General features: G+C 48.7%; 51 protein-coding genes and 1 rRNA gene. 16 read left to right on the top strand and 36 right to left on the bottom strand.

All coding sequences use genetic code 11. The features are described 5' to 3' along the window. From J7439_RS19150 to J7439_RS19130, 5 genes are all read right to left on the bottom strand, one after another. Positions 1–815, bottom strand: an 815-nt coding sequence (locus J7439_RS19150; protein ID WP_209203553.1) for an Ig-like domain-containing protein, incomplete at its 3' end; no start/stop codon positions are given. 64 nt (positions 816–879) lie between these two features. Further along, entirely contained in the window at positions 880–2,205 is a 1,326-nt protein-coding gene (locus J7439_RS19145; RefSeq protein WP_209203552.1) for an HlyD family type I secretion periplasmic adaptor subunit, read from the bottom strand. 1 nt (position 2,206) lies between these two features. Then, positions 2,207–4,051: a type I secretion system permease/ATPase gene (locus J7439_RS19140; protein ID WP_209203551.1), complete on the bottom strand. Its 1,845-nt coding sequence runs from the start codon at positions 4,049–4,051 to the stop codon at positions 2,207–2,209. A gap of 233 nt (positions 4,052–4,284) precedes the next feature. After that, positions 4,285–4,746, bottom strand: a complete 462-nt coding sequence (locus tag J7439_RS19135) for a nucleoside deaminase (RefSeq protein ID WP_209203550.1) — start codon at positions 4,744–4,746, stop codon at positions 4,285–4,287. A gap of 273 nt (positions 4,747–5,019) precedes the next feature. Beyond that, on the bottom strand, positions 5,020–5,289 hold the full coding sequence (locus J7439_RS19130; RefSeq protein WP_209203549.1) for a hypothetical protein: 270 nt from the start codon (positions 5,287–5,289) through the stop codon (positions 5,020–5,022). Between the two features lie 215 nt (positions 5,290–5,504). On the opposite strand from J7439_RS19130, the gene J7439_RS19125 reads away from it, so the two are divergent. The 3 genes from J7439_RS19125 to J7439_RS19115 all read left to right on the top strand — a co-directional run bounded on the left by J7439_RS19125 (position 5,505) and on the right by J7439_RS19115 (position 7,813). Beyond that, positions 5,505–6,104 carry a glutathione S-transferase family protein gene (locus tag J7439_RS19125; protein ID WP_209203548.1) on the top strand — a complete coding sequence of 200 codons (600 nt, stop codon included), beginning with the start codon at positions 5,505–5,507 and terminating at the stop codon, positions 6,102–6,104. Positions 6,105–6,202: 98 nt separating this feature from the next. Continuing rightward, positions 6,203–7,030, top strand: a complete 828-nt coding sequence (pyrF, locus tag J7439_RS19120; protein WP_209203547.1) for an orotidine-5'-phosphate decarboxylase — start codon at positions 6,203–6,205, stop codon at positions 7,028–7,030. A 144-nt stretch (positions 7,031–7,174) separates the two neighbouring features. Beyond that, a complete protein-coding gene (locus J7439_RS19115) occupies positions 7,175–7,813 on the top strand; it encodes a hypothetical protein (protein WP_209203546.1) in 639 nt (212 codons plus the stop codon). A 1-nt stretch (position 7,814) separates the two neighbouring features. Here J7439_RS19115 and J7439_RS19110 read toward each other — a convergent pair whose 3' ends face one another. The 3 genes from J7439_RS19110 to J7439_RS19100 all read right to left on the bottom strand — a co-directional run bounded on the left by J7439_RS19110 (position 7,815) and on the right by J7439_RS19100 (position 11,079). Then, on the bottom strand, positions 7,815–8,663 hold the full coding sequence (locus J7439_RS19110) for an ABC transporter ATP-binding protein (RefSeq protein ID WP_209203545.1): 849 nt from the start codon (positions 8,661–8,663) through the stop codon (positions 7,815–7,817). 17 nt (positions 8,664–8,680) lie between these two features. Further along, positions 8,681–9,580 carry an ABC transporter permease gene (locus J7439_RS19105; RefSeq protein ID WP_353623086.1) on the bottom strand — a complete coding sequence of 300 codons (900 nt, stop codon included), beginning with the start codon at positions 9,578–9,580 and terminating at the stop codon, positions 8,681–8,683. Between the two features lie 158 nt (positions 9,581–9,738). After that, positions 9,739–11,079: a CmpA/NrtA family ABC transporter substrate-binding protein gene (locus J7439_RS19100; RefSeq protein WP_353623085.1), complete on the bottom strand. Its 1,341-nt coding sequence runs from the start codon at positions 11,077–11,079 to the stop codon at positions 9,739–9,741. Between the two features lie 478 nt (positions 11,080–11,557). Here J7439_RS19100 and can point away from each other — a divergent pair, with 478 nt between their 5' ends. Further along, a complete protein-coding gene (gene can, locus J7439_RS19095; RefSeq protein WP_209203557.1) occupies positions 11,558–12,217 on the top strand; it encodes a carbonate dehydratase in 660 nt (219 codons plus the stop codon). A gap of 151 nt (positions 12,218–12,368) precedes the next feature. Here the strand turns inward: can and J7439_RS19090 are convergent, their stop codons facing one another. After that, positions 12,369–13,502 (bottom strand): phosphatase PAP2 family protein, encoded by a 1,134-nt coding sequence (locus J7439_RS19090; RefSeq protein ID WP_209203542.1) that lies wholly within the window; start codon positions 13,500–13,502, stop codon positions 12,369–12,371. A gap of 191 nt (positions 13,503–13,693) precedes the next feature. Between J7439_RS19090 and J7439_RS19085 the strand changes: the two genes are divergently transcribed. After that, the gene (locus J7439_RS19085; protein ID WP_209203541.1) at positions 13,694–14,227 is read left to right on the top strand and encodes a cytochrome b; all 534 of its coding nucleotides are present in this window, start codon (positions 13,694–13,696) and stop codon (positions 14,225–14,227) included. 155 nt (positions 14,228–14,382) lie between these two features. Further along, the gene (locus J7439_RS19080) at positions 14,383–15,261 is read left to right on the top strand and encodes an ankyrin repeat domain-containing protein (RefSeq protein ID WP_209203540.1); all 879 of its coding nucleotides are present in this window, start codon (positions 14,383–14,385) and stop codon (positions 15,259–15,261) included. Between the two features lie 107 nt (positions 15,262–15,368). Here the strand turns inward: J7439_RS19080 and J7439_RS19075 are convergent, their stop codons facing one another. The 3 genes from J7439_RS19075 to truC form a co-directional block, all read right to left on the bottom strand. Beyond that, positions 15,369–16,421 (bottom strand): Fic family protein, encoded by a 1,053-nt coding sequence (locus tag J7439_RS19075; protein WP_209203539.1) that lies wholly within the window; start codon positions 16,419–16,421, stop codon positions 15,369–15,371. A gap of 258 nt (positions 16,422–16,679) precedes the next feature. Further along, positions 16,680–17,114 (bottom strand): YajG family lipoprotein, encoded by a 435-nt coding sequence (locus J7439_RS19070; protein WP_209203538.1) that lies wholly within the window; start codon positions 17,112–17,114, stop codon positions 16,680–16,682. A 32-nt stretch (positions 17,115–17,146) separates the two neighbouring features. Continuing rightward, entirely contained in the window at positions 17,147–17,899 is a 753-nt protein-coding gene (gene truC, locus J7439_RS19065) for a tRNA pseudouridine(65) synthase TruC (RefSeq protein ID WP_209203537.1), read from the bottom strand. 224 nt (positions 17,900–18,123) lie between these two features. Here truC and J7439_RS19060 point away from each other — a divergent pair, with 224 nt between their 5' ends. Continuing rightward, positions 18,124–18,372 (top strand): hypothetical protein, encoded by a 249-nt coding sequence (locus tag J7439_RS19060; RefSeq protein WP_209203536.1) that lies wholly within the window; start codon positions 18,124–18,126, stop codon positions 18,370–18,372. A 121-nt stretch (positions 18,373–18,493) separates the two neighbouring features. Here the strand turns inward: J7439_RS19060 and J7439_RS19055 are convergent, their stop codons facing one another. Both J7439_RS19055 and J7439_RS19050 read right to left on the bottom strand, forming a co-directional pair. Continuing rightward, on the bottom strand, positions 18,494–18,838 hold the full coding sequence (locus tag J7439_RS19055) for a hypothetical protein (protein ID WP_209203535.1): 345 nt from the start codon (positions 18,836–18,838) through the stop codon (positions 18,494–18,496). Positions 18,839–19,081: 243 nt separating this feature from the next. Further along, positions 19,082–20,056: a hypothetical protein gene (locus J7439_RS19050; protein ID WP_209203534.1), complete on the bottom strand. Its 975-nt coding sequence runs from the start codon at positions 20,054–20,056 to the stop codon at positions 19,082–19,084. 306 nt (positions 20,057–20,362) lie between these two features. Here J7439_RS19050 and J7439_RS19045 point away from each other — a divergent pair, with 306 nt between their 5' ends. After that, positions 20,363–20,629 carry a hypothetical protein gene (locus J7439_RS19045; protein ID WP_209203533.1) on the top strand — a complete coding sequence of 89 codons (267 nt, stop codon included), beginning with the start codon at positions 20,363–20,365 and terminating at the stop codon, positions 20,627–20,629. On the opposite strand, the gene J7439_RS19040 is transcribed toward J7439_RS19045, so the two are convergent. Continuing rightward, positions 20,626–21,459: a Cof-type HAD-IIB family hydrolase gene (locus tag J7439_RS19040; protein WP_209203532.1), complete on the bottom strand. Its 834-nt coding sequence runs from the start codon at positions 21,457–21,459 to the stop codon at positions 20,626–20,628. The genes J7439_RS19045 and J7439_RS19040 overlap by 4 nt on opposite strands. 317 nt (positions 21,460–21,776) lie before the next feature. On the opposite strand from J7439_RS19040, the gene J7439_RS19035 reads away from it, so the two are divergent. Next, complete coding sequence (locus J7439_RS19035) at positions 21,777–22,841, top strand: OmpA family protein (RefSeq protein WP_209203531.1); 1,065 nt, start codon at positions 21,777–21,779, stop codon at positions 22,839–22,841. A gap of 74 nt (positions 22,842–22,915) precedes the next feature. Here the strand turns inward: J7439_RS19035 and J7439_RS19030 are convergent, their stop codons facing one another. Continuing rightward, the gene (locus tag J7439_RS19030) at positions 22,916–24,658 is read right to left on the bottom strand and encodes a hypothetical protein (RefSeq protein WP_209203530.1); all 1,743 of its coding nucleotides are present in this window, start codon (positions 24,656–24,658) and stop codon (positions 22,916–22,918) included. A gap of 285 nt (positions 24,659–24,943) precedes the next feature. Between J7439_RS19030 and J7439_RS19025 the strand changes: the two genes are divergently transcribed. From J7439_RS19025 to J7439_RS19015, 3 genes are all read left to right on the top strand, one after another. Continuing rightward, positions 24,944–25,396 carry a hypothetical protein gene (locus J7439_RS19025; RefSeq protein ID WP_209203529.1) on the top strand — a complete coding sequence of 151 codons (453 nt, stop codon included), beginning with the start codon at positions 24,944–24,946 and terminating at the stop codon, positions 25,394–25,396. Beyond that, positions 25,383–25,655, top strand: coding sequence for a hypothetical protein (locus J7439_RS19020; protein WP_209203528.1), 273 nt, complete (start codon positions 25,383–25,385; stop codon positions 25,653–25,655). The genes J7439_RS19025 and J7439_RS19020 overlap by 14 nt, the downstream gene beginning before the upstream one ends. Positions 25,656–26,020: 365 nt before the next feature. Beyond that, positions 26,021–26,767 (top strand): hypothetical protein, encoded by a 747-nt coding sequence (locus J7439_RS19015; RefSeq protein WP_209203527.1) that lies wholly within the window; start codon positions 26,021–26,023, stop codon positions 26,765–26,767. Between the two features lie 59 nt (positions 26,768–26,826). Here the strand turns inward: J7439_RS19015 and J7439_RS19010 are convergent, their stop codons facing one another. From J7439_RS19010 to J7439_RS18955, 12 genes are all read right to left on the bottom strand, one after another. Continuing rightward, positions 26,827–28,029: a BaiN/RdsA family NAD(P)/FAD-dependent oxidoreductase gene (locus J7439_RS19010; protein ID WP_209203556.1), complete on the bottom strand. Its 1,203-nt coding sequence runs from the start codon at positions 28,027–28,029 to the stop codon at positions 26,827–26,829. 255 nt (positions 28,030–28,284) lie between these two features. Then, positions 28,285–29,271: an archaetidylserine decarboxylase gene (gene asd, locus J7439_RS19005; protein ID WP_209203526.1), complete on the bottom strand. Its 987-nt coding sequence runs from the start codon at positions 29,269–29,271 to the stop codon at positions 28,285–28,287. Between the two features lie 288 nt (positions 29,272–29,559). Next, complete coding sequence (locus J7439_RS19000) at positions 29,560–29,985, bottom strand: F0F1 ATP synthase subunit epsilon (protein WP_101747440.1); 426 nt, start codon at positions 29,983–29,985, stop codon at positions 29,560–29,562. A gap of 115 nt (positions 29,986–30,100) precedes the next feature. Beyond that, positions 30,101–31,477 carry a F0F1 ATP synthase subunit beta gene (atpD, locus tag J7439_RS18995; RefSeq protein WP_101747441.1) on the bottom strand — a complete coding sequence of 459 codons (1,377 nt, stop codon included), beginning with the start codon at positions 31,475–31,477 and terminating at the stop codon, positions 30,101–30,103. Positions 31,478–31,517: 40 nt separating this feature from the next. Next, positions 31,518–32,378 (bottom strand): F0F1 ATP synthase subunit gamma, encoded by an 861-nt coding sequence (gene atpG, locus J7439_RS18990; RefSeq protein ID WP_209203525.1) that lies wholly within the window; start codon positions 32,376–32,378, stop codon positions 31,518–31,520. A gap of 99 nt (positions 32,379–32,477) precedes the next feature. Further along, a complete protein-coding gene (gene atpA, locus J7439_RS18985; RefSeq protein ID WP_209203524.1) occupies positions 32,478–34,022 on the bottom strand; it encodes a F0F1 ATP synthase subunit alpha in 1,545 nt (514 codons plus the stop codon). 186 nt (positions 34,023–34,208) lie between these two features. Beyond that, positions 34,209–34,751: a F0F1 ATP synthase subunit delta gene (locus J7439_RS18980; protein WP_209203555.1), complete on the bottom strand. Its 543-nt coding sequence runs from the start codon at positions 34,749–34,751 to the stop codon at positions 34,209–34,211. Between the two features lie 11 nt (positions 34,752–34,762). Further along, positions 34,763–35,233: a F0F1 ATP synthase subunit B gene (locus J7439_RS18975; RefSeq protein WP_209203523.1), complete on the bottom strand. Its 471-nt coding sequence runs from the start codon at positions 35,231–35,233 to the stop codon at positions 34,763–34,765. 125 nt (positions 35,234–35,358) lie between these two features. Then, positions 35,359–35,610 carry a F0F1 ATP synthase subunit C gene (gene atpE, locus J7439_RS18970; protein ID WP_020581950.1) on the bottom strand — a complete coding sequence of 84 codons (252 nt, stop codon included), beginning with the start codon at positions 35,608–35,610 and terminating at the stop codon, positions 35,359–35,361. Positions 35,611–35,720: 110 nt separating this feature from the next. Then, on the bottom strand, positions 35,721–36,602 hold the full coding sequence (gene atpB / locus J7439_RS18965) for a F0F1 ATP synthase subunit A (protein ID WP_209203522.1): 882 nt from the start codon (positions 36,600–36,602) through the stop codon (positions 35,721–35,723). Positions 36,603–36,755: 153 nt separating this feature from the next. Continuing rightward, positions 36,756–37,139: a F0F1 ATP synthase subunit I gene (locus J7439_RS18960; RefSeq protein WP_209203554.1), complete on the bottom strand. Its 384-nt coding sequence runs from the start codon at positions 37,137–37,139 to the stop codon at positions 36,756–36,758. A 439-nt stretch (positions 37,140–37,578) separates the two neighbouring features. Then, positions 37,579–38,481 carry a LysR substrate-binding domain-containing protein gene (locus tag J7439_RS18955; protein WP_209203521.1) on the bottom strand — a complete coding sequence of 301 codons (903 nt, stop codon included), beginning with the start codon at positions 38,479–38,481 and terminating at the stop codon, positions 37,579–37,581. 768 nt (positions 38,482–39,249) lie between these two features. On the opposite strand from J7439_RS18955, the gene J7439_RS18950 reads away from it, so the two are divergent. After that, positions 39,250–40,020: an outer membrane beta-barrel protein gene (locus tag J7439_RS18950; RefSeq protein WP_209203520.1), complete on the top strand. Its 771-nt coding sequence runs from the start codon at positions 39,250–39,252 to the stop codon at positions 40,018–40,020. Between the two features lie 49 nt (positions 40,021–40,069). Here the strand turns inward: J7439_RS18950 and J7439_RS18945 are convergent, their stop codons facing one another. From J7439_RS18945 to J7439_RS18930, 4 genes are all read right to left on the bottom strand, one after another. Next, a complete protein-coding gene (locus J7439_RS18945) occupies positions 40,070–41,242 on the bottom strand; it encodes a glutathionylspermidine synthase family protein (RefSeq protein ID WP_209203519.1) in 1,173 nt (390 codons plus the stop codon). After that, the gene (locus J7439_RS18940) at positions 41,242–41,778 is read right to left on the bottom strand and encodes a DUF1190 domain-containing protein (RefSeq protein ID WP_101747450.1); all 537 of its coding nucleotides are present in this window, start codon (positions 41,776–41,778) and stop codon (positions 41,242–41,244) included. The genes J7439_RS18945 and J7439_RS18940 overlap by 1 nt, the downstream gene beginning before the upstream one ends. Before the next feature lie 19 nt (positions 41,779–41,797). Then, positions 41,798–42,208 (bottom strand): DUF350 domain-containing protein, encoded by a 411-nt coding sequence (locus J7439_RS18935; RefSeq protein WP_209203518.1) that lies wholly within the window; start codon positions 42,206–42,208, stop codon positions 41,798–41,800. Between the two features lie 80 nt (positions 42,209–42,288). Beyond that, positions 42,289–42,948: a DUF2491 family protein gene (locus J7439_RS18930; RefSeq protein ID WP_209203517.1), complete on the bottom strand. Its 660-nt coding sequence runs from the start codon at positions 42,946–42,948 to the stop codon at positions 42,289–42,291. A 94-nt stretch (positions 42,949–43,042) separates the two neighbouring features. On the opposite strand from J7439_RS18930, the gene J7439_RS18925 reads away from it, so the two are divergent. Beyond that, entirely contained in the window at positions 43,043–43,675 is a 633-nt protein-coding gene (locus tag J7439_RS18925; protein WP_209203516.1) for a LysE family translocator, read from the top strand. 4 nt (positions 43,676–43,679) lie between these two features. On the opposite strand, the gene J7439_RS18920 is transcribed toward J7439_RS18925, so the two are convergent. From J7439_RS18920 to J7439_RS18910, 3 genes are all read right to left on the bottom strand, one after another. Beyond that, positions 43,680–44,369: a PspA/IM30 family protein gene (locus tag J7439_RS18920; protein ID WP_209203515.1), complete on the bottom strand. Its 690-nt coding sequence runs from the start codon at positions 44,367–44,369 to the stop codon at positions 43,680–43,682. Positions 44,370–44,400: 31 nt separating this feature from the next. Then, positions 44,401–45,027 carry a YjfI family protein gene (locus J7439_RS18915; RefSeq protein WP_209203514.1) on the bottom strand — a complete coding sequence of 209 codons (627 nt, stop codon included), beginning with the start codon at positions 45,025–45,027 and terminating at the stop codon, positions 44,401–44,403. Between the two features lie 155 nt (positions 45,028–45,182). Then, entirely contained in the window at positions 45,183–46,628 is a 1,446-nt protein-coding gene (locus J7439_RS18910) for a TrkH family potassium uptake protein (protein ID WP_286198435.1), read from the bottom strand. A gap of 311 nt (positions 46,629–46,939) precedes the next feature. Between J7439_RS18910 and J7439_RS18905 the strand changes: the two genes are divergently transcribed. Both J7439_RS18905 and J7439_RS18900 read left to right on the top strand, forming a co-directional pair. Then, complete coding sequence (locus tag J7439_RS18905; protein ID WP_209203512.1) at positions 46,940–47,428, top strand: hypothetical protein; 489 nt, start codon at positions 46,940–46,942, stop codon at positions 47,426–47,428. A 20-nt stretch (positions 47,429–47,448) separates the two neighbouring features. Then, positions 47,449–47,601 (top strand): hypothetical protein, encoded by a 153-nt coding sequence (locus tag J7439_RS18900; RefSeq protein WP_209203511.1) that lies wholly within the window; start codon positions 47,449–47,451, stop codon positions 47,599–47,601. On the opposite strand, the gene rrf is transcribed toward J7439_RS18900, so the two are convergent. Then, positions 47,590–47,698 (bottom strand): 5S ribosomal RNA (gene rrf / locus J7439_RS18895); the annotation flags it as partial. The genes J7439_RS18900 and rrf overlap by 12 nt on opposite strands.

The raw sequence follows: 47,698 nt of genomic DNA, 5'->3' as shown, positions 1-47,698 counted from the left end.
GCCTCGCGCAGGTCGATCACCGGCTTGCTGATCGTGGTGTCGATCGTCACCGCCAGCGGCGCGGAGCTCGCCTCGTTGCCCGCCCCGTCGGTCACTTTCACCGTCAGGCTGTAGTCCCCGTCCGCCAAGTCGCTGCCCGGCGTGAAGGTCCAGTTGCCATTGCCGTCGTTGACCGCATCACCCAGCTTGGTGCCGTCGTTAAACACTTCCACCTTGCTCTGGTCACTGTCGATCTGGCCCAGGTCGAAGGTCGGGCGTTTTGCATTGGTCAGGTTGTCGCTGCTGGCCTCGCCGCTGTCGCTGGTGAAACGAAGATCAATAGTTGGATTAGAGATTATGCTGTCAAGATCAATGAGCTGCTCTTCTGTTGTTTGAACCAGCAGAAGATTATCTGCCTCAAAAGTATCAAAACCCGCCTCCGGATCCACCTGAATACCACTGAGATCGAGAATAGTCTGGCTGCCAAAACCTGAATTACCCTGACCATCGGGCTGGCCTGTTGCGGGTAGAGGAGTATCCGGAAGTTCAAACTGTTCCGCTTCTATTTCTATTTCTGCATCGTCTGGCAGGAAATCCTGATAGAAGGCGGTAAAGCTGAACTCATCATTATTGCTCAGTTCAAGCACCTGGCCATCAAACAGGTCGATATGAATAAACCCGTCGGCTCCGGTTATGACTGTTTCGTTTGGGTAGACGACATCACCAGCCTGAAGTACACGACGATTTCCGTCAGGGGTAATGGCCTCAACCTTGCCAATGGCAAAGTGAATGGATCCGGCAGATTTACTGGCAGTAGCTTCCTGAATAGTGTCCACGACTGGCTCCTTTTTATTGTTCCCGGGCAACTCCGGCCCTGTGTCAGTTATCAGATCAAAATTTTTATCGTTCGCTAAAGGCCAGCTGTCTGGCTCTCAACACCGGCTTTAACAGGTACTCAAGGAGTGTTTTCTTGCCGGTTAAAATATCTACTGAGGCAACCATCCCGACGATAACGGGGCGGCTGTTATCACCTTCATTGCCCAGGTGGCTCTTGTCGGTTTTGATTCTCGCCAGATAAAAGCTTTCGCCCTGTTCATCCGTGATGGTGTCGGCACTGATATGCGTCAGTTCTCCATCAAGGCCGCCGTGGATAGTAAAGTCATAGGCGGTAAAGCGAACCGTGGCTTTCTGGCCCGGGTGCAGAAAGGCAATATCCTGTGGCCGGATTCTGGCTTCGACCTCAAGAGTGTCGTCTACGGGGATAAGCTCCATCATTACCATACCTGGCTGGACAACACCGCCTTCGGTGTTGACAAGAATCTGCTTTACCACGCCTTTCATTGGTGCCTTGACCCGGGTACGTTCAACCTGGTCACTGACGGCGGTTTCTTTTGCGCTGAGTTCATGCAGTTGGGCAAGGGTTTCGTTTAACTCTACTCGCGCTTTATTGACGAAGTTCAGCCGTGCCTCATTAATTCGTTGTTGTGTCTCTTCCTGTTGTGCAGCGATCCGCTCCAGATTTTTCTCGGCAATGAGTTTTTCACCCCGGGTATCACTGACCTGTCGTTCAAGACGGAGCACTTCGACTCTGGACACTGCGCCTTCTGCAGATAGATCACGGGCAAGCTGGAGTTCTTCATCCAGCAACGCAAAACGGCGTGCCAGCATCTCTCGCTGAGCTTTTGTCTCAAGTGTCTGTTTCTTCTGCTGGGTCAGCTGTTGCTGATAAACACCAATACTACTGCCCAGTTCCAGCTGACGATGATGAAAGAGTTCCTTCTCGCGGTCGGCAAGCACCGGCACGTTCGCAGTCAAAAGCTCAGGCATGACCGGCTCTCCGCCTTCCACTTCTGCCAGCAAACGAGCCCTTCTGGCCATCAATGCATGACGGTTAGCCAGCTGGCCCTGGCGGGTGGAGGTAAACCGGGTGTCGTCCATCACCATCAGCACCTGCCCCTGTTCCACCAGTTCACCTTCAGAAACCAGAATATCATCAACAATACCACCCTCCATATTCTGGACATTCTGCACCTGGCTGGAAGGAATCACTTTGCCTTCTCCACGGGTAATCTCGTCCAGCTCACACCAGCCTGCCCAGAGGATAAAAGTCAGAAGACAAAGGGCAACTGTCATGATCAGTGGGCGGCTTCCCCTGGTGATTTTATTGATTTCCGCCTCGCTGGCAGCATGCCAGCCAGAGCCTTGATGGTTGGTGAGGTCACTCATTTCAAGTCACAACCTCCTCTGCGGTCTTCGGTGCAGAATGTTGAGCCTTGTTCGCCCCTCTAAGCACATCATTGGTACTGCCACTGACACTGATTTTTCCCTGATCAAGCACCACAATATGGTCCATCGCATCCAGCAGATTCATTTTGTGTGTCACCAGTATGACAGTGGTCTCTTTCAGTTCCAGAAGTAGCTGGCGAAAACGCGCCTCTGCCTGTGAGTCCATGGCACTGGAAGGCTCATCCATAATAATGGCCAGCGGGTTTGTCACCAGGGCCCGTGCCAGGCCAACAGCCTGAGCCTGACCACCGGACAGATGCCGTCCGCCCTCACCCACCATAAAATCCAGGCCTGCACTGCCCGCCTGGATAATGTCCTGCAAACCGGACTGCTCCAGTGCTCGCACAATATCGCTGTCGCTGATCCCTTCACGGTGCATGGTGATGTTGTCACGCAATGACGCGTTAAACAGTTCTGTGCGTTGCCCAACATAGCCTACATGACGGCGAAACCAGTTCGGATCAATCTGACGAAGATCCATACCATCGACACCAATCAACCCTTTGCTAGGCTCCCGGAGCCCCATCAGCAGTTGCAGGAACGTGCTTTTTCCAGAACCCATCCGCCCGAGAACGGCCAGCCTGGTTCCCGCCGGAATCTGCAGATTTATATCACTCAACAGGTCAGGAGCATTCGGATAGGCAAACGACATATTATTGATATAAAAATGCCCCTGAAACCTATCAGGCCGGAGCAGTTTGCGCTCCTCTGGATACTCCTGGGGAAGGTTCATGATCTGCCCGGTATGATCCAGTGCCTGCACCGTTTTTTCATACTGGTTCAATAAGCCAATCACCTGTGAGACAGGGGCAGCACAGCGACCGGAAATCATCATGATGGCGATTAACCCGCCCATGGAAAGATCACCCACACTGATGAGATAAACACCGGATATAACCAGTGCAACAGTGTTCAGCTGAAGCATTAATGTGGTGACCTGGCCGGTAATGGTCTGCAGATGACGTATTTTAAGCGAGGCATCAGCAACCTCCCGGTTCATTTTGCTCCACTGTTTCTGATTCTGGCTTTCAACATTACAGCTCTTCACCGAAATCAGCCCGAGTAACAGCTCCATTAAAAAGTTCTGCCGCTGGGCTGAAGCCCCCTGTTGCCGGACAATAACGGACTGAAGAGGCCTGTTCAGCAGCCAGGCTACGGTCAGGGCAATACCAATGCAAACGACCGGAATGATTACCAGCCAGCCACCCAGCCAGACCACCAGCCCAAGAAACAGCACAACAAACGGCAAATCGATGAACGCCATGACCGTTGTCGAGGTAATAAAAGAGCGAACGCTGTCAAACTCGGCCAGCTGATTCATAAGATGACCCGCACTGCCGGGGCGACTGGATAGCTTCAGCCCTAACAGGCGATCCATTAAGCGGGAAGACAGGGTAAGATCAACCTGTCGTCCAGCCAGATCAATATAGCGGGATCGGATCAGTCGAATAACGGCCTCAAAAAAGAACGCAAGGACAACGCCGGTTGCCAGCATCCACAGCGTTTCAAATGCCTGGTTAGGTACAACCCTGTCGTATACATTCATAACAAACAGAGGGGATACCAGGGCAAAGAGATTGACCAGCAAACTGGCCAGCAGCACATCCCTGTAGACACGCCAATAAGGAGCAAGGGCATGCCAGAACCATGGGTAGAGAGAAGCCTGCTTATTGTTATAAGTGGTTTCTTTGTTGGTTGTATGCACTTTAATTCTTGTTGTTAGTTGAAACGTGGCTACTGCTGGATGACGGGTAATCTTCGGCTCAGGGAGCAGCAAATTATCCATTGCACGAAAAAATCTGGTTTTGGCATCATCAGTAAATCAAAGTAACCTTAGCCAATCCGCAAAAAATGTGAATTCGTGCACATTTTTACCATTTTATAAGTATTATTACCATCCAAACTCACTTGACCCGGGAAAGTCAGCCGATTGAGATCAGCAGAGTTTTTTGTGGCGGAAGGAATAATAAAAACTTTTGGATGATAAGAATGGCAAGCAAGAGACAGGCAGTAATACTTTTATGACGGGTGCGGCCAGAACTCCATGATCAGCTCGGAGGCTCGCTCTTCTTCAAACGGGCCAACAACATCGATGGTCGGGTGACAGCATTTAAAAATCTCATGGCAATCTATATCAATAGACTGTCCTGATATTTGCTGGAGCGTTTTGCCACTGCAACCAAATACGACTTTAGAGATGCCTGCCCAGTAAATAGCGCCAGAACACATGGCACAGGGCTCAGAATTTGTGAACAGTGTGCACTGTTCCAGTTCATGCTGAGAGAGTATCTGATGAGCCCTGGAAATCAGATTCATCACTGAATGCCGGGTCACATCATTATCGGCAATGGACGTATTTCCCGCCTCTATGACTACACGACCTTCCTGTGCAAGCAGTGCTGAAAATGGCAGCTGGCCATGATCAGCACTTTGCCTTGCCAGTTCTATGCTGTGTAACAGCAAGGATGAATACTCATTCATAAAACATGACTCATGTTTAACAGCGACTTTAAATCAGCAGTGTAGCCCGTATAAAACTGTCGTGCAGGTTAATTTTCATGGCATTCATGCCTGTTCAATAACGAAAGCATGCTCATGAAATCAGCCAGCTGGTGACAAATAATATTCAGGGTATGGAGTTTACGCCTTTCGACTCCGCTCAAGGCGAACGGAGTTTAGAGGTCAAGGAAGGAGCCCATCAATTCCATTGAGCCGTGTACCAGGAGGCTGACCGAGAACAGGCGGCCCTACTACTTACAGATCTTCAGCCCACGGCATTTCCGGCAAAGCATCCAGATTAGTGTTATACCGCTGTTCATTGAACGCCGCCTGATGATTAACCACGTCCAGCAGCTCAACACACAGGGCGCAGGCGATGTACTGAATGGCTTCTTCCCGCTCAATACCTTCCAGCATCAGCCTCATCAGGGTCTCCTTTACCCTTGGCGGGTTATTTTCCGCCAGCTGGTTTTCAACTATTTCGATGATAGCCTCACCACTCATCAAATCATCGCTATCGATCATTACCATACACCCTGGAATTTTATAGAAAGCCTGCATTCTATCGAGAGTGGCATTTGAATGCTCACTGTGGATAGAACATGAATAATGTCGTTTACCTGTCTGCGTAGCAAAAGGGAAGCTTATCGCCCCATTCTTCTTCCACAAAATAGACTTGCACCGCCTTCGAATAAAGAGTACCAATGTCGGACAAAATTTTGGCAAACAGGAGGAAGCCTGTGTACAAAGTTTACGGAGATGCCCTGTCCGGCAACTGCTACAAGATCAAGCTGCTGATGAGCCACCTGGATATTGACTGTGAGTGGGAGCACACCAATATTCTGGGTGGCGGAACGCATACCGATGAGTTTCTGGCCATGAACCCCAATGGCAAGATTCCGGTCATGGCATTACCCGACGGGAGTTACCTGTGGGAGTCCAATGCCATTCTTAACTTTCTGGCTGACGGCACTGACTATCTCCCTTCAGACCCTTTCCTCAGGGCAAAAGTTCTCCAGTGGCAGTTTTTTGAGCAATACAGTCACGAGCCTTATATTGCAACGGCCAGGTTTATCGTGAAATTCCTTGGCAGACCCAAAAAGCATGAGGCTGCTCTGCAGGCCAAGAAAGCCAGTGGCTACAAAGCACTCCAGGTAATGGAGACGCACCTGGAGCATCATGACTGGCTGGTTGGTGACCAGATGACCATCGCCGATATCAGCCTGTATGGCTACACGCATATTGCACCGGAGGGCGGGTATGGCCTGACTGATTTTCCTTTTATCACGGCCTGGCTTAAACGGGTCAGGGAACATCCAAAGCATGTGAAAATGGGGTAATGGCTTTCACGCCTTCAGCCCCACCAAAGCATGTATAAAGGTAACGGATACTGCTAGACTCCCCGCTCAGCACTTTTTACCTAACGCTGAGGTTAACAATGGGGTTTCTTGATCGGGTTCAGGCTGCCATGGAGAAAAATAACACACTGTTGTGCGTTGGCCTTGACCCTTCACCCGAACACTTTCCTGCCGCTATTCAGGCGATGGACAAGCCCATCTTTGCATTCAATAAAGCCATTATTGATGCAACCGCCGACCTGGTCTGTTGCTATAAGCCCCAGGCGGCCTATTATCATGCCCATGGTGCTGAAGATCAGCTGGCCATAACCATTGATTACATTCGTACTCAATATCCGGCTATCCCGGTTATTCTCGACTCCAAGCGTGGTGATATTGGCAGCACTGCCAGCCAGTACGCCATTGAAGCCTTTGAGCGTTATCAGGCCGATGCAGTGACCGTAAACCCCTATATGGGGATTGATACCATAGAGCCATTTTCAAGCTATGCCGATAAGGGAACGGTGGTTCTGTGCCGTACCTCTAACCCTGGTGCTGCAGCTATTCAGAACCTGTCGGTTCACCAGGCCAATGGTGAGTCCGCCATGCTGTATGAAGTGATTGCCCGGATGTGTCAGGAGCAGTGGAATAAGCATAACAATATCCTGCTGGTTGTGGGTGCCACAAACCCAACGGAGCTAAAGCGTATTCGGGACATTACCGGAGATATGACGTTCCTGGTGCCGGGCCTTGGCGCTCAGGGCGGCGATGTGGAAGCAACCGTTAAAAATGGCCTGAACAGCAAAGGCCAGGGAATTATTGTGAACTCTTCCCGTGGCATTATTTATGCCAGTGGTGGCGATGACTTTGCTGAAGCCGCAAGGAACGCAGCGATGGAATTACGGGATCAGGTAAACCGCTATAGATAGCCCATGCTGATGGCTATTAACGAGAGTCGTTAATAGCCATCGGTAATTTAGCAAAAATTATTCTCACTGCGGCATGAACACCACGATCAGATTGATGTCTCTTTCATGGGTAACTTCTTTAAATTTGCCCAACAAGGTTGTTCCATGGACCGATCGTCACCAATACCTTTCTCTGTTGACCAATCAACCTCTTTTCCTGATCACCGACCGTCATCAGAAAACCAGTCAGAAGTACAAGCACTGAACAGGAGTTTGCGAAGAGAAGAGCCGGAAAAAATGCTCCCGGATAGTCAGACCAGGGGAGATCATGATCCATCAAAATCTTTAGCGTCTTTGCGAGCATCCCGGCATTCAGATCCGGAAGTTTCAGTCCGTCAGAAACCATCGACAACACATTCGGCTGCTGAAGATTCAGTGAAAAAAGTCAAAGACAAAACATTATTTTTTGAAGGGAAAATAGCAGAACAACAGACCCAGACATGTCAACCCAGGTCGCACAGTTCCCCTCACTTATCAAATCAACACTGTCAACCGGCACAAGTCAGTGCCGAAAGTCAGAGCATGCAAGACCTTCGTCATTATAGTGATCGCTCTTGTGCGCCATGGGAGCATGAGCTCAGTACCATTGGCCAAAACCCCACAGCATCAGCGTCCACACAGCAGCCAACAGAACCATCTGCCAAAACTCCCGAAAAGGTGAAGCAAGAGTTACAAGACGTGATTGATGATCTTTATGAATATCTTGTGCAGTTGGGTGCCAAGCCGGAGAGTGACTCTGTTTAGCTCAGGCAGCTTCATGCTGCCTGCTTTCCTGCACTTTTTTCCTGACCCTGGGTTTAACCATGGGCTCAACCTTTCTTTGCTTCTCATACAGGAATTTCAATACTTCGGAACGCAGTCGTGTATATTCCGGATCCTGTGCCAGCTCCAACCGGCCACGGGGCCTTTCCAGGTTGATCTCGAGAATCTCGCCCACCGTTGCAGCAGGGCCATTGCTCATCATCACAATACGGTCGGACAACAGAACCGCTTCATCTACATCATGGGTGATCATGATGACCGTGTTATTCAGCTCCTGCTGGATTTCCATCAGGGAGTCCTGCATGTGGGCGCGGGTCAGGGCATCCAGGGCACCAAAGGGTTCGTCCATCAACAGGATTTCCGGCTGCATGGCCAGTGCTCTGGCAATACCCACCCGCTGTTTCATACCACCACTGATTTCATCCGGGCGCTTATGCATGGCGTGATCCATATGCACCAGCTGAAGGTTATGCTCAATCCACTCTTTGATCTCTGCCTTGCCTTTGGTACGGCCAAACACCTGTTTTACCGCCAGCTCAACATTTTGGTAAGCGGTCAGCCAGGGCAGGAGTGAGTGGTTCTGAAAAACCACCGCCCGGTCCGGGCCGGGCTCGGACACCTCCCGGCCATTTAAAATGACACCACCACTGCTGGCCTGCAGAAGTCCCGCGACGATATTCAATACCGTTGATTTACCGCAGCCTGAATGGCCAATCAACGAGACAAACTCCCCTTTGGCAATTTTCAGGTCAACCCCTTTGAGTGCGGTAAAAGGGCCTTTCGGTGTATCAAACACCATATCGATATGACTGATATCCAGCAGTGTACTCATGAGCAGGGTTCCCTTTATTAATGAGTGGCTTTGCTTTTATCCCAGGAGGCAAAACGCTGGATGGCCAGCATGGCACGATCAAGGCCAAAGCCAATCACACCAATGACGATCACGGCAACCATAATGCGTGCCAGCGAGTTTGAGCTGCCATTTTGAAACTCATCCCAGACAAATTTGCCCAGCCCGGGGTTCTGAGCCAGCATTTCTGCCGCAATCAGCACCATCCAGGCCACCCCCAGGGAGAGTCGCATGCCAGTAAAAATCATCGGTACCGATGCGGGCAGTACAATTTTCTGAACGTGTTTCAGGGCAGGCAGTCGCAATACACGACTGACGTTTATCAAGTCACGGTCCAGGGAAGAGACACCCACCGACGTGTTAATCACCATGGGCCACAGACAGCAGAGCATCACGGTGATCATCGAATTTAAAAAAGACTTGGCTACCAAAGGATCAGGGCTGATGTAGAGTGCACTGACAACCATGGTCACCAGCGGCAGCCAAGCCAGGGGTGAAACCGGTTTGAATATCTGAATGATCGGGTTCACCGCGGCATTCAGGGTTTTATTAAGACCGATGGCGATACCAAGAGGTATGGCAACCAGGGCTGCCAGCAAAAAACCACTCATCACGGTGACCAGGCTGGTAGCGATCTGGTCAAGAAAGGTTTCCTTGCCGGTATAGGCCCGGATTTTCGGAACATAGTCAGGGTCTTTGGCGACACGGGCAGCATTGCGTTTTTCCTGCCGCTGATAGAAGGCTTCTGCCTTTTCCCGTTCGGTGACATGTTCCTGGTAGAGAGAGCCAAACTGCTCCCACACCACCACCGGACCGGGAAATTTGCCCAGGGAGGTATCAATATTCCGCGCAGCGCCCGACCAGATCAGCAGAAAGACAACGATGCCAATGATAGGCATCAGTACCGTGCTGAACACTTTACCGGGATTCACCGCAATGCCCAGCCCGGCAAGAAAAGACAACGGTGATGACTTGCCCTCATTCACTGACTGACTGACAACGGAGGCATCCGTCATAATCCACTCTCCTTATCTTCCCTCAAAGAGAGGCAACAGGATCAAATCCTGTCACCCTGCTTCAGACCGATGTTGAACTGGTTGATGTAGTCGTTTGGCTTTTTGCCGTTGTAGACCAGGTTGTCGATAAAGTGTGTCTGTGGATCACGGAACCCATCTTCTGACTCAAAGTCCGGAAAGTCCTGCAGCTTCACCAGCGCTTCATCCACCAGCGACAGTGCTGCTTTTTCATAGATATCCGGACGGTACACTTTGGCCGCCAGCTCCTTGTACCACTCATCGCTCTTGTCTTCTGAAATCTGCCCCCAGCGGCGCATCTGGGTGAGATACCAGATCGCATCGGAGTAATAGGGGTAAGTAGCGTTGTAACGGAAGAACACATTGAAATCTTCTACCGGTCGTTTGTCGCCTTTCTCGTACTCAAAGGTGCCGGTCATGCTGTTGGCGATGACTTCATAGTCAGCACCAACATAGTTGGATTGTGACAGGATTTTCACCGCCTCAGGCCGGTTGGCATTATCGTTGGCATCCAGCCACTGGGCTGCACGGATCAGGGCCCGTGTCAGACGTATGGTGGTATTGGGGTACTTGTTATAAAACTCCTCGGTAATCCCGAACACCTTCTCCGGGTTGTTTTTCCAGATCTCATAATCGGTCACCACCGGCACGCCGATATTCTTGAAGACCGCCTGCTGATTCCAGGGTTCGCCGACACAGTAACCATAGATAGTGCCAGCCTCCATGGTGGATGGCATCTGTGGTGGTGGTGTAACGGAGAGCAGGGCATCGGCATCAATCTGGCCAGAAGTATCCCCTTTATGAGGCGCATAAAACCCGGGGTGAATACCACCGGCGGCCAACCAGTAGCGAAGTTCATAATTGTGGGTAGAGACTGGAAAAACCATCCCCATATTAAATGGCTTGCCTTCAGACTGGAATTTCTCAACAACCGGTTTCAAGGCATCCGCCTTGATCGGGTGCTGAGGTCGACCATCGGCCATTTTTGGAATATTGGGTTTCATCTGGGCCCAGATCTCGTTGGACACCGTAATCCCGTTACCATTCAGATCCATCGAGAATGGCGTAATGATATTGGCCTTGGTACCAAAGCCCATGGTGGCCGCCAGAGGCTGTCCAGCCAGCATATGGGCACCATCCAGACGCCCGTCAATCACGCCATCAAGCAGCACCTTCCAGTTTGCCTGGGCTTCGATGGTGACATAGAGTCCTTCATCTTCAAAAAAGCCCTTCTCGTAAGCAATGGCAATGGGTGCCATATCGGTCAGCTTGATAAAGCCAATGGTCAGCTCTTCCTTTTCCGGATAGCCAAGCTCAAAGTCTGCCTTGGCACTGGCTTGCCCGGTGAAAGCACTCACCCCCATAACGGCACTGATGGCAGCAACCTTACTTAACCTGGCAACCTGCTGAACCGATGCCTTCTTAAAAGGCTTTAACCACTTCATTATTCCCCTCCCCTGGATAACTGACCTCTCTGCCTTGAACTGTGATCACCGTAATCAGGCATCACTCTTTTCCGGTATCAGTCAACGCACAGAGATCTACTGCCGGTGGTTGAGCAGAAAACATGCCAAATACCAGAAAACTTGATAACCAGCTGAATTTAATAGTGTTAGCTTATTCTGCCGAGCAAATACCTTGCCTTATTAAGCCCGTAAGAAAACTTCAGAGATGGCAACAACGGTGCGGCTACATCCACTGCACCCAAGCGCTTGCACTAATCTGGAACATCGCTACCGAATGCCCCGGTTACAAACCTCTTACATTTGAGTACTGGTTTTGCCAGAGCGGAGTTGCTATAACGTTTTCCAGTTATGGAACCGAATTATGGATCAGGAAACTATGTCCAGTCTGGCAAACCTCCTTGAAAACAATAACCAATGGTCCAAGTCCATTCGTGAAGAAAAGCCCGGCTTTTTTGAACAACTCTCTGAGCAGCAGGCACCCAAGTATCTCTGGATCGGGTGTGCCGACAGTCGGGTACCTGCCAACGAAATCGTCGGCCTTCTTCCGGGCGAACTGTTTGTGCACCGAAACGTGGCCAATGTGGTGGTTCATACCGACCTGAACTGTCTGTCAGTCCTTCAATATGCTGTGGACTACCTGAAGGTAGAGCACATTATTGTGACGGGGCATTACGGCTGTGGCGGTGTGCGCGAAGCCATGAACAACTCCAAACTGGGACTGATCGATAACTGGCTCAGGCATGTGCAGGACGTTAAGAAGAAGCACACTGAGCTGCTTGAGAATGCTGGCAGTGATGATGACCAGTTTCAGAGAATGTGTGAACTGAACGTTCTGGAACAGGTGCTGAACGTCTGTCAGACAACCATCGTTCAGGATGCCTGGGATCGTGGCCAGAAACTGACCGTAAACAGCTGGGTTTATGGTTTGAAAGATGGTCTGGTCAGGGATCTCGGTCTGAGCGTCGGTTCCAATGAAGACATCAATGTGCAGTACCCGGCCGCGATTGAGAACATCGCCAGCAAGCTGGAAGGGTGATTGCCCTGAGGTTGATAACATCGGCTGGAGTATACGGGAGCGGGTCACAAGATGTATTGTGATCCGCTTTCATCTGGTCATATGAAAGGTTTGCTGGTTCCTGAAATTTGCCAGCCTTCCAATCAAGATGGTGATTGTATTATCAATCCCATCACACCATCGCCTCTGCCTCTTGATTATCCCTATCCTGCATCGCCCCCCCTGCTTCAACAGGTCGACTATACACGTCATCGTCATAGTAATATCCGGTATTTTTATCCAATACAGCAACATGGTTAAAAACACCACTGCGAATATATGGGGAGCAAGCAGCGGCAATGATACCTATACCCGCGCCGACAGACACATCAAGAACATCATGTTTGGCCGCCAGAACCCTTAATGCTCCAGCCAGGGTTCCAAAACCCATGGCACCTGCAAAGGCAATAAGTCTCTTCCCGGCCGGTGAAGAAAGCGGCTGGTTTGAGAAGACTGCCATTTTTGACAGCAAGCGCTTGAAGGCAGAGGAAGACAGCGCCGCAGTATCTATAATGTTAAGGACAACCTGCGACCAGACAATAGCCGAAACTGACGCATGCCCCGAGGGCAGGGCCTTGAAATCATCCGGATCCATGCATAAGTTCCCATGGATATAGTCAGGATTCAGGACATAGGGACGTTCTTTATCAATTTTCGTTTTCAGATAATCAATAATACCGACGACACTTGCCACCAGGACCAGGGATTTCACCACTTCACTGGCCTCTGTACGGAGCATTTTTTTCGCCAGCTCCTTGAAATTATTTTCCATACGACCGGGTTCCAGCGTCTGCTCATTTGACTGTTTACCGGCATACAGCCGTGCTGCGAATCTGACAATGTGGCTGGCAAGCAGCGTCGCACATCCACCATACAAAACAATATCGCTTGCCACATCGACCCATTCCACTTCCGGTTTGTCATAACCCAGGCCAGGAATCGCCGATAGTGTTCCATTTCGTGAGCCTGAAGGCCCCCATTCACACCCGTTGGCGGTGGGCAGGCTATTGATGACCAGCAAGGAATAAACAACGGGTGCCGCAGACATCAGGCGAGTCATGAGGCGATTGCCTCCTTCCTGTGCCTGTTGAAGCCAGAGTTGGTCATCCGCTCCGGTCCGTTGCAATATAGACGTGACCCCGGATCTGAGGACAGCACCAAATCCTCTGAACTGTTTGGCATCATCAGGCTTATCGATGGACTGGTCAAAAGCGTTTTCTGAAACGTCACCACAGGCTTGCAATGGTGTTGTTGAGACAATATTCATAAGCAAAGATCTGACATTATTTGCCTACTCGTTAGTCCCAGATTGACATCACAAAGTTCCTTGCCTGAAGCGAAAAGACTCAACCAGGATGATTGAGCAACGGTTACGCTTTGATACAACCTCATATCTATAGCACCGAAACACTATAATAAATTATGATATCTTTTAACTAAAAAAAGCAGGGCAAACCGATGAGCAACTCTGATAAATACCCCGTACTCATGCGCCTGATGCACTGGACTGTCGGTCTTCTTATTTTGGGCATCATTGGTGCGGGCTGGTATATGGTCGGCCTGGAAGATAACGTCAGCTACAAATACGACATTTACCACTTACATAAATCCTTCGGTGTTCTGGTGATCTTCCTGCTGTTCGCCCGTCTGGTGATTCGCTGGGCCAGCAAGATTCCGAAACTACCGGACAGCATGCCCACTTATCAGAAAAAACTTGGAACACTGGTACACTGGCTCCTCTACCTCTTTATGTTCCTGGTACCGGTGAGTGGCTACCTGATGTCTGACGCTGCCGGTCGTAAGGTGCCGCTGTTCAACCTGGTCATGCCCAGCTTCCTGGAAAAGAATCCTGAGCTGGCGGGCCGACTCCACGATATCCACGTCATTATTCCCTATGTTCTGTTGGGCATTGTGGCACTGCACATTCTGGCCACCATTAAACATCGTTACTTCGATAAGCCTGAGCATGATGTTCTGCATCGGATGCTTTAAATGGCTCCCCGGGTCAGCTCCGGTTAAGGTGCTGATCCGGGAAAACAGAAAATACGATTTCATTTGGTTAACTATTTATAATCACACCTTCTGAAACTATCGACTCTGATATTGGTCTAAACGGTTTTAACGTGTCTAAAATTGAGGAGGATATTTTGGATACCAAGGCAAAACCGCTCTCACCTGCCCCCACTAACGAAAATAGATATCTCTCTACCAGTGATGCCAATAGTGGTGCAGGTCTGGAAGAGCGACTGGCAAGCATTACGACATCCTGTCATCAAGCCGAGAGGGATGAATCTCACCAGCGTACTTTACTCCAAAGAGCTTTATATCCCGCTGAATGCCCACCTAAATTACCTGTAAACACTCAGTTACAGTTACTGACCTTAATTGGGGAATATCCTGATAAAGATGGGGATGTTCTTTTACATATGGCAGCGGTGCATGAAAAACTGCCAGTGGCTCAATTATGGAAAAATGCCTTACCCCAACATTTTAACAGTGATTTAAATCAACAAAATCATTTAGGACAAACACCATTACATGTTGCGATCTGTAATAATGACCTGCCGATGATCAGTTTTTTACTTGAAAATGGTGCATCTGTCTTAATACATGAGGGAAGCGGTAGAACAGCCATTCATTTTGCTTGCCAGTACGGGACGATAGAAACGCTTAACCTGATACTTCAACGTATCGAACAGAGCAGCTTGCCCGCCGTTCTCAATGCAGAAACATGCAATGGGGGGTTAAATAGCCTTCTTTTTTTTGTAAGCCAACATAATCCTGTCAAGGTAGGTCAATTCCCGGTTGTTGATTTGCTGATTAAGTATGGTGCAGATCCCAATCATCAGGACAAATGTTCCGGAAAAACGCTCATTCATTACCTTGCTGATCAAAATAATGTTGCACTTTATCAATACCTGCAAACCAACTACGGCTCAACAATAGACTGGAATGCTGCTCGATATGACGGAGGCCGAGTTTCCTTGCAGGACGGCATCTTTGTGTTTGAAAAAGAGGAGCTTTAGGGTTTACAGAACACGTTCAGATCAGGAAGAGGCATAGAAGAAACCACGCTCATAAGAGGTGATTTCTCTACTGATTTACTTTCCTTCGCTGTTCTCACCCTGCCCGGTCAGGGGTTATTACACTTTTGCCACTGGGCACCACGCCCTCTGCCTACTGGCTCCAGCAAGCCTTCAGTGCGCATCTGCTGAACCACCTTTTTGACCAGTTCCCGACTGACCGTGGGGATTTGCAGGCAAATATCCGCAATGGAAAAAGCATGACTGGTCTGCTCAATGGCCATCCTTACCAGCTGCGATTTGGGCGCGCGACTGCCCTGCCACTGCAAAGTATGAATTTTATCTTCCAGTTCTTCGTAAGCACGAATCAGGGTATTCAGGAAAAAATCGATCCATGGCATCGGATTGTGTTGCCCTTCATGCCAGCCTTTTACACTCAGCTGTAACGCCCTTTTATAGGCCTGTTCATGCTTTACCAGAACCCGCTCAAGGCTAATCAGCTGGGCCACCTGATAACCGTTAAGCGCCAACATCATCGCCATGATCAACCAGGCGATACGGGCATTGCCATCGCTGAAAGGGTGAATACAGAGAAAATCCAGTACAACAGTTGGTATCAGTAACAGGGGCTCAACCTGGTGCTGAAGCCCTTCATCGTAATAGGCAACCAGCTCATCCATGGCTCCGGCAATGGCCCTGGCGGGCATGGTTCGATATAGAACACCAATTCTCTGCCCCTTGCTGTCCCGCTCAACAATCTCTTTATTGGTAACCCGCCAGCGTCCGCCTTCGTGGGGCACATGGGCATATAACATGGCATGCAGCTGGCGGATAAGGCTAACCGACAGGGTCATGTGTTCGCCCGGCTCAACCACAATCTCCAGGCCATCCCGGTAGCCGGCAACCTGCCTCTCAACCGGTGCAGTCGGACGGTATTCCCGGTGCACCAGCTTACGAACCAGCTCTCTGGAAGCGACAATGCCATCCAACCGGCTGCTGTATTCCACAGACTCCAGTACCGCAACCTGACGGAGCGTATCCAGAACCTCCGGCTGCTGACGAATAGTGACCAGCTGGCGGCCTCTGAACTCTCCCAGTTGCCTGAACAGACCCAGCTGATAACTGCTGAAGACATAACCGGATAAATGCTGCAGTGTTTTCATACAATACGACTAAAATATAATAGGTATTTATCGGGTACAAGGCTGAGAAACAAACCGCAGCTTTAATTATTACCCATTAAATTCAGAAATTTAAGAAAAATTCATAAATAGGATATTTATTGGATAATATTTAATCAAACTCGTAAAAACACCTATCCATCAGCAGGACTGAGGTCAGACAAACACTTCAAGGGGAAATTTAAGGAAAGAGAAAGGTCGCTCGCAAAACCAACCAGATGACTTTGCGAGATCGATGGATTAAAACTTACAGACTTGTACACACATCAAATTGCACACCATGGCGTCCGGATCATTTCGACAGGATGATGCGCAAGGGCTGAATTCACCACCCAGCTCGGTACAGGTTTCTTCTGCCATGAACTCACACTCCTGGTGCTCTTCCAGCCAGCGGCTTTCTTCCGTAGCGATGCAAGCCAGAACATTCTCAGGTCCTGTTGCGGTGATCCGGGCAGGAATAGAGCGGGTCATGCGAACATCCTTCAGGACACCTTGTTTGCTCAACGCCATAACTTGCTGCATAACTGGATCCGGGGTCATGGTGGAACCGGTAAACTGACGGGTTACGACGGCTTCCGGCTTTTCTGCATTAACCTGCTGTGACTCCTGGGTTGATGCACAACCAGCCAGAAGAATGGCCAGTGACACCAGCATTCCAGACATTATTTTTTTCATTGGTATACCTCAATCCGGTCAAAAAAGGGCATTTATACCGTGAGATTTGGCATTGTCCAGCCAAATCGCTGCAAAAGTTGATCAAACACACTATCCATAGGTGCATAAAAAGTGATGGGCTTACCGGTAACCGGGTGGCTCATTGCCATGAGAGAACAGTGCAGCAGTAATCGGCCCGCAGCAAAGTTCTCGGCAAAATACCGATTATGGTTTCCCTTGCCGTGTTTTGCATCACCAATAACAGGATGGGCAATATGCTTTAAATGCCGACGAATCTGGTGCTTGCGACCGGTTCCGGGCTTTGCCTCCACCAGCGAATAGCGGCTGCATGGGTATCGATCAATGGCTATTGGCAACTCAACCGTCGCCAGCCGACGATATTCGGTGACCGCTTCCTGGGCAGGTTTATCCTGGCGTGCCTTGCGATCGGCTATTTTATCCAGTTTTTCCTTCAACGGGTGGTCAATCACACCGGACTCAGGCACATAGCCCCTGACAATGGCATGATAAATTTTACTGATACGGCCTTCCTGAAACTGCTCACCTGCCCGTTTGGCAACTTCGGACGACAGAGCAAACACAAGCACTCCAGACGTTGGTTTATCCAGTCGGTGAAGGGGAAACACTGGTTGACCGATCTGATCCCTCAATAGCTGAATGGCAAAGCGGGTTTCATGACGATCAATCATGGAGCGGTGCACCAGCAAGCCGGAGGGTTTGTTGATAGCCACCAGCCATTGATCCTGATAGATAATATCAAGTTGTTCCGCAGGCGCTTCGATCATGCCTTTTGTCCAACAAAAAAAGTCCACAAGAATAACTGATAAATCAGAACAGTGCTGGAAAAGTGACATTGAGAAAAAAGCGATTATTTGCTGCTTATTGTCATTAACTATCCCGACACTCTTTCACTTTTCTGCTCTTTGGTCGCTATACATCTTCACTATTGCTTAACCCCTTAATAACAGGGGCTGGGAATAGGTCTGCTTACTATCAATGGAGAACAACCATGAAAAAGACACTATCTGCCATCGTAGCTTCTTCTGTCATTCTTTTCAGCGCCAATGCTTCAGCGGATCGGGACTATGCTGCTCAGGCCATGGAAAGACATGGCATGGAAAAACCGGTATCAATGCCTGTTATGAATGTGGTGAATGCGATGAGTAACAGAGAAGCACTGGACTCTATTACTGTTCCTACAAAGCATGAAGAGCTACAGGCCAGAATGGAAGAGCTTGCTGAAAAAAGAGAAAATTAATTTTCTCTTTTTAGCAATATGGTTGTGGTCATCACAACCATATCTTGCCATTCTGGTATCTCCCACCTTCCTGCCACTGACGGTTATTTCTTTGTTGTCTGGAACTAGTCGGTATCCGGCTTCAGAGCAGATCAGCAACATCAGCCCTTAGCAGCGGCTCCTTGCCAAGATCAAAACCGGCAACCGCAATATGCAGGGTAAACAGCTGCTTCAGGGTGGCAAAGTCTCTCGGCCCGGGCCACTTGTCTTCATCCTCAGTCCACACAGAGAACTCATTCTCCAGAATGGCGTGCGCTTCTTCACTGACACCATCGACCAGACTCTCTTCAGATTCATGCTCGTCAAACAGATAAGCACCACCTTCAAAGTCCCACGTCTGAGGCAGCTCGGCATCCAGGCTTGTTACCCAATCGATGAACGCTGTTTTTGGCTTCAGGGTTATGACACAACGGTTAATAAACTTCATTTTTTACCTGTCTAATCAATCGGTAAAGTAGTGAGATTAATAGATAATATAAGTCGGCAGATTAGCACTCTTTTGGGAAAACAGGACAGGAAAGTCGACAGTGCATTATAAAAGTGTTGGACCCGTTGTAAGCAACTAAAAACTCAGTTATTTCACGAAACCGTACCACCAGAGGTTGATCTACCGCATCAGAGTACTCAGCCCTGATGCAATGAAAAACCGGGACACCAGGAGCCTGCCCGTCTAAAGAGTTTTCTTGTATGGAGTGCTCCCATAAATTTCCACTAATTTCTCTTGCGAAGCTTTAATATCTTTATTCAGCTGCTTTAGCTCTTTGGATATTTCTTCATTCTGTGATATGAGCGATTGTTTTTTATCACGAAGCAATTTGTTATCAGTTTTAGATTTGGTTTTTTCATCTAACTTTCTTTTTCTGCAGTTTCGGGCGGCAATCTTATTTCTACCCCTTCTTCTAATATCTTTTGCCAACAGGCAAATCCAATTATCAGTTTCTCTTTCAATAATATTATTGAATTTTTTAATATCCATATCAGCAATATCCTGAATACTATAGTACTGATTGTTAGTTATTATCCCTGCTACCAGTGACCTCATAGCTTTAACACTTTCAGCTGTGGCTACAGTGTTTTTTGTGGACTTTAAAGGAGTACACGAAGGGTTTTGACTGACAGGTTTGCTGTCCACTGCATTAGGATTAGGATTAATATCCATTTCTTCCGGTGGATCAGTGGGCATCTGCATTGTCTTTTTAACAGAAGATAAATCCACTGCATCTTTCGCAGAACCTGAACCATTTTCACTGTTATCCTGACCTGGGCAGGGATTATTATCATCTAGCGGCATTAGAGGTGTTCCCAGATAATAATCTGGATCAAGTAGGTTCTGCGTGCTTTTATCGGCTGCGCGTAAAGCTTCATCAAATTCACCCGCCAAATCAGGTTTATATCCAGCAGCATTTGATAACGTTGGACTGCATGGTAATTCACTGTTATTTACTGGCAATGTCGTTGGCGTAGTCACAATTTGGATAGAATAATCAGCCAAATGCCTATTGTACTGATCGAATTGGTTACCCAAATAACCGATAAATCCTTTATCAACAGGTGCTGTGACAACGTCACTTACTCCAGAATGATTCAGGGCAGTTGGAACGTTTGATAGGTGTCCCATAAATGCATCTGATACAGGTCGCGGCATTGTTAACCTCCTTGTCATTTATTATCTTGTAGTTTGTTGATAATTAAAGCAATAAGCTGGTTCTGTATTGATCGCTTCATTAAGGCTTTCAAGGAGCCTGTGAAGTTCACAAAACACACCACTGCTGATAATTAGTACCTTTTTTGAGACATTAGTTCCGCAAAAAGTATAAGATGCCAGATGATCAAGCATAACTATGAAGCCCGTCCAAGGCAGAAAAATATAGTTATTCAAGAACTTTTTCCGACAATCGCAGTCTAAGCACTACAGGTAACTCAGAGGTTGGTGATAAGGTGATAAAGGAACATGAATATAAAGACGCTCGGCTCCCTGCATCAACAACGTCCACCAAAAGAAGATAAAAAGCCACCACCTCCTGCGAAGCACAAAGTAATGGGTGAAATCAAAGCGGTTAAGAAAGAGAGTACATCCCCATATTTCACTTACAATGGCAACCAGATGGTTGAAGTGGATGATGATTCACTTTATGGGGACTTGAACCGATTATTCAGAAAACTCAGGATCAACAAGACAGAGGGCAATATCACGCTTAAAGAACCCGATAAGCGCTAAGTTGCCTGACTAACCAAATGACTGTTCAGAATATGGTCGATGGTTTCAAGAACGCCCTCTTCATTATTGGCCGGAGCTAAATAACGGGCAACCTGTCGGACCGTGTCATTGGCATTATTCATGGCAAAACTGAAACCTGCCTTTTGCAGCATTTCCAGATCATTGCCACTATCGCCAAAGGCAGCCACTTCATGGTCAGCAATGTTCCACTGTTCCTGCAACAGATGAATACCATGTGCCTTATGAACACCGGGAATGATCAGGTCAATCCACTCGTGGCCACTGGTGACTGACACCAGCACATCCCCCAGTGTCTCTTTAGCCCCTGCCAATACGGTATCGTGTCTGGCTGGAGACATTTTGATGGCAATTTTAAGAATTGTGTCGTCGATATCCTGATAGCCCTGTATCAGCTCAAGACGCTGGTAATGATTGCGGGCATTGGCTACTTCTTCAGGATCAGCCGTATGCAAAACATAGGCACTGTTGCAGCCGCAGATAATGGCAGTTACCTCTTGCAGGCTTTCCAGAAACGGGTAGACACGGACCAGGGTTGCCGTGGCAATATCCGCAACAAACAGCTCCCGCTGACCGTCGTGTACATAACCGCCATTTTCTGCAACATAGGCAATATCGCCAGCATCAATATCCTCAAAATAGGAGCGCAACTTGTAATACTGGTTGCCACTGGCCACGACAAATCGAATACCCCTGGCTTTCAGGGTTTTGAACTGCTCCAGAAAACGTTCACGGTTATACGTTTTGTTATCATTCAGAAAAGTGCCATCCATATCGACAGCGATCAATTTAATTCCGTTGTAGCCTGTCATTCTGTTGTTATCTCTGTGGGTAAAATTGGCATGATATTGCGCAAACTACAGCAGCCTGATCCGGCTTTAAATAGGGAAAATTACCGCTGATTTCCGGGTATTGCAGCATCAACACCGCAAACCTCGTGGAAACCGGTTTTGCCACCCAGACTTATCGAGCCATGGGCAGGGACTACCCATGACTTGAGTGGCCTTTATGGGTGCAAGTACAAACACATAATGACAAAGTATTTATTCCAGCGTAAAAATCACGTAATCTCCTCCCCCCTCTGGCGCATGCGCCCTTAAAGACACACACAACACACAGAGAAGACATTATGAAAGTGCAAGGTTTCGCACGCTCATTGATTGCCATTGCTATCGGCGCAACCCTCAGCAGTTCGGTAATTGCCAGTGAAATGGCATCACAGGCAGTGGATAAAGGGCTGACATTCACTGTCGGTGGTGCCTGGAACGATCTGGACAGCTATCGCGGCCTTGATAACGCATTGGCACCGGAAATCGCTATTGGCTATCGTCTGAACGACCGCTTCAGTGTTGAAGGCATCTACTCTCAGTACTCCACAGAGCAGAAGACAGGCCCGGATGCAGATCTTAAAGAATTCCGTCTGGACGCATTCTACGACCTGACCCCATGGGATGGTTCTCTGACCCCTTACCTGGTTGCCGGTATTTCTGAACTGGAAGCCGATTATGAGATGAATGGCAAACACGACGACACTCGTATGAATGCCGGTTTTGGTTTGCGCAAAGCCTTTACTCCCAACCTCGCCATCCGTGGTGATGTACGTGCCGTTCGTACTCTGGATTACGCCCAGACAGAAGCCATGGCTAATGTCGCTCTGACCTGGACTTTCGGAAGCGTCGCCAAGGCAGCAGAACCCGTTGCGATGGTTGAGCCGGTTCAGGAAGAAGTGGTTGCCAGGGTTGAACCTGCCCCGGTTCTTGATGCAGATAACGACGGCGTACTGGACAAGGACGACCTGTGCCCGAATACCGCCGCAGGCATTACAGTTGACCAGACGGGCTGTGAGCCAATGACAGCCATTGACCTGCTGGTAAATTTTGACTTCGACTCCGAAACCATTAATCCAGAAGGCATTGACCAGATCGCCAAAATGGGTGAATTCCTGCAGCGCTACCCGAACGTTCGCATCCGTATTGAAGGCCATACCGACGCACAGGGAAAAGCGACTTACAATGAACAGCTGTCTGTTCGTCGTGCCGACATCATCCGTCAACAGCTGATCGACACACACGGTGTCGACGCAGGACGTATTGATGCGGTGGGTATGGGTGAGAGCAATCCTGTTGCCAGCAACGATACCGCCGAAGGCCGCCAGCAAAACCGTCGTGTAACTGCTGAAGTGATTGGTTCTTAAGAGTATCTGAGAGGCTGTTCGGGAATGGGTGACCTGCCACGCAGGGCAGCCTGTCCCGGACAGCCTCACAGCAATCACTTGGGAGCGCTGGTGTTTTTGGCCTGCTTCGGCAGAAAAAGCGTAATATAAGCCTCCCTGATACGGCAGCCGCTCATAAACACCTGACAGAAATCAGTGATATCATCGATACTGGACGAACACTGGACAGATACCGATTTTCTTTTCATATTCACCAGGTACAGTTGGTCCTCATCACAGGCCAGCACCAGAATTTCATTAGGTAAAGCGAATGCCCAAGGTTCCAGCTGGATCTGAATATAGCCTGTTGTTGCCAGTGACCCATGAATCTTTTTCACGCAATCAGCCACTTGCCGTTGCAGACGAATATTTTCTGCCTGGGTCTCTTCCCTGCCGAACCCTTGCGAAAGCTTCAGCCTGGAACGGATGATTTCATCGTGCTCCGGGAAATAATCAAGGTCATTCAGACGGGCCATCAGGTCCTTGACCGTCAGTTGAGTGTTGCGAAATTTGCCGTCAATCAGTTTATCCAGCAGCACAACCTTGCTTGCATCCTCTTTTTGGATACGTTGCATGCCAAGGCTCTGGGCAGCGGCCAGAAGAATTTCCCGGTAATTTTTTGACTGTCCACCGACGCCCATATCCCTGGGGGGGAAACGCTGAATAAACTCCCTGATATTGATGTTATCCAGACCGTCGGCATCCGATTCTCCTTCATTGGTCGATCGGACAAACATAACCTGGTCAGCTTCACTGGTCAGAATAAGAAACCGAAGGTATTTCACTAGCTGGGTACCGCTGGCAAAAACCCCAAAAATCAGGCGACCATGGGGATGTTTCGCTATTGGCTCATCGGTAGTAGTTAGCCATATCAGACGATTGTCAGATGGGTGACGAAAAACTTGTGACACAGGTGAGAGCTGTTGTGGCAAACCCGTTATTTTATTCTGGAATGAACAGACGAAAGTAACAAAGAGCCGATGGGACGGTGCCAGCTGATCCAGGTGATGCTGCATAGCGGTAAAAAACGCATTGGTCTCATCAGGCTGGTCAATGTTCGTCTGCTTGCCACAAAGATGGCCTTTGCTATCGCATATTTCCTGCCATTCAGGCACCACACCGGCGTCCATCATCTGTGTCACAAAATGATACCCACTCTGCATTGCCAGAGCTTCCATCTCTTCCAGCATAAAGGGCTCGGCAAAGAGACGTGCAAAAGTACCGGTCATGCTGTACAGATCGAGGTTATTTGAGGGGAGAAAGGCTGGTTGGACAGAATAATCAGCCCGGAATGACACCGCTTCCGGAGTCTCCAATCGCGCTTTCTTGAACGTGTCCCGTTGGGAAACTCTTCCGGCATCAACATATTGCTGGGTGTAGGGCCCTGATAGCCCGGATGGACCCGGAATCGTCACCAGTGATCCTGTTTCTTCACTGGTGAGATCGATGACAGACTCGGTCGATGCACGCTTACCAGCAGCTACTTGAGGCGCTGATTGAAAAAGACTCCAGTCGTATTTCTTTACCTCTTCGGCAAACTGCATATCCTGGTAAAAATTGACATAAGTTGCCCGGCAGCCTGAGCACCCAAGCACATCCCTGGTCGCGAGAGAACAGCAATTGTGGTACATGTGTTCGCAACAACGGGATACCATAAAGGGAGGAGACTCAATAAATTGTCCGCATAGTTGACAAGATCGACGCCGGACAATGGCGTCGGGTGGTGGTTCCAGCTCCCTGGTTTGAGCGCTGGTACTTGGAACTGGCGTATTTACCGACTGGGCACGGCTGGCATCCACAGCTTCTCTCCTCTATTGGCTCCTATGACTTGTTTACAAACAGGTCCCTCTGATTCACCTTTCAGTTTTAATTATCAGCAAGATCTGTCAACTCATAGCAAGGAGGGCCATGTAGCCAGATTATGTCTGTATCCTGCGCAGACCGTTATGACCTGACCTGCCGTTCCAAGTCAAAAAAACCAAGGTTAATAGTGATAGGTAGTATTCTTACTGCTTGAAAGTCCAATTGTGTTTAGGGCTTTTCACCCCTGTTTCTTGCATGCCCTAAAACCAGGAGTCGTTTCCATGCCCTTACAGCGTTCCACTTCTCTCCAAAACCTCGCACAACCCCGGTACGTTCATGAGCTGGCCAGCAGAGCAGCTCCCGAACAACCAAGCATTGCACAAGCCGCTTTGCGTTTTGCCAATGTCCATACATCTTTAGGCTCTGGTAATATTGGGGTTGGTCATTTAAGTGCGATAAAACCCTGGACACCCAGCCTACCTGATGCAGATGAGGCCAATGACATCATCCATGCATCACGACAGAAAAGAAAAAAATACAACTTCGAAGAATATATCTCAGAAGTTAAAAAAGTTAAGGCGGGTAACTGTGGCGAAAAAAGCAATCTTGTTTGTTATTTTCTGTCACAACAACCCGGTCCACTGATCTACTACCGTGTCTCCCTCTGGCCGAATAGTCATTGCTTTGTGGTAATGGACCAGAAGCCCAGTGTAGAGGGGGGTGTTCCCCGATAATTTTAACGATTGGAATGACCAGGCCGTAATTATTGATCCATGGGCCGGTATCTGTGCACCCGCACGACACTACCCCGAACTCTGGCACATGAAGGTTGATACGATGGCCGCAGTGGGCATTGAACTAAGAACCCCTTCCCATGAAGAAGGCAATTGGCTGAAGGCTGATGTACCCTACTGGAAAAACATGCTGGAAAAAAATAAAAAATATGTGACTGCCAAACGCCCTCCGCTGCCATCTTGGTGTCGGCTGGTGTAGAGCCAGTCTATACCCGTCACCTTTCAAATGGTTACTAAGTGCCCAAAAAGCACTTGTCATCTCCATATTGAATTGTTTGTATTGAAGAGGAACTTTTAGAAGAAAGAATAGTCTTGAACTTTAATTCAACAATTCAATAATTTAACAGCTCAATGGATATTTTTAGCAGCTCACCGTCATTCAATCTTGCTTTTACCGATATTTATTTCGGCTCATTAGATTTAATTGAACAAAGGTATCAATTTGCTACCAGGGAACAACCCTCGACCTATCAGGGAAGGTCTGTTCAGCCCCTGTACACTTCTTGCTCTTTTTACCATCTTCAGTCAGGCATACACCAACAGAATCCTCACTATTTTCATTCATTGCATGAATTTGATATTGAAACTCTAATACTCTCCTATGCCGTCGACGCAGTGCTTCCTGAAATACCACAATCAGTTCTTGATGAACATATTCCCTGGCATTCTGGTAATGACCCCGATAAACGCTCATCAAAACCAAATATTCCTTTTATGCAGCAGATATGCTTATCAGGGAGTGAATCTGAGATCAAGGAGCCAACACCAGAGAGCCATTCAAGTCCAGCTGATCAGTTAACCAATCTTCCTGTCGTATCCTCTAACCTACATGATTTACCATCAATTACTGCAGCTAACCCGCTAAACCTGAATCAAACTGCAAGTGATAACCAAACGAACCTGGCAAGAGAAATTGTTGATGATAAAGCTTCAATAATTGAGCGCAGAAGGGTGTGCAAAAGGGAGTACATGAGACAGCTTCGCAGAAACCCCGTTTACCTTGAGCGCCAAAGGGAGCGCCAAAGGGAGCGCATGAGAGTGCTTCGCAAAGATCCCATTTACACCGAGCGCCATAAGCAGCGCCAAAGGGAGCGCTACCGGAATGATCCCGATTTTGCAGAACGCATAAGGAAGCGCCAAAGGGAGAACCAAAGAAAGCTCTACCTCGCAGAGCACAAAAGGAAGTACCAAAAAGAACGCCAAAAAGAGCGCAAAAAAGAGCGCTACCAGAATGATCCCGATTTCGCAGAGCGTGTAAGGAAACGCAGCAGGGAGTACAAAAGGAAGCTTCGCAAGAAATCCGGCTGTTGAAGATGGCTGCGCAGTTCATGTTTAGAAGGCGGAATTGGTATTCTTCCCCGGCAATAAATTCACACATACAGCCCGGCACAATACCCCGAAGCCCACGCCCACTGGAAGTTGAATCCGCCGAGGTGGCCGGTGACATCCAGTACTTCACCCACAAAATAAAGCCCTGGCTGGTTCTGGCTTTCGAAGGTTTTCGATGAAATATTGTTGGTAGCTACGCCGCCCAGAGTGACTTCGGCTTTTTTATAACCTTCGGTGCCCGCAGGCATAAATATCCAGGATTCCAGGCTTTCGGCCAGGCGTTGCAGCTCAGTTGCAGAAAACTGGTTCATGGGTTTACGACCACTGTCTGTCAATTTTTGCAGCTCTCCGTAGGTGCACAGTGCTGTTGTCAGACGTTTGGTTAATTTATCTGAGAGTATTGAACGTATTTCAGCCCTGGGTTTTGCTTCTCTGAGTTCATTCAACCAATCTTCTATGGCGATACCCGGTAGCCAGTTGATGGAGACTTTATTGCCGGGCCGCCAGTAGGAGGAGATCTGCAATATGGCAGGCCCACTCAGCCCTCGGTGAGTAAAGAGGACATTCTCCCGAAAGCTCTGGCCATTGCAGCTGGCGATAACATCGGCACTTACACCGGATAACTCAATAAAGTGGGCCAGCCACTGTTTGTCCATGGTAAATGGCACCAGGCCTGGCATCCTTTCAATTAAATGATGACCGAACTGCTCAGCCAGTTCATAGCCAAGACCGGAAGCGCCCATGGTAGGGAATGACAAGCCGCCGGTTGCCACCACTAGCGATGTGCAGCGGACTTCTCCCAATGTGGTGTCCAGCATAAAGCCTTCTGCATCATCCAATGGCTTAACGTGATGTAATGCTGTCTTCAGGCGAATGGTGACACCGGACTTTCTACACTCCTCCACCAGCATCTCGACGATATCGCTGGACTGCTGGTTGCAGAACAGCTGCCCCAGGGTTTTCTCATGCCAGGGAATCTGGTGCTTATCCACCAGCGCCTGAAAATCCCACTGGGTGTAGCGGGCCAGTGCCGATTTGCAGAAATGGGGATTTTTAGAAAGGTAGTTTGCCGGTTCAGCGTACATATTGGTGTAGTTGCAGCGGCCACCGCCGGAAATCAGAATTTTTTTGCCAATCTTATTGGCATGGTCAATGACCAGCACCTTTCGGCTGCGATCACCTGCCGTCAGTGCACACATCAACCCGGAAGCCCCCGCTCCAATAATAACGGCATCGTATTGCATGGATGGTAATAAGGGTTGATTTACTGGCATAGAAGTCTTGCATCTGATAATGGGAGGCGCGAACTATAGCGAATATAAGAAGAAGGTTCCAGAATCTGATTTTTCTGGCACAGAGTGCACATACGTCAAAACAAACAGCCATTTATGCATGGGATCAGGGCTTTTTTCCCGGAAGCAGCTTCGTTCTCATTCAGGTGTATCATAGCGAAACCTCCTGACCAATGACTGAGGACGATGTTTACCAGTTTTCTATGCTTATCTAAGAGAGCCTATTGCCTCTCCCATTTTAATTTTCTTACCTGTGATTAAACTCTCTTGCCAATCAACCTTATCTTTTCCAAAAAGACATATCACGGTTGAGCCAATACGAAACGCCCCCAGATCATCTCCAATACGAAATGGTAAATCATCAAAACTCTTTTCATGAATGTGCGCACGCTTCCCACCCTTTCGATGAGGCTCAATTACTCCATTTTCCCAAACGGTTTCAATACTGGATACATTAATTGCCCCTACCATAATCATTGCCATAGGGCCCTGGGCTGTATCAAAAATACAAACTAACCGCTCATTCTTGACAAACAAATTATCAATATTTTTTGCCGATTTGGGACTAACGGAATATAGCTTACCCGGAACATGGATTGTCTTTTTCAGTTTTCCGGATATGGGCATATGAAAACGGTGATAATCACCAGGTGATAAATAGATATTGGCAAAACTCCCCCCTTGGAAAGCATCAGAAAGCTCCTGATCTCCACCTAATAAATCTTTGATATTGTATGTATGCCCTTTGGCCTGGATAAGTTCTCCTGAATCTATTTTCCCGGCCTGGCTAATTGTTCCATCAACAGGTGAGGCAACTTCTGTAATTGAAGCAATGGGTCTGGCATCCGTTTCCAACTTTCTAGTAAAAAAGTCATTGAAAGATTCAAAATCTTCAGCCCGCTTTTTAGTAGCTTCTTGAAGATTAATTTTATGCATCCAGATAAATTTGCGGATTAACCAGTTTTTTATAACCTTTGTTTTGCATTCAGCTAATTTTCCAAACAGATTAGAGAAAGTTTTGTGAGGTAACTTCATCTGGAGCTTAATCGTCAGTTTTTCAAAAGAGTTTGCTGCCATTTTTCTTACTTTCAATCCTGCCCATTTTTTCTTTCGGACATCTTTCTTACGAGCATCTTCAGGACTAAAAGTAACTTGCGGGGATGTTTTTTTAGGTATGATAGCTGATGGATTCATAATTAATTCTTCCTTGATTTATTGAGTACTTCAACAAATTAATCAGGTTGATTTGAAGTAATTATCCACTATTAAATTATTATTCAAATGCTTGGATTAGGTTTGTCCATAAGAAATACCTTGATACGTTAGGATACGCTCACTAAATACTATTTACTATTAAACTTTCGTCTCCATAAAGTAGCTTTATTTGTTAACTCAATGATTAATAAGATAAAAATCAAGATATGATTTCATTGCAAAAAAACCCTGCAAAAGCAGGGTTCTTTGACAGCACAAGAACTGAACTTATTTGCCCAGTTTCTTGCGAACCGCCTGAAGGGTTCTGAGCTGGGCAGCCGCTTCAGCCAGTTGGGTTGCCGCCCTGGAGTAGTCGAATTCGCCACTTTGGTGTTCCAGGGCTTTTTCTGCCTGACGCTTGGCTTCTTCGGCCGCCGCTTCATTCATGTCGTCAGCTCGCAGTGCCGTATCCGCAAGGATCTTGACCTGGTTTGGCTGGACTTCCAGGAAGCCACCGGAGACGTAGAAGACTTCTTCTTCACCACTTTGGGTAATGAGTCGGATTGGTCCGGGTCTCAGTTCGGTCAGCAGCGGAGTATGCCCGGGGGTAATACCCAGGTCTCCCATGGAGCCGGTAGCAATCAACATCTCTACCTGACCTTTGAAGATCTCCTGCTCGGCACTAACGATGTCACAATCTACGGTTGATGCCATTGGGTTCTATCTCCTTAGAGTTGCCCGCTGCCCGCCTCCCGCCGTCCGCAGCCCGTAAAAGCTTTTGTCTTATCTTTTCGGGCAGCGGGCAGCGGGCAGCGGGCAGCGGTCTTATTTACATAGACTTGGCTTTTTCAACCGCTTCGTCAATGGAACCGACCATATAGAAAGCCTGTTCTGGCAGCGCATCAAATTCACCTTCCAGAATGCCCTTGAAGGCACGAATGGTGTCTTTCAATGGCACATATTTACCCGGAGAGCCGGTGAACACCTCCGCTACGAAGAAGGGCTGAGACAGGAATCGCTCAATCTTACGGGCGCGGGATACGGTCTGCTTATCTTCTTCAGACAGTTCGTCCATACCCAGAATGGCGATGATGTCTTTCAGCTCTTTGTAGCGCTGCAGTACCGTCTGTACGCCACGGGCGACGTCGTAGTGCTCCTGACCAATGACCAGAGGGTCCAGCTGGCGGGAGGTGGAGTCCAGAGGGTCAATGGCCGGGTAGATACCCTTGGAGGCGATATCACGGCTCAATACCACGGTGGCATCCAGGTGAGAGAATGTCGTAGCAGGGGATGGGTCAGTCAAGTCATCCGCCGGTACGTACACCGCCTGGATAGAAGTGATGGAACCGGTTTTGGTGGAGGTAATCCGCTCCTGCAGTACCCCCATCTCTTCCGCCAGGGTTGGCTGGTAACCTACTGCAGAAGGCATACGACCCAGCAGTGCCGATACTTCGGTGCCCGCCAGGGTGTAACGGTAGATGTTATCGATAAACAGCAGTACGTCACGGCCTTCATCACGGAATTTTTCCGCCATGGTCAGACCGGTCAGGGCGACACGCAGACGGTTTCCGGGTGGCTCGTTCATCTGGCCGTACACCAGCGATACTTTGTCGATAACGTTGGAGTCGGTCATTTCATGGTAGAAGTCGTTACCTTCCCGGGTACGCTCACCGACACCGGCAAATACCGAGTAACCGGAGTGCTCGATGGCGATGTTACGGATCAGCTCCATCATGTTGACGGTTTTACCCACACCGGCACCACCGAACAGACCCACCTTGCCGCCCTTGGCAAATGGGCAAACCAGGTCGATGACCTTGATCCCGGTTTCCAGCAGCTCGTTGGTGGCGGCCTGGTCAGCGTAACTGGGTGCCTTACGGTGAATGGCCGCTCTCTCTTCTTCACCGATAGGGCCTTTTTCATCAATAGGATTACCCAGAACGTCCATGATACGTCCCAGGGTTTTGGTACCCACTGGCACCTGAATCGGTGCTCCCGTGTTGGCAACGTTCAAACCACGGGCAACCCCTTCGGTAGACCCCATGGCAATGGAACGAACGACACCGTCACCCAGCTGCTGCTGAACTTCCAGTACCAGATCCTTGCCATCAACATTCAGTGCGTCATACACTTTGGGCACGCTGTCCCGTGGGAATTCGACGTCGATGACGGCACCGATAATTTGTACGATACGACCGCTACTCATAGTCTTTCCTCACCCCTTAATCTTTTAAACGGCCACGCTTTTAAACAGCCGCAGCACCGCTGACAATTTCAGACAATTCCTGTGTGATCGCAGCCTGACGGGCCTTGTTGTAGACCAACTGCAGGTCATCAATCAGGTTTCCGGCGTTATCGGTGGCACTCTTCATGGCCACCATTCGAGCCGCCTGTTCACAGGCATTATTTTCAACCACCGCCTGGAACACCTGAGACTCGATATAACGTACCAGCAGACCATCCAGCAGCTCTTTGGCATCAGGCTCATACAGGTAGTCCCAGGGTCTCTTCAGGGACGCATCATCATCCGGTACCAATGGCAGCAGTTGCTGCACTTGCGGCGTTTGGGTCATGGTGTTTACGAAGTCGTTATGCACCACAAACAGACGGTCAATTTGCCCCTGGTCGTAGCGGTCCAACATTACTTTGACCCCGCCAATCAGGTCAGCAATGTTGGGTGAATCCCCAATATGCGCCATGGCTGCCACGACGTTACCGCCATAGCTGCGGAAAAAGGCGGCAGCCTTACTGCCAATCAGACAGAGGTCGATGCCGACACCCTGGTCGGTCCACGCCTTCATGCTTTCTACGGTCTTCTTGAACAGGTTAATGTTCAAGCCACCGCAGAGACCACGGTCAGTAGAGACGATGATAAAGCCAACACGTTTGACTTCACGCTCAACCATGAAGCTGTGCTCGTACTCTGCATTCGCGTTGGCGATGTGTCCTACCACCTGACGAATACGCTCAGCATAGGGGCGGCTGGTTTCCATCCGCTCCTGGGCCTTACGCATCTTGCTGGCAGCCACCATTTCCATGGCGCTGGTAATTTTCTGTGTGCTTTTAATGGACGATATCTGCGTCCGTATCTCTTTTGCCCCGGCCATAATCAGTTTCCAGTTGTCAGTGATCAGTGGTCAGTTATGGGTGGCCAGTTGCCAGTCAGGCTGTTCACTGCCCACTGACAACTGCCCACTGACAACTGATCACCAAGTCTGGGTGGCCTTGAACTTCTCAATGACTTCTTTAAGGCCTGCTTCAATCTCGCCGTTGTAGTCCCCGGACTCATTGATGGTCGCCATCAGCGCACTGTGCTCAGCGTTGGCATAGCTGATCAGGGCGGCTTCAAAATCACCAATCTTGTTCAGGGCCACATCCGCCAGGAACCCTTTCTCAGCGGCAAAGATAACCAGTCCCATTTCCGCTACCGACATGGGGGCGTACTGGGTCTGCTTCATCAGCTCAGTCACCCGCTGACCATGCTCCAGCTGCTTACGGGTGGCTTCATCCAGGTCAGAAGCAAACTGGGCAAACGCCTGCAGTTCACGGTACTGGGCCAGAGCCAGACGGATACCACCGCCGAGCTTCTTGATAATCTTGGTCTGGGCAGCACCACCTACCCGCGATACCGAAACACCGGCGTTCATCGCAGGACGGATACCGGCGTTGAACAGGTCAGTTTCCAGGAAGATCTGACCGTCGGTAATCGAGATAACGTTGGTGGGTACGAAGGCCGATACGTCACCGGCCTGAGTTTCGATGATGGGCAGTGCGGTCAGGGAACCGGTCTGGCCTTTCACTTCACCGTTGGTGAACTTCTCAACGTAATCCGCATTCACCCGTGCCGCACGCTCCAGCAGACGGGAGTGCAGGTAGAATACGTCCCCCGGATACGCTTCACGGCCCGGTGGACGACGGAGCAGCAGGGAAATCTGACGATAAGCCCAAGCCTGTTTGGTCAGGTCATCGTAGACGATGAGGGCATCTTCACCACGGTCACGGAAGTATTCCCCCATGGAGCAGCCGGCAAACGGTGCCAGGAACTGCATGGCCGCCGGATCAGCCGCACCGGCTGCCACCACAATGGTGTGGTCCATGGCACCGTGCTCTTCCAGCTTGCGCACCACGTTGGCAATGGTGGACTGCTTCTGACCAACCGCAACGTAGACACACTTAACGCCGGTGCCTTTCTGGTTAATGATGGCGTCGATCGCCAGCGCGGTTTTACCGGTCTGACGGTCACCGATGATCAGCTCACGCTGGCCACGGCCGATGGGCACCATGGAGTCAACGGCCTTGTAGCCGGTCTGCACCGGCTCATCCACCGACTGACGGGCAATAACGCCGGGTGCGACTTTTTCCAGGGGAGAGGTTTGCCCGGTTTGCAGGGCACCTTTACCATCAATCGGGTTGCCCAGGGCATCGACCACACGCCCGAGCAGTTCATTGCCCACGGGTACTTCAAGAATTCGACCAGTGCACTGAACGGTCTGGCCTTCAGCCAGATCGCCATAGTCACCCAGGACCACTGCACCGACAGAGTCACGCTCAAGGTTCAGTGCCATACCGTAGACATTGCCCGGGAACTTGATCATCTCCCCGTACATGGCATCCGCCAGACCATGAATACGTACAATACCGTCAGTTACGCTGACAATCGTGCCCTCATTCTGGGCTTCACTGGACACATCAAGCTGCTCGATTCTGCTCTTGATGATGTCACTGATCTCGGAAGGATTCAGTTGCTGCATAGCTTACCTGCCCCACTTAACCACAAACGTACAGTTTTATTGATTCTCAACCCGATGGCTTATTCCGCCCTGGGCACTATTGCTGTTGGCACCTGACAGAAGCCTGAGTGAAAAACTGCACCTTTGGGCTCATGAGCGCCGCGGCCTCCTACTCTCTATTGTTGAGCTCAAGGCTGTATTGATTACTCAGGAAATCATCGCATCGGCCAGCTTGCCCAGCCGGGCACGGAGACTGCCATCAATGACCAGGTCACCCGCTTTGACGATAACGCCACCTAAAATGCTACTGTCGATCTCTGTCACCAGTTGAACAGAACGTCCAAGTCTGGCCGCCATTTTTTCTGCCAGTTTATCTTGCTGCTCCTGACTCAGGGGGTACGCTGACGTCACCTGCACCTGCTGGGAACGTTCTTCTTCCGCTCTCAACCGGGCATACAGGACAGCGATTTCAGGCAGCAGTTGCAGACGACGATGTTCTGACAACACCCGAAGGTAATTCTCAAACGGCTGATCCAGTGAACCGTCGCCCTGACACAGTCCGATAATGGTTTCTGCCTGTTGCGCACCACTCAATTGCGGATTGCCCAGCAGCTCAACCACTTTCTGGTATGCGCTCACACTGGCACAGAGCGACAGCATGTCAGACCATTCGCTCAAACGTGAGGCATCACGGGCATATTCAAATGCCGCTTTGGCGTAGGGACGGGCACAGGTTGTTAATTCCATGATCTCCAGCCCCCTTAAAGTTCAGCCGCCAGATCATCAACCAGCTTGCTGTTCGCTGCCTCGTCCAGACGTTCACCCAGAATTCGTTCAGCACCGGCAATAGCGAGGCTTGCCACCTGCGTACGCAATGCTTCACGAGCCCGGTTAGCGTCCTGCTCAATTTCAGCAGCAGCAGCGGCCTTCAGGCGGTCACCTTCAGCACGGGCCTGTTCTTTGGCCTCATCGACAATCTGGTTTGCGCGCTTGTTGGCTGACTCAATGATGCCCTGGGCTTCAGCTCTTGCTTCTTTCAGCAGTTCAGCAACCTTGTCATTGGCCTGAGCCAGGTCTTTTTCTGCTTTATCAGCAGCAGCCAGACCATCGGCTATTTTTTGCTGTCGGTCACTCAGCGCTTTGGTCAGAGGTGGCCACACATATTTCATGCAGAACCACACAAAGAACATAAAAGCGATGGATTGGCCGATCAGAGTTGCATTTAAATTCACGCCAACACCTCTTTTAGTTAATGTCGTTGGCTCCTTTCAGAGCCTGGCCTTTTCTCAACGCAGGTCGGCTCCCGGGGGAACCGACCTGCGTGGCTTGGCACCTGGTCGGGCATTAACGTCTTTGCTTAGAGCAGACCAACGAACGGGTTAGCAAAGGTGAAGAACAGGGCAATACCAACGGCAATCATTGGGATCGCATCCAGCAGACCCGCAACGATGAACATTTTGGTTTGCAGCATAGGTGCAGTTTCCGGCTGACGGGCAACCCCTTCCAGGAATTTGCCACCCAGCAGGGCAAAGCCAATACCCGTTGCCAGCGCCGCTACACCCAGCATGATGGCAACACTGATTACTGTCAGACCAACTACCAGTTCCATATTTCCTCCCGACTTTTCAGGTCGTGTGTTGTGAGATTCAGTGGTTAGTTAAAGTAAATTTATCCAGTGGGCAGCTCTCCTGAAGGATACGCTGCCCGGTTACCTTTCACTCAGTGTTCTTCATGAACGCTGCTCAGATAAACAATGGTCAGAGTCATGAAGATGTAAGCCTGAAGGGTAATAACCAGAATATGGAGGACAGCCCAGCCAAAATGCAGTGGCAGCTGCGCCCAGCCAATCATGGCTATCAGGATAAATATCAGTTCACCGGCATACATATTGCCGAACAGTCGCAGCCCGAGGGAAACGGGTTTGGCTAACAGGGACACCGTTTCCAGCAGCAGGTTGACAGGAATCAGAATAACCTTCGCCAGCGGATTCTTGCTGGAGAATGGGTGCAGAGCCAGATCAGAGAACAGGCCAGACACACCTTTCACCTTGATCCAGAAGAAGAGCATCAGGAAGAATACGCTGATCGACATGGACATGGTGATGTTCGGATCTGTCGATGGCACGATCTTCATGTAGGGAATGCCTGCCAGTGTTGCCAGACCGGGAATCCAGTCCACAGGAATCAGGTCCATGAGATTCATGAAGAAGATCCAGACAAAAATGGTCAGGGCCAGGGGAGCAATCAGTGGGTTTTTACCATGGAAGGATTCGCGAACGCTGGTGTCCACAAATTCAACAATGGACTCAATGGCATTTTGCAGCTTACCAGGAACGCCAGCTGTGGCATTTTTGGCAACAAAGCGGAACAGGAGAACAAACACAAAGCCGAGGAATACCGACCAGAGCATGCTGTCTACATGAATGGCCCAGAACCCCATCTCTTTGGCTTCAGCGGGGGTCAGGGCAAACGTCCAGGTTGGCTCGGTGAGAACACCCTGAGGCTGACCATAAGCGTCAACTCGCTGATAACCAGCAGGCAGCTGACCATACGTCAAATTCTGCAAGTGGTGCTGTATGTATTCAGTAGCAGTATTTGCCATGGCTAATCCTGTTAATCATCCATTACATTGTCAATATCAAAGCTGTCCGGCCCTCAACATCTGATCTGAAATCAGACAAAGCCGTTAACAGCTTTTCCACTTAAACACTTTTCAGCAATCAACCGCCATGGGCGGGGCGTTGTCTACCAACCATTACTTTACTGGTTTCTGCCGACGAACCACCAGCAATGGTGCAAACCAGCTGACTGCCTGAACCACGACAAACGTTCCAAACAGTGCCAGGGGTTCCAGCGGTTTAACCAGGGTAAACACCAGGATAAAACCCGCTGTGGTCAGTACCAGTTTGCCAGCTTCTCCACGGTAAAATGAGCTGACAATCAGTTTTGCCGAGCGTGCGCCACGATAGCGGAACGCTCGCCATACAAAATACGCATTGGGCAGTGAGCAACAGAGTCCTCCCAGAAACGAAGACAATGTAAAAGTGATTCCCAGAGGAAGCAGTGCCAGGGCCAGCACCGCAGATACTACCAACTGGGCGACAATAACACGATGCACTGGTGGCTGTTGGAGCCACATGTATTGACGATGATCAGCACGACCAGACTTGCGGCTGGCAAATCCAGACCAGTCATCACGACCCATTGCTATCTGCTGCTTCCAGGCTTTTGCTTCTGACATACTTCCGTTAACTACTGCTCAGTTATCTTTCCCCACTTTCATCAGGAAAAGGGGGAGCAAAAGATTATTGCATGCACACCGCGTAATATTTTGTTGGATTATGTCAGCACCTGTTATTTGATTGATGATTTCTGACATCCCAGCGGCCGCAGTATATGGGTAATAGTACCTATATTCAACCGAAACCATACTTACCAATTAATATTTCACAAAGTCATAAAACATAGAATTTGGTAGAACAGCCGGTCAGCACGTGCCGTATAAGGGGAAGAGGAATATGCCCTGGCATTAGCCGGAAAAGCAGCGTCTGAGAAATCAAATACCCTGTGTATAAAAATCAAACGTTTTCAAAGGGCTTGCTTGCAAGGATGAACTGGCACAGCTGAGTAAAAACTGTACTTTTGTACTTTCTCTTGTGGGTCAATAGATAAAAATGACGCTTCAGGTTCAACCCTGTCACCCCAATCGTTGCCATATGCCCGGTATCCAGAGTGGACTTTGCCGCCAGACTTGAAATACAGGCGATACCAACGCCATCACTGACCGCCTGTTTCACCGCTTCTGAACGGTTCAGCACCATGGCAACCTTAGGCGACGGCAGCTGAGTAGCAATCATCTCATCGAACAGTTCCCGCGTACCCGAGCCCGGCTCTCTTAACACCCACAACTCATTGGCCAGAGAAGAGAGTGGCATATTGCCCTTATTAGCCAATGGATGATCCGGACTGCAAATAACCACCAGCCCATCTTCCAGCCATGTGGTTACCTCGATATCCGGATGCAGGCAGACACCCTCGACGACCGCGAGATCTGTGTTAAAGTCCAGCAACCGCTGCTCAATGACACGGGTATTATCAATTTCCAGATCAATTCTGATACCGGGATGACTTTCCCGGAACCGGGCAAGCATTTTGGGCAACAGGTTATTGCCTATGGTTGAGCTGGCATTCAAAACCAGAGAACCCGACTCATAGGATCCATCCCCGGCAAACTGGTTTTCCAGCTCCTTTGCGCGATCAATCAATTCGGATGCCTTTGGCAACAGGGCACGGCCGGAGTCATTCATCTTCAGACCTGCGCCCTGGTTACGGTCAAACAGTGGTCCCAGGTGCTTTTCCAGTTCCGATAAAGCCATGCTGGCCGCCGGCTGGGAAATATGCAAACTCTCAGCAGCACCAGTCACCCTTCCGTACTGAGCCACCGCCCGAAATATTTCCAGCTGACGAAGCGTAATATGCATTTAATGTACAGCCTGTTCCATCAACAGAATCAAGGCATAAGAATACTTGATAGGCTCACAAAGTATTATTGATTTTTATAAAAATTTTACCGTCATATACTGAAAGCATGATTATCCCATCACCGAATTTAGTCGAGTTGTATCATGAAAAACAGTGGTATCAGCGGCTGGGTTGAGCTGAAGAAACAGACCCCATATTTTGAAACGATCGTAACTTGCAGACGTATTCTCAGAAAAACAACGCCCTGGAATGACATGGCACTCTTCTTTAAAGAAGCTGATAAGCACATCAAATAATGCTCAATTGGTATCCAGGAGAAGTTATGAATATCAGCCACTTTTAAGTGGCTTTTTTATTGTCATCACAACAAAAGAGCATAAAAATAAGCATAAGACCTCAAATAAGAACAACCACAATGAATGCTAATCTGGTAATTTTGTAAAAACATTAAAAACAAATATTAAATTCCACATTAAAACAACACTAGAATTGCACAAATACATTAGTGATATTCTTATTATTTAAAAGATGTTCAAAACATCTATCCAGGCAATCAAATTAAACAGTTTTTTTACCTGCTTCTTAACTTATACTCACCGTATTTACGCTTTGAAATCAACCTTTCATAATTAAATTGTACCTTAGTACACTAAATGAAAATGGCAGAACCCAAATTTGTGTTCTATATAGATTCAATGATTAATAATGAAACGCTGTTTTTAATAGTTACTCTGAGCGCAAACTTCCTTTAAGGTCTGCCTTCTTGCTTGCTCAGAAATAAAACTATATTAGCAACGATTCCTTATTCCGAGCCTGATCTATATCTATTGCATATAGATCAAGCGCGTTATCTCTTGTACACACATTCAATATGGAATATTTTGGGAACCCCCATGAAAAAGATAACCTCACTTTTATCCGCTCTTGCGTTTTCTGCTGTTTCTTCATTTGCCCTGGCCACCGGGTGGGATGATGGCTGGTCGGAGAATGATATTTTTGTTGGCCTTGAAGGAGGTTATGCCAAGACCAAAGTAAAGCTTGACGGTTCCGGCACATCGGTTGATGACAGTGACAATACTGGCTTTTTCGGGCTTCGTCTTGGTGGCTTTATGGATGACGAGGCCAGAGTCTATTTCACTGCTGGTTATCTCAAGCCGAAAGATGCTCAATGGGGCTCTGACGGTGTCGATTTTAAAGTTCACGACATTAAGCAACTTAACCTTCTGGTTTCTGCCGACTATCTGTTTATGCCTGAATGGGATGTTCAACCGTTTATTGGTTTAACCATCGGTGCCACAGAAACAAAAGCCAATGGCTCTTTTATTGCAGCCGACAAGCAAGACAGTTTTAAAAAGAAATGGGGCTTTGCCTACGGAGCCCAGGCAGGCGTTATTTATCAGATTGATAATATCGATCTGGAAGCTGGCGTGAAATATCTGACTAATAGCACTTCTCACCAATTCCAGGGGTCTGATGATATCAAACTGAAAGTAAACGACTCTTGCCAAGCATACGTTGCCGCTTCCATCCACTTTTAAGTGACTCACAAAAGGCCCTGCTCCGTTATCAAGTCAGGGTCTTTTTTAACTACTCCCTGATCACATGTGGCACAAATCTTGAGCTGTCCCTGGTTATCACCGAGTTATCTTCCCTTATACCGATACCTGCCGGACGATCAGCAATAACCCAGCTGCCGATCAGCGTGTGGTTTCCGGCAAATACCGGCAGAGGCTGATATTTCTGTAGAACATAACCACTATCGACATAGGGTCCATCAACGTTCACTGTCGTCTTACCATTGTCCATCACTGCGATGTTTGCACCTTCTCTGGAAAAAACCGGTTTCTTAACGTAATGACTTCCCAGATCATCCCCCGGTTTTTCATCCTCGAAATAACAGGGTAAAAGATTTGGGTGTCCTTTAAATTCCTGCCACAGAATGGGAAGGATGGCCTTATTTGACAGAATGGCCTTCCACGGAGGTTCAAAAAATAATGTATCGCTGCCCGGAAGGTAGCTCCCGAATGCTTCTTCAAACATAAACTCCCAAGGGTAGAGTTTAAACATTCCGGGAATGGTTCTATCTTCCAGGTCGGTAAACTGGCCCTCCGGACTGATACCAATGTCCTCAGTGTAAATAAACTGTGTACCAAGCCCTGCCTGAACAGCACAGTCACGGAAGTATTCAACCGTTCCATAGTCTTCTTCGGAATCTTGGCTGCAAGAGAAGTAAAGTAGCTCACCGGCCATTTTCTGCTTTTTCAATAGTACCAAAGCTTCAATCAACATTTCCTGAATGATATTGAACTGATCGATCTCTGGCGGAAGCTTCTGCTCTTCCACCATCTGCTCCAGCCAGAGCCACTGAAAAAAAGCGGATTCATATAATGATGTGGGCGTGTCTGCATTATATTCATAGAACTTGGCAGGTGACTGACCATCGTATGAGAAATCCATTCGTCCATACAGATGGGAATCCCTTCTCAACCAGGAATGACGCACATAGTCCCAGAAAAACCGGGGAATTCGCAGACGCTCCATCAGCTGTTCTGAATTCACAGCTTTATCCACCAGATGCAGACACATCTGGTGAATCTCTGCGGTAGGATCTTCTATATCCTGCTCGACCTGCTTCATGGAGAACTGATAATAAGCAGTCTCATCCCAATAGGCTTCCCCACCAATGGTGTGGAATTTAAACCCAAGGGACTCCGCCAGTCTGGTCCAATCTTTTCTTGGCGCAGAGGTAATACGCAGCATTATCCCCCCCAGCTTCCTCTTGCGGCAGAACGGCTGCCAAAACCACCACGTTTCATAGTAGTACTTTTTATTGAAGGCTTGGTCAAAGAAGGCTTGGCCGTTGCTTTTTTATCGACGATGACCTTTCCCTGCTGATAACTGCTGCCAACCCTATCGTAGTTACCCGTCCGGAAAAAACCGCCACTACCAAGATAGAGAGGAATAACCGTAAAAGAGCTTCTGCTCGAGCCAGGCTCTGCGGCAAGCATAAAGCCTTCCATGGTTGGAATATACTCTCCGGAAGCCAGTTGCTGACATGTCGTGCCGAAGTCCTGCTGACAGTCTGAGGCGGCATTATATTTGGGTGCCATCATTAAATGGTTCTGCCAGGCCTTGTTGTATTCATACCGGCAAACCGAATCGGATATCACGCCATCACTGATGCAACTGGCTACGTCTTTATAAACCAGCGCTTCTCTGGCGGAGTCTGTGCAGCCACTAAGCACAAACGGAGCGGTTCCCATAATGGCAAGCTGCAACTTCTTTGAACGCTTCATTATTCCCTTAACTCCGGTACTAATAGGTCAAACAGGCAGCGTTCAATAAACCGGCTGCGATTGATACTCCCCCAAGCCAGATACCAGAAGCCAGCTTATTGTCTGCAATATGCTCTGAGATTTGCGGAATAAACAGTCTTAGTCCAAAAAATGTAGCCAACTGAACAATCAGGGCAACACCGCCCCAGAGCGCCATATCCACCAGGTTAATCGAGTTTTCAATAACACTGGCCAGGGGCAGAACAAAGCCGATTAAACTGCCAGCAAAAGCAATGGCAGCAGCCGACACATCCGCCCTGATCAATTTCATCTCTTCATGGGGAGTACACCAAGTGTAAACCAGGACATAAATCCCCGTTAACACCAGCGCAACGGCAAAATAGGCAAGAAAAAGAGGAACTCCGGCTAAATAGTCGGTAATGGCTATCATATTGTTACATCCTGAACATTATTGGAACTGACTGACAAGGATACCCTTGCCAGACCGGAAATTCATTCATGCCGTATTGGTCAAGTGATCGTCATGGCTGAAATATCAAGATCAAACCCTAAACTTACGACAGCTGTAGCTTCATCCTCACCGCTGAACTCAAGGGACGCCAGGAGATATTCATAACGCTCACTGCCACTGATTTGTCGCTGATAGAGCATGGCCAGATGGTCTACATCATAAGCCGTTACCGACTCATCACGGCTGTGAACCGTTTCCGTGAAATTGACCGGTTCAATCCGTCCTGGAACCACCTCATCCCAGACCCGGCGATAATCTGTTTCATTCAGCTCAAAGCGCTTAGCACCAATCAAACCGGAGTCACTGACCCAAAGGCTCGCACCGCTCTCACTGGCAATATTATGGGTTTGTGCAAAGACAAAGAATTTTATGTCATCAATGTTCTGCGTTTCATAACCGCCACTTGTTGATATCTGAATAAAGCCATCATCCGACGTATAAAAGCGGCACAGCGAAGCACCGGCCCCTAAATTAATGAAACCTGCTGCCTCAATCGTCTGAATCCCTTCTGGCAAGGTGAATCTCAGCTGCTCACGGATCATCTGGAAAGGTAACAAATCCAATTCAACCGCACTTCCCAACCGCAAATTAAGCGGCGATGGTAAAGAAACGCTCTTGCTTTCGTCTTCTTTCTTACGTTTAAACCAGTCAAAGATCATAAAAACAAACCACCCTTTGAAACACTTGATAGAGAAATCGGGACTATACTCTTAAACCCCTGACAGATGGCTACGAATAGAAAGAGAACGCGTTATGTCTGAGTCATCACTGGCGCTATTTCTGATAGCGACCCTGATCCTTGCCCTGGCTCCGGGGCCGGATTTACTGTATATCGCCGCCCGCGGGCTTTCCCAGGGAGCCATGGCCGGATTCATTTCTGCCCTGGGTGTTCATACCGGTGTACTTATCCATACTATCATTGCATCTCTCGGGCTGTCTGCCCTGATAGCCTCATCAACCATGGGCTTTTCACTGATTAAATATGCCGGGGCGGCTTATCTATGTTACCTGGGAATCCGAACGCTCTTTTTTTCGAAAGGTGAGAATAGCAATGAACAGTGTATTTCCAACGCAGCCCTGAAAAAGATTTTTTATCAGGGTGTGATTACAGATGTGCTGAATCCGAAAGTCATTCTTTTTTTTCTGGCTTTTTTTCCACAATTTATTGATCCGTCGAGTCCCTCGGCTCACATTGATATCTTAATGCTTGGCCTGACGTTTGTGCTGGTAGCCTTTCCGATTGATGCCGCTGTTGGGCTGTTTGCTGGCAGTGTTGGCAAACAAATACTCCACTGCAAGCAACGCATACAGTGGGGCAAATGGATGACAGGCTCAGCGTTCATTCTTCTCGGCATCGGGACAGCATTTACCTCGCCCCCATCATGACCGATTAACCCTGACGAGCCTTCAGACGTTCCAATACGCTGGAGGCATCAGCATCACCCCTGGTGATACCAGCCGCTTTGAGTTTGGCCTGCAAATCATTCTCAGCAGTATCACCGGAAAGTTCACTGGCCGCTTCCATCTGGGCAGCCCTCTCTGCCTGCCGTTGTTTGATCCTTTCCAGGGAATCCGTTGCCGTCGCCATTTTTGAGTTAACACCGCTGTGTTTGGCGGCACAGGCTGCCTGTGCTTTTTGTACGGACTCCGTCGCTTTAACCGTATCAACCTGCTGCTTGAGACGACGAAGGTTCGCTTCTGCATCCGTAATGGCCTTTTTCAGGCTGACGATGCTGCCCGCAAAGCTCTTTTCCATTTCCAGTTCTGAATTAAGCTGCGCCTCATACTCTGCAATCTTGCTGGCAACTTCTGTAGCCAGCGATTCATCGCCCTGATCCAGGGCTTTTATGGCGTAGCCTTCATACTCAGCTACTTTTTCCTTCAACTCGGCACACTTTTGTGAGGAGAGTTTTTGTTTGGCCATGATGCCAGCCAACTGAGTCTTGGACTGCTGCAGCTGATCACTCGCCTCACGAATTTCCTGATCCAGAATACGCAAAGCATTGCTGTCTGCAATCGCTTCACCGACTTCGTTGGTCGCCCCTTTCAGGGCCGTCATCACTTTACTCCAAATGCTCATGGTATTTACCTGTTTTAAATGCTTGATGGTATTAAGCCACTGACTCAGAAGTCAGGTGATTCCCATAGGCTTCTGTAGCCTTGATGGCATTGGCTGCCAGCGTTTCTATTTCCTGCACGATATTCTGGAGTGAAGACGATGAACTCAGTGCACCAAAAATGGTGTAGTACTCATTGCCATCCGGAAAGCGATCAAGACTGATCGTCGACAGCGGAAATAATTTGTGAGTACGCAAAACCTCATCATTTAACGCAACCGGGTCCTTGACCAGTGAAAAAGGCCAGAGCACCGCATCGGCAATAATCTGCTCCCCACAAACCGTCAGGTAGATAGGCAGATCACCAAACTCAACCATACTGATTTCCAGACAGGGCTCAGTCCCATCCACCAAGTTCAACAACGCATTACCACTGGTACTCAGTGGGTCATTAGCCAACGCCTCGTATAAGCTTTGAATCGTCCAAACACTTGATGACTGGGTCATGATGGTATGTCCTGGTGGTTGATAGGAATCGATTTGTCGTAGTTGCTGCTCAATGTCCCGCAGCAGGCTGGCATTTTCTGGGACAATCCAGATTTCTTTTTTTACCAGCCCCTGCTCTCTCATCCTGGAGCGAAACTGTCGCTGATAATGTGCAGCGTTTTTCCGCAAGGCCATGAATGAATTCTCTTTATCAGTGGATTGCCTGACCTGTTAAGTGATCAGGCAATCCATTACATGTAACAAATATTACATGTAATATAACGGTCGTATTGTTTTTTTCAACTGCCTGCTATGTAAACTTTTTATTATGCTTGCGAAAAGACAGCGTCTCATCGTCGCCAATACGCCGACGTAAACATCACCAGAACGGTAATGACCTCCAATCGTCCCATCAGCATGCCCGCTGCCAGTACCCACTTGGCCATATCAGGCAGTGGTGCAAAGTTACCTGCAGGACCAATAATGTCTCCCAGCCCCGGCCCAACGTTGGCAATGGCCGTGACCGCTCCTGTCAGGCTGGTAATAAAGTCCAATCTCATCAAACTGAGCAAAAGTGTCATGATGCCTGTCAGCATCAGAAAGAAGAAAGTAAACGCGACAAATGAGCGAATAATATCAGAGTTAAGTGCCTGACCATTGTACTGCATGCTGAAACAGGCTCGGGGATGGCTCAAAAGCTTCAGCTGCACATTCAGTAAACGCAACCCCAGCTGAAAGCGAAAGATCTTTACACCACCACTGGTAGAGCCTGAACAACCGCCAATAAAACTCAGAAAGAAAAATGCAGCTCCGGCAAAGCCACCCCACATTGAGTAATCGGTAAGGGCAAAGCCGGTGGTACTTATGACAGATGTCGTATTAAAGGCAACCAGAGTCAATGCAGCAAAAACGCCGTAGTCAGAATTCAACACTAACCAGGCTGTCATAGAGCCCCAGATAACCCCAATCAGCCTGAGAAAGCCCCGAACCTGACAATCTTTCCATAACGGCTCAGCATTACCCGAGAGAAATCTTACCAACAGAACAAAGGGAAGACTGCCCAGCAACATAAAAATGATGCCAGTCCAGTGAATGGCAGGGCTGTCAAAATGCGCCATTGATGCATCGGAGGTGGAGAAACCGCCGGTTGAGAGCGTTGCCATTGCGTGGTTGATGGCTTCAAAAGCCGTCATTCCCCCCATGTAATAGGCCATGGCACACAATGCGCTCAACCCCAGGTATATCTGAACGATCCGCTTGGCAATCACACCAGATCGGGGCATTACTTTTTCCGACCAGTCGGAAGACTCACTCTGAAACAGACGCATACCACCCACCTTAAGAAAAGGCAGAACCGCAACCGCCATGACAATAAAGCCAATCCCCCCCAACCATTGAAGGACTGAGCGCCACATCAAAATACCCGGATTCATATTATCCAGACCGACCAGCACCGTAGAGCCTGTGGTGGTAATGCCTGACATGGTTTCAAAGAATGCATCGGTAAAACTGATTTCTGTTTCAAAAATAAAAGGCAACGCACCAAACACACAGACCAATATCCAGCTTGAATTGGTCAGCAGGAAAACCTCCCTGGACCGGAATCCAAAGACTTCTGTTTTGCAAGACCGGCATAAGATACCACCCACAACAAAAGTAAGCAGTGGCGACAGTGTGAAAGCCAGATAGTGAGCAGGCGTATTAAAAAAAATATTGGTAAACAGCGGGATACACATCAGTGCCGCAAGCGTCATCAATAATAGTCCAATGACGTATAGTACAGGTTTGTAATGCATGGTCTTAAAGAAACTTGAGAGCTTTTGCGTTTTGTTTTCGAAAAATACCGATCTGCTCATCAGGCCTGTGGTCTGAAACTTTTTTTTGTTCAGCAGGTCTGAATGACGGGAAAACAGCCAACGGCCAATTATCAGAAAACATTATTATCAGTATGCGCAGGTGTGTCTGTAAAAGCTTACACCTAGCCATTCTGTATATTCACATACGGTCCATGAGCCAGATGATAGGGGAGAAGTCATTGTATTAACCGTCTTAACACGACGGCTGACTATGAAAAACTGAGGTAAATCACAACAGAGGTTGAATAGTTATGGGTACAGACATACATGCATACGCTGAGTTCAGAAATAATGTTGGGCAATGGGAAGAAATCCCGGACTATAAGCCTTTAAGCGATCGCGATTATGATGTTTTTTCATTTGTTGCCGGTGTTCGTTTCAGAAACGACTACGTTGGCCAGTTCGTCAGTTGGGGCAATGGGGGCATATGGACTGGCCGGAGAGTGACCCCGCATCCGATTGACCAACCCCGGGGCCTGCCAAACGATGTCAGTCCTTCCGTCAAGGCCAGATCTGATCGGGATCCGGATGGACACAGTCATTCCTGGTTATCCGTTGATGAACTGACTTCTTATAACTATGACAAGCCTTTGCGAGACAGAAACATTGAAGCGGCTCATGTTCCCGAAGAGTTTGTTAATCATACTGTCAGAGACGCTCTGGGTGAAGGTTATTTTCAGGACCTGGCTCAGCTGCAAAAGAGTAAAGCAGAGCGCATCGTCTTTTGGTTTGATTCATGACCCTGAGGATCTGCAAGCCCATGGGAACAGTAGTATCTGAATTCTTGCGCTACTCCTTCGTGACTAAACAACAACCTGGCTGCATGCTTGCCAACAAAAAAATCCCGATAAATTGCTTTATCGGGATTTTCAGCCTTGAGCGAACTCAAGGTAAAAATGGTGCCTGGCGATGACCTACTCTCACATGGGGAGACCCCACACTACCATCGGCGATCGGTCATTTCACTGCTGAGTTCGGGATGGGATCAGGTGGTTCTAACCTTCTATGGT

Origin of the sequence: Salinisphaera sp. G21_0, from assembly GCF_017744115.1 — a bacterium.
GTDB lineage: Bacteria > Pseudomonadota > Gammaproteobacteria > Pseudomonadales > Endozoicomonadaceae > Endozoicomonas.
Note: the sequence above shows the minus strand (reverse complement) of the source record. Positions and strands in the feature narration are given on the sequence as shown.

Bases quoted from the DNA above. Each gene is read 5' to 3' on its own strand.
- J7439_RS19145 (WP_209203552.1), bottom strand. From the start codon at position 2,205: ATGAGTGACCTCACCAACCATCAAGGCTCTGGCTGGCATGCTGCCAGC.
- J7439_RS19140 (WP_209203551.1), bottom strand. From the start codon at position 4,051: ATGGATAATTTGCTGCTCCCTGAGCCGAAGATTACCCGTCATCCAGCA.
- J7439_RS19135 (WP_209203550.1), bottom strand. From the start codon at position 4,746: ATGAATGAGTATTCATCCTTGCTGTTACACAGCATAGAACTGGCAAGG.
- J7439_RS19130 (WP_209203549.1), bottom strand. From the start codon at position 5,289: ATGATCGATAGCGATGATTTGATGAGTGGTGAGGCTATCATCGAAATA.
- pyrF (WP_209203547.1), top strand. From the start codon at position 6,203: ATGGGGTTTCTTGATCGGGTTCAGGCTGCCATGGAGAAAAATAACACA.
- J7439_RS19115 (WP_209203546.1), top strand. From the start codon at position 7,175: ATGGACCGATCGTCACCAATACCTTTCTCTGTTGACCAATCAACCTCT.
- J7439_RS19110 (WP_209203545.1), bottom strand. From the start codon at position 8,663: ATGAGTACACTGCTGGATATCAGTCATATCGATATGGTGTTTGATACA.
- J7439_RS19105 (WP_353623086.1), bottom strand. From the start codon at position 9,580: ATGCCTATCATTGGCATCGTTGTCTTTCTGCTGATCTGGTCGGGCGCT.
- J7439_RS19100 (WP_353623085.1), bottom strand. From the start codon at position 11,079: ATGGGGGTGAGTGCTTTCACCGGGCAAGCCAGTGCCAAGGCAGACTTT.
- can (WP_209203557.1), top strand. From the start codon at position 11,558: ATGTCCAGTCTGGCAAACCTCCTTGAAAACAATAACCAATGGTCCAAG.
- J7439_RS19090 (WP_209203542.1), bottom strand. From the start codon at position 13,502: ATGAATATTGTCTCAACAACACCATTGCAAGCCTGTGGTGACGTTTCA.
- J7439_RS19085 (WP_209203541.1), top strand. From the start codon at position 13,694: ATGAGCAACTCTGATAAATACCCCGTACTCATGCGCCTGATGCACTGG.
- J7439_RS19075 (WP_209203539.1), bottom strand. From the start codon at position 16,421: ATGAAAACACTGCAGCATTTATCCGGTTATGTCTTCAGCAGTTATCAG.
- J7439_RS19070 (WP_209203538.1), bottom strand. From the start codon at position 17,114: ATGAAAAAAATAATGTCTGGAATGCTGGTGTCACTGGCCATTCTTCTG.
- truC (WP_209203537.1), bottom strand. From the start codon at position 17,899: ATGATCGAAGCGCCTGCGGAACAACTTGATATTATCTATCAGGATCAA.
- J7439_RS19060 (WP_209203536.1), top strand. From the start codon at position 18,124: ATGAAAAAGACACTATCTGCCATCGTAGCTTCTTCTGTCATTCTTTTC.
- J7439_RS19055 (WP_209203535.1), bottom strand. From the start codon at position 18,838: ATGAAGTTTATTAACCGTTGTGTCATAACCCTGAAGCCAAAAACAGCG.
- J7439_RS19050 (WP_209203534.1), bottom strand. From the start codon at position 20,056: ATGCCGCGACCTGTATCAGATGCATTTATGGGACACCTATCAAACGTT.
- J7439_RS19045 (WP_209203533.1), top strand. From the start codon at position 20,363: ATGAATATAAAGACGCTCGGCTCCCTGCATCAACAACGTCCACCAAAA.
- J7439_RS19040 (WP_209203532.1), bottom strand. From the start codon at position 21,459: ATGACAGGCTACAACGGAATTAAATTGATCGCTGTCGATATGGATGGC.
- J7439_RS19035 (WP_209203531.1), top strand. From the start codon at position 21,777: ATGAAAGTGCAAGGTTTCGCACGCTCATTGATTGCCATTGCTATCGGC.
- J7439_RS19025 (WP_209203529.1), top strand. From the start codon at position 24,944: ATGCCCTTACAGCGTTCCACTTCTCTCCAAAACCTCGCACAACCCCGG.
- J7439_RS19010 (WP_209203556.1), bottom strand. From the start codon at position 28,029: ATGCAATACGATGCCGTTATTATTGGAGCGGGGGCTTCCGGGTTGATG.
- asd (WP_209203526.1), bottom strand. From the start codon at position 29,271: ATGAATCCATCAGCTATCATACCTAAAAAAACATCCCCGCAAGTTACT.
- J7439_RS19000 (WP_101747440.1), bottom strand. From the start codon at position 29,985: ATGGCATCAACCGTAGATTGTGACATCGTTAGTGCCGAGCAGGAGATC.
- atpD (WP_101747441.1), bottom strand. From the start codon at position 31,477: ATGAGTAGCGGTCGTATCGTACAAATTATCGGTGCCGTCATCGACGTC.
- atpG (WP_209203525.1), bottom strand. From the start codon at position 32,378: ATGGCCGGGGCAAAAGAGATACGGACGCAGATATCGTCCATTAAAAGC.
- atpA (WP_209203524.1), bottom strand. From the start codon at position 34,022: ATGCAGCAACTGAATCCTTCCGAGATCAGTGACATCATCAAGAGCAGA.
- atpE (WP_020581950.1), bottom strand. From the start codon at position 35,610: ATGGAACTGGTAGTTGGTCTGACAGTAATCAGTGTTGCCATCATGCTG.
- atpB (WP_209203522.1), bottom strand. From the start codon at position 36,602: ATGGCAAATACTGCTACTGAATACATACAGCACCACTTGCAGAATTTG.
- J7439_RS18960 (WP_209203554.1), bottom strand. From the start codon at position 37,139: ATGTGGCTCCAACAGCCACCAGTGCATCGTGTTATTGTCGCCCAGTTG.
- J7439_RS18955 (WP_209203521.1), bottom strand. From the start codon at position 38,481: ATGCATATTACGCTTCGTCAGCTGGAAATATTTCGGGCGGTGGCTCAG.
- J7439_RS18945 (WP_209203519.1), bottom strand. From the start codon at position 41,242: ATGCTGCGTATTACCTCTGCGCCAAGAAAAGATTGGACCAGACTGGCG.
- J7439_RS18940 (WP_101747450.1), bottom strand. From the start codon at position 41,778: ATGAAGCGTTCAAAGAAGTTGCAGCTTGCCATTATGGGAACCGCTCCG.
- J7439_RS18935 (WP_209203518.1), bottom strand. From the start codon at position 42,208: ATGATAGCCATTACCGACTATTTAGCCGGAGTTCCTCTTTTTCTTGCC.
- J7439_RS18930 (WP_209203517.1), bottom strand. From the start codon at position 42,948: ATGATCTTTGACTGGTTTAAACGTAAGAAAGAAGACGAAAGCAAGAGC.
- J7439_RS18925 (WP_209203516.1), top strand. From the start codon at position 43,043: ATGTCTGAGTCATCACTGGCGCTATTTCTGATAGCGACCCTGATCCTT.
- J7439_RS18920 (WP_209203515.1), bottom strand. From the start codon at position 44,369: ATGAGCATTTGGAGTAAAGTGATGACGGCCCTGAAAGGGGCGACCAAC.
- J7439_RS18915 (WP_209203514.1), bottom strand. From the start codon at position 45,027: ATGGCCTTGCGGAAAAACGCTGCACATTATCAGCGACAGTTTCGCTCC.
- J7439_RS18910 (WP_286198435.1), bottom strand. From the start codon at position 46,628: ATGCATTACAAACCTGTACTATACGTCATTGGACTATTATTGATGACG.
- J7439_RS18905 (WP_209203512.1), top strand. From the start codon at position 46,940: ATGGGTACAGACATACATGCATACGCTGAGTTCAGAAATAATGTTGGG.
- J7439_RS18900 (WP_209203511.1), top strand. From the start codon at position 47,449: ATGGGAACAGTAGTATCTGAATTCTTGCGCTACTCCTTCGTGACTAAA.